This window comes from Paeniglutamicibacter gangotriensis Lz1y, from assembly GCF_000348945.1.
Taxonomy (GTDB): domain Bacteria; phylum Actinomycetota; class Actinomycetes; order Actinomycetales; family Micrococcaceae; genus Paeniglutamicibacter; species Paeniglutamicibacter gangotriensis.
The window spans coordinates 57672-115342 of the sequence record NZ_AOCK01000009.1 but is presented as its reverse complement, the minus strand read 5'-3'; the positions used below and the strand labels follow the sequence as shown (position 1 = coordinate 115342).

The 57671-nt window shown below is 65.1% G+C and carries 48 protein-coding genes and 1 pseudogene (2 of these 49 cut by a window edge); 38 read left to right on the top strand and 11 right to left on the bottom strand.

Annotated elements, in window-relative coordinates; all coding sequences use genetic code 11:
• From mltG to ADIAG_RS21900, 10 genes are all read left to right on the top strand, one after another.
• Positions 1 to 239, top strand: the final stretch of a protein-coding gene (mltG, locus tag ADIAG_RS20410; RefSeq protein WP_007272178.1) for an endolytic transglycosylase MltG. It extends 1915 nt beyond the left edge of the window; the window shows 239 of its 2154 coding nt (coding positions 1916-2154); its start codon lies beyond the left edge, outside the window; its stop codon occupies positions 237 to 239.
• A complete protein-coding gene (locus ADIAG_RS14620; RefSeq protein WP_007272177.1) occupies positions 239 to 1198 on the top strand; it encodes a shikimate dehydrogenase family protein in 960 nt (319 codons plus the stop codon). The genes mltG and ADIAG_RS14620 overlap by 1 nt, the downstream gene beginning before the upstream one ends.
• Positions 1199 to 1230: 32 nt before the next feature.
• Positions 1231 to 2433, top strand: a complete 1203-nt coding sequence (gene aroC, locus ADIAG_RS14615) for a chorismate synthase (RefSeq protein WP_007272176.1) — start codon at positions 1231 to 1233, stop codon at positions 2431 to 2433.
• Positions 2430 to 2966, top strand: a complete 537-nt coding sequence (locus tag ADIAG_RS14610) for a shikimate kinase (RefSeq protein ID WP_007272175.1) — start codon at positions 2430 to 2432, stop codon at positions 2964 to 2966. The genes aroC and ADIAG_RS14610 overlap by 4 nt, the downstream gene beginning before the upstream one ends.
• A 201-nt stretch (positions 2967 to 3167) precedes the next feature.
• Positions 3168 to 4259, top strand: a complete 1092-nt coding sequence (aroB, locus tag ADIAG_RS14605) for a 3-dehydroquinate synthase (RefSeq protein ID WP_007272174.1) — start codon at positions 3168 to 3170, stop codon at positions 4257 to 4259.
• Positions 4256 to 4912 carry a tetratricopeptide repeat protein gene (locus ADIAG_RS14600; RefSeq protein WP_007272173.1) on the top strand — a complete coding sequence of 219 codons (657 nt, stop codon included), beginning with the start codon at positions 4256 to 4258 and terminating at the stop codon, positions 4910 to 4912. Before aroB ends, ADIAG_RS14600 begins: the two co-directional genes overlap by 4 nt.
• A 242-nt stretch (positions 4913 to 5154) precedes the next feature.
• Entirely contained in the window at positions 5155 to 5715 is a 561-nt protein-coding gene (gene efp / locus ADIAG_RS14595) for an elongation factor P (protein ID WP_007272172.1), read from the top strand.
• Positions 5715 to 6125: a transcription antitermination factor NusB gene (gene nusB, locus ADIAG_RS14590; RefSeq protein ID WP_007272171.1), complete on the top strand. Its 411-nt coding sequence runs from the start codon at positions 5715 to 5717 to the stop codon at positions 6123 to 6125. Before efp ends, nusB begins: the two co-directional genes overlap by 1 nt.
• A 418-nt stretch (positions 6126 to 6543) precedes the next feature.
• Complete coding sequence (locus tag ADIAG_RS14585) at positions 6544 to 7938, top strand: OFA family MFS transporter (RefSeq protein ID WP_043475214.1); 1395 nt, start codon at positions 6544 to 6546, stop codon at positions 7936 to 7938.
• Complete coding sequence (locus tag ADIAG_RS21900; RefSeq protein WP_007272169.1) at positions 7939 to 8100, top strand: MFS transporter small subunit; 162 nt, start codon at positions 7939 to 7941, stop codon at positions 8098 to 8100.
• A 129-nt stretch (positions 8101 to 8229) separates the two neighbouring features.
• On the opposite strand, the gene ADIAG_RS14580 is transcribed toward ADIAG_RS21900, so the two are convergent.
• Complete coding sequence (locus ADIAG_RS14580; protein ID WP_007272168.1) at positions 8230 to 9459, bottom strand: PrsW family intramembrane metalloprotease; 1230 nt, start codon at positions 9457 to 9459, stop codon at positions 8230 to 8232.
• Positions 9460 to 9553: 94 nt separating this feature from the next.
• Between ADIAG_RS14580 and pyrR the strand changes: the two genes are divergently transcribed.
• The 13 genes from pyrR to ADIAG_RS14515 all read left to right on the top strand — a co-directional run bounded on the left by pyrR (position 9554) and on the right by ADIAG_RS14515 (position 25127).
• Entirely contained in the window at positions 9554 to 10144 is a 591-nt protein-coding gene (gene pyrR / locus ADIAG_RS14575; RefSeq protein WP_007272167.1) for a bifunctional pyr operon transcriptional regulator/uracil phosphoribosyltransferase PyrR, read from the top strand.
• Positions 10141 to 11145, top strand: coding sequence for an aspartate carbamoyltransferase catalytic subunit (locus ADIAG_RS14570; RefSeq protein WP_007272166.1), 1005 nt, complete (start codon positions 10141 to 10143; stop codon positions 11143 to 11145). Before pyrR ends, ADIAG_RS14570 begins: the two co-directional genes overlap by 4 nt.
• 20 nt (positions 11146 to 11165) lie before the next feature.
• Positions 11166 to 12497: a dihydroorotase gene (locus ADIAG_RS14565; protein WP_007272165.1), complete on the top strand. Its 1332-nt coding sequence runs from the start codon at positions 11166 to 11168 to the stop codon at positions 12495 to 12497.
• On the top strand, positions 12497 to 13054 hold the full coding sequence (locus tag ADIAG_RS14560; RefSeq protein WP_007272164.1) for a PH-like domain-containing protein: 558 nt from the start codon (positions 12497 to 12499) through the stop codon (positions 13052 to 13054). The genes ADIAG_RS14565 and ADIAG_RS14560 overlap by 1 nt, the downstream gene beginning before the upstream one ends.
• Positions 13051 to 14250, top strand: a complete 1200-nt coding sequence (gene carA, locus ADIAG_RS14555; protein ID WP_007272163.1) for a glutamine-hydrolyzing carbamoyl-phosphate synthase small subunit — start codon at positions 13051 to 13053, stop codon at positions 14248 to 14250. Before ADIAG_RS14560 ends, carA begins: the two co-directional genes overlap by 4 nt.
• Complete coding sequence (gene carB / locus ADIAG_RS14550; RefSeq protein ID WP_007272162.1) at positions 14251 to 17577, top strand: carbamoyl-phosphate synthase large subunit; 3327 nt, start codon at positions 14251 to 14253, stop codon at positions 17575 to 17577.
• Positions 17570 to 18433 carry an orotidine-5'-phosphate decarboxylase gene (gene pyrF / locus ADIAG_RS14545; RefSeq protein ID WP_007272161.1) on the top strand — a complete coding sequence of 288 codons (864 nt, stop codon included), beginning with the start codon at positions 17570 to 17572 and terminating at the stop codon, positions 18431 to 18433. The genes carB and pyrF overlap by 8 nt, the downstream gene beginning before the upstream one ends.
• 365 nt (positions 18434 to 18798) lie before the next feature.
• Positions 18799 to 19134 (top strand): integration host factor, actinobacterial type, encoded by a 336-nt coding sequence (gene mihF, locus ADIAG_RS14540; protein ID WP_007272160.1) that lies wholly within the window; start codon positions 18799 to 18801, stop codon positions 19132 to 19134.
• A gap of 11 nt (positions 19135 to 19145) precedes the next feature.
• Positions 19146 to 19724, top strand: a complete 579-nt coding sequence (gene gmk / locus ADIAG_RS14535) for a guanylate kinase (protein ID WP_007272159.1) — start codon at positions 19146 to 19148, stop codon at positions 19722 to 19724.
• A gap of 110 nt (positions 19725 to 19834) precedes the next feature.
• Entirely contained in the window at positions 19835 to 20098 is a 264-nt protein-coding gene (rpoZ, locus tag ADIAG_RS14530) for a DNA-directed RNA polymerase subunit omega (protein ID WP_007272158.1), read from the top strand.
• 69 nt (positions 20099 to 20167) lie between these two features.
• Positions 20168 to 21496, top strand: coding sequence for a bifunctional phosphopantothenoylcysteine decarboxylase/phosphopantothenate--cysteine ligase CoaBC (gene coaBC / locus ADIAG_RS14525; RefSeq protein ID WP_007272157.1), 1329 nt, complete (start codon positions 20168 to 20170; stop codon positions 21494 to 21496).
• 161 nt (positions 21497 to 21657) lie between these two features.
• A complete protein-coding gene (metK, locus tag ADIAG_RS14520; RefSeq protein WP_007272156.1) occupies positions 21658 to 22863 on the top strand; it encodes a methionine adenosyltransferase in 1206 nt (401 codons plus the stop codon).
• A 188-nt stretch (positions 22864 to 23051) separates the two neighbouring features.
• A complete protein-coding gene (locus tag ADIAG_RS14515; protein ID WP_007272155.1) occupies positions 23052 to 25127 on the top strand; it encodes a primosomal protein N' family DNA-binding protein in 2076 nt (691 codons plus the stop codon).
• Here the strand turns inward: ADIAG_RS14515 and ADIAG_RS21660 are convergent.
• The 3 genes from ADIAG_RS21660 to ADIAG_RS14505 form a co-directional block, all read right to left on the bottom strand.
• On the bottom strand, positions 25124 to 25273 hold the full coding sequence (locus tag ADIAG_RS21660) for a hypothetical protein (protein WP_161623965.1): 150 nt from the start codon (positions 25271 to 25273) through the stop codon (positions 25124 to 25126). The two genes, ADIAG_RS14515 and ADIAG_RS21660, sit on opposite strands and share 4 nt — an antisense overlap.
• Positions 25274 to 25402: 129 nt before the next feature.
• Positions 25403 to 26419 carry an alpha/beta fold hydrolase gene (locus ADIAG_RS14510; protein ID WP_007272153.1) on the bottom strand — a complete coding sequence of 339 codons (1017 nt, stop codon included), beginning with the start codon at positions 26417 to 26419 and terminating at the stop codon, positions 25403 to 25405.
• 10 nt (positions 26420 to 26429) lie between these two features.
• Positions 26430 to 27506, bottom strand: a complete 1077-nt coding sequence (locus ADIAG_RS14505) for a sugar-binding transcriptional regulator (RefSeq protein ID WP_268744250.1) — start codon at positions 27504 to 27506, stop codon at positions 26430 to 26432.
• A 239-nt stretch (positions 27507 to 27745) separates the two neighbouring features.
• On the opposite strand from ADIAG_RS14505, the gene ADIAG_RS14500 reads away from it, so the two are divergent.
• From ADIAG_RS14500 to ADIAG_RS14455, 11 genes and pseudogenes are all read left to right on the top strand, one after another.
• Positions 27746 to 29449, top strand: coding sequence for a glycerol-3-phosphate dehydrogenase/oxidase (locus tag ADIAG_RS14500; RefSeq protein WP_007272151.1), 1704 nt, complete (start codon positions 27746 to 27748; stop codon positions 29447 to 29449).
• Between the two features lie 223 nt (positions 29450 to 29672).
• The gene (locus ADIAG_RS14495; protein WP_007272150.1) at positions 29673 to 30401 is read left to right on the top strand and encodes an MIP/aquaporin family protein; all 729 of its coding nucleotides are present in this window, start codon (positions 29673 to 29675) and stop codon (positions 30399 to 30401) included.
• Between the two features lie 135 nt (positions 30402 to 30536).
• Positions 30537 to 32051, top strand: coding sequence for a glycerol kinase GlpK (gene glpK / locus ADIAG_RS14490; RefSeq protein ID WP_007272149.1), 1515 nt, complete (start codon positions 30537 to 30539; stop codon positions 32049 to 32051).
• A gap of 448 nt (positions 32052 to 32499) precedes the next feature.
• Positions 32500 to 35016, top strand: coding sequence for a leucine--tRNA ligase (gene leuS / locus ADIAG_RS14485; protein ID WP_007272148.1), 2517 nt, complete (start codon positions 32500 to 32502; stop codon positions 35014 to 35016).
• 24 nt (positions 35017 to 35040) lie between these two features.
• On the top strand, positions 35041 to 36177 hold the full coding sequence (locus tag ADIAG_RS14480) for a DegV family protein (protein WP_007272147.1): 1137 nt from the start codon (positions 35041 to 35043) through the stop codon (positions 36175 to 36177).
• A gap of 72 nt (positions 36178 to 36249) precedes the next feature.
• Positions 36250 to 37035: a ComEA family DNA-binding protein gene (locus ADIAG_RS20405; RefSeq protein ID WP_007272146.1), complete on the top strand. Its 786-nt coding sequence runs from the start codon at positions 36250 to 36252 to the stop codon at positions 37033 to 37035.
• Positions 37036 to 37126: 91 nt separating this feature from the next.
• Entirely contained in the window at positions 37127 to 37678 is a 552-nt protein-coding gene (locus tag ADIAG_RS22200; RefSeq protein WP_007272145.1) for a hypothetical protein, read from the top strand.
• The gene (locus ADIAG_RS14470) at positions 37593 to 38606 is read left to right on the top strand and encodes a DUF4389 domain-containing protein (RefSeq protein WP_235045920.1); all 1014 of its coding nucleotides are present in this window, start codon (positions 37593 to 37595) and stop codon (positions 38604 to 38606) included. The genes ADIAG_RS22200 and ADIAG_RS14470 overlap by 86 nt, the downstream gene beginning before the upstream one ends.
• A 132-nt stretch (positions 38607 to 38738) precedes the next feature.
• The gene (locus tag ADIAG_RS14465; RefSeq protein WP_007272143.1) at positions 38739 to 39020 is read left to right on the top strand and encodes a hypothetical protein; all 282 of its coding nucleotides are present in this window, start codon (positions 38739 to 38741) and stop codon (positions 39018 to 39020) included.
• Positions 39021 to 39062: 42 nt separating this feature from the next.
• Positions 39063 to 40084: pseudogene (locus ADIAG_RS22680) on the top strand (SDR family NAD(P)-dependent oxidoreductase).
• A gap of 347 nt (positions 40085 to 40431) precedes the next feature.
• Positions 40432 to 41583 carry an acetate/propionate family kinase gene (locus tag ADIAG_RS14455; protein WP_007272140.1) on the top strand — a complete coding sequence of 384 codons (1152 nt, stop codon included), beginning with the start codon at positions 40432 to 40434 and terminating at the stop codon, positions 41581 to 41583.
• Positions 41584 to 41714: 131 nt separating this feature from the next.
• Here the strand turns inward: ADIAG_RS14455 and ADIAG_RS14450 are convergent, their stop codons facing one another.
• Positions 41715 to 44126 (bottom strand): phosphoketolase family protein, encoded by a 2412-nt coding sequence (locus ADIAG_RS14450; protein WP_007272139.1) that lies wholly within the window; start codon positions 44124 to 44126, stop codon positions 41715 to 41717.
• Positions 44127 to 44811: 685 nt separating this feature from the next.
• Here ADIAG_RS14450 and ADIAG_RS14445 point away from each other — a divergent pair.
• Positions 44812 to 46380, top strand: a complete 1569-nt coding sequence (locus ADIAG_RS14445) for an ABC1 kinase family protein (protein WP_235045919.1) — start codon at positions 44812 to 44814, stop codon at positions 46378 to 46380.
• 238 nt (positions 46381 to 46618) lie between these two features.
• Here the strand turns inward: ADIAG_RS14445 and ADIAG_RS14440 are convergent, their stop codons facing one another.
• Positions 46619 to 47056 carry a DUF1003 domain-containing protein gene (locus ADIAG_RS14440; RefSeq protein WP_007272137.1) on the bottom strand — a complete coding sequence of 146 codons (438 nt, stop codon included), beginning with the start codon at positions 47054 to 47056 and terminating at the stop codon, positions 46619 to 46621.
• 516 nt (positions 47057 to 47572) lie between these two features.
• Between ADIAG_RS14440 and ADIAG_RS14435 the strand changes: the two genes are divergently transcribed.
• Positions 47573 to 49036 carry an MGDG synthase family glycosyltransferase gene (locus ADIAG_RS14435; protein WP_043475211.1) on the top strand — a complete coding sequence of 488 codons (1464 nt, stop codon included), beginning with the start codon at positions 47573 to 47575 and terminating at the stop codon, positions 49034 to 49036.
• A 61-nt stretch (positions 49037 to 49097) separates the two neighbouring features.
• On the opposite strand, the gene ADIAG_RS14430 is transcribed toward ADIAG_RS14435, so the two are convergent.
• The 3 genes from ADIAG_RS14430 to ADIAG_RS14420 all read right to left on the bottom strand — a co-directional run bounded on the left by ADIAG_RS14430 (position 49098) and on the right by ADIAG_RS14420 (position 52592).
• Positions 49098 to 51254, bottom strand: a complete 2157-nt coding sequence (locus tag ADIAG_RS14430; RefSeq protein ID WP_007272135.1) for a beta-glucosidase family protein — start codon at positions 51252 to 51254, stop codon at positions 49098 to 49100.
• A gap of 537 nt (positions 51255 to 51791) precedes the next feature.
• Positions 51792 to 52133: a hypothetical protein gene (locus ADIAG_RS14425; RefSeq protein WP_007272134.1), complete on the bottom strand. Its 342-nt coding sequence runs from the start codon at positions 52131 to 52133 to the stop codon at positions 51792 to 51794.
• 3 nt (positions 52134 to 52136) lie between these two features.
• The gene (locus ADIAG_RS14420; protein WP_007272133.1) at positions 52137 to 52592 is read right to left on the bottom strand and encodes a hypothetical protein; all 456 of its coding nucleotides are present in this window, start codon (positions 52590 to 52592) and stop codon (positions 52137 to 52139) included.
• A gap of 358 nt (positions 52593 to 52950) precedes the next feature.
• Here ADIAG_RS14420 and ADIAG_RS14415 point away from each other — a divergent pair, with 358 nt between their 5' ends.
• Together ADIAG_RS14415 and holA are read left to right on the top strand one after the other, a co-directional pair.
• Complete coding sequence (locus ADIAG_RS14415; protein WP_161623963.1) at positions 52951 to 55386, top strand: ComEC/Rec2 family competence protein; 2436 nt, start codon at positions 52951 to 52953, stop codon at positions 55384 to 55386.
• 108 nt (positions 55387 to 55494) lie between these two features.
• Positions 55495 to 56493 carry a DNA polymerase III subunit delta gene (holA, locus tag ADIAG_RS14410; RefSeq protein ID WP_007272131.1) on the top strand — a complete coding sequence of 333 codons (999 nt, stop codon included), beginning with the start codon at positions 55495 to 55497 and terminating at the stop codon, positions 56491 to 56493.
• A gap of 201 nt (positions 56494 to 56694) precedes the next feature.
• Here holA and rpsT read toward each other — a convergent pair whose 3' ends face one another.
• Positions 56695 to 56955 (bottom strand): 30S ribosomal protein S20, encoded by a 261-nt coding sequence (rpsT, locus tag ADIAG_RS14405; RefSeq protein WP_007272130.1) that lies wholly within the window; start codon positions 56953 to 56955, stop codon positions 56695 to 56697.
• A gap of 268 nt (positions 56956 to 57223) precedes the next feature.
• Positions 57224 to 57671 carry the 3' portion of an FAD-dependent oxidoreductase gene (locus tag ADIAG_RS14400; RefSeq protein WP_007272129.1) on the bottom strand. Its footprint extends 1397 nt past the window's final position, so 448 of the gene's 1845 nt are visible here — the last part of the coding sequence; its start codon lies beyond the right edge, outside the window; the stop codon is at positions 57224 to 57226.

Genomic DNA, 57671 nt, shown 5'->3' with positions numbered 1-57671 from the left:
TCGACGCGGGAAACCCGTACAACACCTACGTGCACAAGGGCCTTCCGCCGACGCCGATCGGCTCACCGGGGGATGCTGCCATCAAGGCCGCAGCCAAGCCAACGCCGAATGACTACTACTACTGGGTCACGGTGGACATCGACAGCGGTGAAACGAAATTCGCCAAGACTTACGCCGAACACCAGGTGAACCAGAACGAATTCCGTGCCTGGTGCGCGGCCAATGAGGACGTGTGCTAATGACGCCATCGAACCCCGCGCCCGCACAAACCCCTGGTGGTGCGCTGCGCGCGGCGGTGCTGGGGCATCCGATCGGCCATTCGCGCTCCCCGCTGCTGCATGCGGCCGCCTACAAGGCGCTGGGCGTGGACATCGACTATGCGGCGATCGATATCCAGCCCGAAGCCGCGGGCCGTTTCGCCGCGCGACTACGCACCGAACCCGGATGGGTCGGGGTCTCGGTGACCATGCCGATGAAGGACGCGCTGGTGCCGTTTCTTGACGAGCGCTCGGATCGGGTGCGACGACTCGGCGCCTTGAACACCATCGTGGTCCGGCATACCGACCACGGGGTGCGGCTCTTTGGCTACAACACCGATATCGATGGCATCGTGCACTCGATCCGGGCAGCCTCGCCGGCGCTGACCGCTCCTGCCGAGCGCCGTGCAGCGATCCTGGGGGCCGGCAACACCGCGCTGGCAGCCCTCGAAGCCTGCGCAGATCTCGGGTTCAGCCACGTGGACCTCGTGGTGCGTAACCCGGAACGGGCCGCGCAGACGCTGTTGCTGGCGGCAGAGCTGGGACTTATTGCAGCTACCGTGAGTGCCGTTGAAGCCGCCGAACTGCTGCCTCGCTACGGCGCCGTCATTTCAACACTGCCGGCCCATGCCGCAGATCCCCTCTGTGTCACCCTCGGGCTGGAAGCCGATCCCGGGGTGGGACTAACCCCTGCATCCGAGCGGCCGCAGGGTGCCGGGATCCTGGCTCCCGGCGCGGTGCTGCTCGATGTCGCTTACGACCCCTGGCCCTCGGCCTTGGCCTCCGCCTGGGAGCGCGCCGGAGGCACGGTCGTGTCTGGACTAGAGATGCTGGTGTACCAGGGTGTCGAGCAGGTCAAATTTTTTTCCGGTGTCCACGATGCGGACTGGGACCACGTCACAAATGTGATGTGCGACGCAGTGGGGCTGTCCCGGCCCTGATCGGACCCGTTTCGCATGGCAGGATGGAGTGCATGTTGCGTTGGTTGACGGCGGGCGAATCACACGGCCCCGCATTGGTTGGAATTATCGAGGGAATGCCCGCGGGCGTTACCATCTCTTCTCAGGATGTGCGCGATGCCTTGGCGCGCCGCCGCCTCGGCTATGGCCGCGGAGCGAGAATGAAGTTCGAGCAGGACGAGGTCTCCTTCGTCGGCGGGGTGCGCCACGGGCTCACCCAGGGCGGTCCGGTGGCCATCGAGGTGGGAAACACCGAGTGGCCCAAGTGGGAAAAGGTCATGAACCCCGACGCCGTGGACCCCGAGGAGCTCGCGTCGATGGCGCGCAACGCGCCTTTGACCCGCCCGCGTCCCGGACATGCGGACTTCACCGGCATGCAGAAATATGGTTTTGACGACGCCCGCCCGGTCCTGGAGCGTGCCTCAGCACGCGAAACCGCGGCCCGCGTCGCGCTGGGCTCGGTGGCCTCCAACTTCCTGGCCCAACTCGGTGTCGAGCTGGTCTCCCACACCGTCTCGGTCGGCACCGTCGCCTCCCCGGAAAATTCCGTGCTGCCGCGCGCCGCCGACGTCCGGGCGCTGGACGCCGACCCGCTGCGCTGCTTCGACTCCGAGACCTCCGCGGCCATGGTGGCCGAGGTCGACGCCGCCCACAAGGAGGGCGAGACCCTCGGTGGCATCGTCGAGGTGCTCGCCTACAATCTTCCCCCCGGGCTGGGCTCCTACGTGCACTGGGACCGCCGCCTCGATGCGCGCCTGGCCGGCGCGCTGATGGGCATCCAGGCCATCAAGGGCGTGGAGGTCGGAGACGGCTTCCTGACCGCTTCGCGGCGCGGATCTGCCGCCCACGACGAGATCGTGCGTGGCGAGGACGGGGTCATCGATCGCTCCGGCAACAAGGCCGGGGGCATCGAGGGCGGCATGAGCATCGGAGATGTGTTGCGTGTGCGTGCGGCCATGAAGCCGATCGCCACCGTCCCGCGCGCCCTGCGCACCATCGACACCGCCACCGGTGAAGAAACCACCGCCCACCACCAGCGTTCGGATGTCTGTGCGGTTCCCGCCGCGGGCGTCGTCGCCGAGGCGATGGTCGCTCTGGTGTTGGCCCAGGCCATGCTCGAGAAGTTCGGTGGTGACTCGGTCACCGAGGTCAAGCGCAACATCGACTCCTACCTCGCGGCCATCCCCGAGAACCTGGGTTCGGTCCGCACCTCATGAGCACCCCGATCTTCCTGATCGGTCCGATGGCCAGCGGCAAGAGCGCCGTGGGTGCGCTCTTGGCCGGCCTGTTGGGAACCACCCTGATCGACACCGACGCCCGCGTCATCGCGGCCCACGGCAGCATCCCGGAGATCTTCGCAGCCCACGGAGAAGCCGGATTCCGCCGCTTTGAATCCGAAGTGATGGCCGCCGCCGTGCCCACACAGGCCCAGCGCGAGGCCAGGGCCACGGCCCCCGCCGTGGTCGCCACCGGCGGCGGATCGGTGCTCGCAGAGGCCAACCGCGAATTGCTGGCCCACGGCTTCTGCGTCTACCTGCTCACCGACGAGGCCGACGTGGCGCAGCGCATCGGCGCCGACACCACCCGACCGCTGCTGGGCAGCAACCCGTTGGAGGCCTGGGCGCGCATTTTTGCCATGCGCAGCGATCTCTACGAGCGCACCGCCACCGTGATCATCGACACCCGGGGGAAGAGACCTGGGCAGATTGCCGGAGCGATCCTCGCCGCCTATCGTGATGCCGGACACTGAAGCACCACATCAGCACGGCAAACACGTAGGCTTAAGCCTGACCTGGGGTGCATTCGTGCACCCGGAACATGGCCGATGTTCATTCGCAAGGACGCGGATGACGCGTCATCATCACACGCCCACGCACCGCAGCTCCTGCACCGGCAAGATCCGGACGACGGGAGACCGGGCGTGCAACGTAGCACTTTGGAGGATCCAACGATGAACCCCGCACCTACGACGATTTCCGTCACCGGATCGGCTCCAGCCGAGAACTATGACGTCATCGTCGGCAACGGCTTGCTGGGCCGACTGCCCGGTCTGCTGGGCGAGCGCGTGAAAAAGGTCCTCATCATCCACCCCCGGGCACTGCGCGTCACCGGTGACATCGTCAAGGCAGACCTCGAGGCAGCAGGCTACGCAGCGATGGTCGCCGAGATCCCCGACGCCGAAGAAGGCAAGCACATCGAGGTTGCCTCGTTCTGCTGGCAGGTGCTGGGCAAGAACGACTTCACGCGTTCCGATGCCATCGTGGCGGTCGGCGGCGGCGCCGTGACCGACCTGGCCGGCTTCGTGGCTGCCACCTGGCTGCGCGGCACCAAGGTCATTCACCTCCCGACCTCCCTGCTGGGCATGGTCGATGCCGCAGTGGGCGGGAAGACCGGCATCAATACCGCCGAGGGCAAGAACCTCGTCGGGGCCTTTCACCCGCCGGCCGGTGTGCTGGTGGACCTGGACACCCTGGCCACGCTTCCGAAGAACGAACTGGTGACAGGCCTGGCCGAGGTCGTGAAGTGCGGCTTCATCGCCGACGAGCGCATCCTGGAGCTCATCGAGGAGGACCCGGCCGACGCCACCGACGCCACCTCGGCCCGGCTGCGCGAACTCATCGAGCGCGCCATCGCGGTCAAGGCCAAGATCGTCTCGAGCGACCTGCGCGAGTCCGGGGAGCGCGAATACCTGAACTACGGCCACACCCTGGCCCACTCCATCGAGCTGGCCGAACGCTACTCGATGCGCCACGGAGCGGCCGTTTCCATCGGTCTGGCCTTCGCCGCCGAGCTGGGCCGCAGCGTCGGACGCACCCCCGACGCCGTCGCCGACCGCCACCTGAGCATCCTCAAGGCCCTCGGACTGCCCACCAGTTACCGCGGGGATCGCTGGCAGACCCTGCTTGACGGGATGCGCCGGGACAAGAAGACCCGCGGGGACCTGTTGCGCTTCGTCGTACTGGATGCCATCGGCAGCCCACGCATGCTCGAAGTCCCGGACACCTCCCTCTTGTTCGCCGCCTACCAGGAGATCGCCGAATGATCACCGCACCGGAGAATGACCTGACCCATACGCAGGCGCTTGTGCAAGTTCCGGCCGGGGGCTTGGAGCCTCGCCCACGCCAAAACATCGAATCGGGCATCCCCGGGGTTCGGCTGAACCCGGCGCTGATGCGTCATGAGATTGCCGATGCCGAACTGGCCGCCGAAACCCTGCGCACCGGACCTGCCTCCTGGCAGGTGGTGGTGCTGCTGGCCAAGAACGAGCTGGGCGCCGCCAGCGAACTGGTCGCCGAGACACGCTTCATCGACCCGCAGGACTTCGCCATGCGCGTCCTTGATACCTCGCTGACCCGCGCCTCGGGTGACTCGCAGCGGGCCATCAGCCGGCTGCGCGCGCTGCTCACCGAGTTCAAGGACACCGAGCATGAAGCGGTCCTGCAGCAGCACTTAGGTTTCGCCTATGTAGAATCCGGGGATCTGTTGGCCGCGGCCAACCGTTTCCGCAAGGCCCTGGACCTGCGCACCGCCGCCGGAGCCGACGCCCACCTGATCGAATCCTCGCGTGCCTGCCTGGAATCGGTGCTCCAGTACCTCGGGGCGGGGGACGACGGTGCCGACACGCCGCACCCGGCTGCAGTCCATGCCGCCGACCAGCCCGCCGCAGCACAAGATCCCGCAGGCGAGGAACACTAGTTATTCCACCCGGCGGCAGGCTCCGTTGCCGCACCCTGACCCCGCACCGCAGATTCAATGGTGCCGGGTCGGGGTCTGGCAGATCACCATCGGGTATTGCTCGGGCCGCGGCCTAGGTGCGCTAAACTTAATCTTGGATTTTTGACAACACGCTCGAAGTTGCCGCTGAGCGGCGGCTTCAGCCCGCCAGCGCCCCAGCGCCCCGGCGAGCCGATGGGGCGCATACGGAAGAAGAGTAGATCGTGGCATCAACGACCGACATCAAGAATGGACAGGTCCTCAAGATCGAGGGCCAGCTCTGGACCATCATGGAGTTCCAGCATGTGAAGCCCGGCAAGGGTGGCGCATTCGTGCGTACCAAGATGCGTAACGTGCTCACCGGCCGAGTGCTGGAGAAGACCTACAACGCCGGTGCCAAGATAGAGACCGCTACCGTTGACCGCCGCGACTACCAGTACCTGTACCAGGACGGCGAAGACTTCGTGTTCATGGACCTGAGCGACTACGACCAGATCACCGTCTTGGGCAACACCGTGGGCGACGCCGCCGGCTTCATGCTGGAGAGCCAGAACGTCACCATCGCGATGCACGAAGGCTCCCCGCTGTACGTCGAGCTGCCCCCGTCGGTGGTCCTGGAGATCACCTACACCGAGCCGGGCCTGCAGGGTGACCGATCCTCGGCCGGCACCAAGCCTGCCACGCTGGAAACCGGCAAGGAGATCCAGGTGCCGCTGTTCGTTAACCAGAACACCAAGGTCAAGGTCGACACCCGCACCGGCGATTACCTGGGGCGTGTCTCCTAGTGAGCGCACGCTCCAAGGCCCGTCGCCGGGCACTTGACATTCTTTTTGAAGCCGAACAGCGCGATGTCTCGCCACTGGCGGCCATGCGCCTGCGCCGTGAAGCCACGGACATCACCATCAACGAGTACACGGTGACCCTCATCGAGGGCGTCATGAGTGAGCTGGATCGGATCGATGAGATCCTCGATTCCTACTCCAAGGGCTGGACCGTGGAGCGCATGCCCACCGTGGACCGCACCGCGCTGCGCATCGGCGCTTGGGAAGTGTTGTACAACAACGACGTTCCCGACGGTGTCGCCGTGGCCGAGGCAGTGGCCCTGGTCCGCGAACTGTCCACCGACGAGTCCCCGGAATTCGTCAACGGACTACTGGGACGCATCCAACAGATGAAGCCGACGCTGCTGGCCTAGCCCCAGCGTTATCAGCTCTCCGCCGGCCGGCGGGAACCCGAATTCCGTCGGGCTCCCGCCGGCCGCGGTGCGTTAAGCGGTGTTTCCATGCCTGGTGCCAGCGCTTCACACCCCGCCGGAACACCCCGCCCGCACTTTCCTCAGGCGCGTCTTTCTCAGGTTTCCGGCCCAGGGTTCCGCGCCGGGGCGTCACCGCGCCCGGAGCCCAGCGACGCCCGGGGGGAGGCCCGCTAAAAAGTCCCGGCGAACCGGTCCTGGCCAGAGGTTTTGCCTCACGGCGCGGGGGGTACCGTTCGCGCTGTGTGGTGTGGCACACTATGTCGGTGGGGCGTAGTTGTCGAATCATGATCGGTGTCTGGTCCCGGTGACACCCGCGTCCGCACTGATGTACCGACGCACAGAACTAGAGGAGAACCAGTTGAAATGGCTTGACCGCTCGCGCACCATCGCCCCACCAGGCTTCAACCGCTGGCTGATCCCGCCGGCGGCCCTGGCCGTACACCTGTGCATCGGCCAGGCCTACGCCACCAGCGTCTACAAATCGGCCCTGATCGGCCACTTCGAGGTCTCCCAAACGGCCATCGGGGTGATCTTCTCCATCGCGATCGTGATGCTGGGACTTTCCGCGGCCATCATGGGCACCTGGGTCGAGCGCAGCGGGCCGCGCAAGTCGATGTTCGTCGCGGCAGCCTTCTGGGGTGTCGGCTTCCTGGTCGGCGGCCTAGGAATCTTCACCTCCCAGCTTTGGCTGGTGTACCTCGGTTACGGATTCATCGGCGGCATCGGGCTGGGCATCGGGTATATCTCCCCGGTCTCCACGCTGATGAAGTGGTTCCCGGACCGCCCCGGGATGGCCACCGGCATGGCCATCATGGGTTTCGGGGGAGGGGCACTGATCGCCTCCCCGATGTCCGGGGCACTGCTGAAGTTCTTCGATGGGTTCAACCCGGCCACCGACGGAGCGGACTGGGTGGCCTCGGGCAGTTCGGTCGGCAAACTCTTTGTGACCCTCGGGGTGCTGTACTTCGTGGTGATGATGTACGGGGTGCTCAACATCCGCGTTCCCGACCCGGGATGGAAGCCCAACGGCTGGGACCCGTCCAAGACCGCGGCCAAGGACATGGTCACCTCCAACCACGTCTCGGCGTCCAACGCCATCAAGACCCGCAGTTTCTGGCTTGTCTGGACGGCGCTGTTCTTGAATGTGACAGCCGGCATCGGCATCCTGGAACAGGCCTCACCGATGATCCAAGACTTCTTCCGCGGCGCGGACGGAAATTCTGCGGTCAACGCGGGTATCGCCGCCGGCTTTGTGGGCATGCTGTCCATCGGCAACATGGCCGGACGCTTCATCTGGTCCAGCACCTCGGATGTCATCGGACGTAAGCGCATCTACATGGTCTACCTGGGCGTCGGTGCGCTGTTCTATGTGGTGTTGGCCTTCTTCGGCGGCAGTTCGATGCTGCTCTTCGTGGCGATGGCCGTGGTGATCATCAGCTTCTACGGCGGATCCTTCTCCACCGCACCTGCCTACCTGAAGGACCTCTTCGGCACCTTCCAGGTCGGTGCCATTCACGGGCGCCTGCTCACCGCATGGTCGGCGGCCGGCATTGCCGGACCGCTGATCGTCAACGGGCTGCTTGACGCCCAGGGTAAACCCGGGACGATGAACGCGCACAACTACCTGCCGGTCCTGCTGACCATGGTGGTGCTTCTGATCATCGGCTTCATCGCCACCACGCTGATCCGTCCCGTCGATGCCAAGTACCACGAACCGGAGGAAGAGCTCGCCTCCTCCAGGAAAGGATCCTAGATGCAAGCGCACCCTCATGATGCAGTCGCGGCCGAGCCCTCGGGCGACGTCCCGGTGAACCCTGCCACCGGCCGACTCATTTTCGGCTGGCTACTGGTCGGGCTCCCCTTGGCCTACGGGGTCATCACCACGCTTTCGCGGGTTGGCCAGCTCTTCGGCTAGCTCGGCCTCGTCGTGTTTTCCCGTCTATATCAGCGGGGAAACACGACGGATCCACGGGAAAAACACTGGGCCTTCCGGCATGTCGCTCACGCGGCACGCCGGAAGGCCCCCTTGGTCCGTGTCGGGGTCTTAGATCCCTGCCAGCAGCTGTGCCCGCTGCCGGTGCGACTGGTGCAGCAGTGCCACTTCGCGGGAAACATCGAACCCCGTGGCATTCCCGGCAGCGATCCGGTGGCGCACCGCGGCGAGGTTCATCGCGGTGGAGGTGAAGTCCTTCATGATCCGGCGTCGGCCGATGGCCGAGGCCCAACGCCGTGCCTGGCGACGCCCTGCACGCGTGGCGAACATCGTCACCTCGGCGGCAGTGAACCAGCCGCTGGCCCGGTACTCGTCCAGCCGCAGCCGGGTCAGCTTCCGCTCGGCGCGCTGCAGCAGCAGCACCGCGACGATGGAGGCCACAAAGAGCGGGACCTGCAGCATGAAGTAGAAGCTCAGGAAGTCAGAAAACAGGATTCCGATGCCGCCGTTCCACAAGAAGTGGCCGATCATCGCCGGCATCAGGCCCAGCAGTAGGTATAGCGGCCAGCGGCGCCGGGCACCGCGTTCGGCGCACATCCCCAGCGCGAAACCGGTCCATGCGGTGAACATCACATGGGCGAAGGGGGAGAAGAGCCCGCGCAGCACAAAGACCGTGGCTAATTCCTCCGGTGCGGCAGCCCCGAGGTAGCTGTCAGCGAAGTACAGAATGTTCTCGGTGAAGGCGAATCCGGCCCCCACCATTCCGCCGTAGACGATCCCGTCGATCGGCCCATCGAAGTGGGCCCGGTTGATCCAGAAGATCAGCAGCACCCCGGCACCCTTGGCCAGTTCCTCCACGATGGGCGCCTGGATGACGGCACCGAACAAGTCCATGTTCAAAGCCCCTGTGGGGTCGAAGAATACCTCGGTGAAAATGTCTCCGACTAGCAGCGATCCGGCGACCGAGGCTCCTGCTCCCCAGAAGACCGCCAACAGCAATAACACGCGTGGTTCCGGGTCCCAACGGTCCACCCAGCGCAGTCCCAGCAGGCACAAACCCAGGGGAACCATGGCCAGTATCCCGAGCCAGAGCACCGTGCCGGAACCAAAGATTTCGGATAGGAACCAGGCCACACCCAGCAGCACCACGGTGCATCCCACCAGCGCCCAGGTAACCGCAGAACCAATCCCGTGGTGAAGCTTGCGGGGCCCGGCGCTCGGATTCGAGCCCGGGGGATATCCGGGGGATCCGTGAGCGGAAGAAGTGGCCCAGGGGTCCAACGGGTCAGCATGCGGGGAGAGGTGCGGCGTGGGTTGCTGAGGGTGTGAGGTAATGCGCATGACTCAAATCCTACGTGGGGCACGCCCTGTGATAATTTTGAAACAGCAAGCAACCTTTAAATTCCGTCCTGTGAGGCGGGGAAGGAGGCCGCACATGAGCAACGAGCCCACAGATGCCCGTGCCCTCGCGCCCATTAGTGCCCGAATTGTCCTCTCGAGCGAAGACATCGATCGGGTTCTCACCCGTATCGCCCACGAAATCATCGAGGCCAACAAGGGTGTTGAGGATTTGGTGCTGTTAGGCATCCCCTCCCGCGGATTCCCGCTGGCCCAACGCCTGGCCCAACGCATCGCCGCCACTTCACCGGGCATGGATCCAGCATCTATCACCGGTCAGCTGGATGTCACGATGTACCGCGACGATTTGCGCCGCTCCACCACCCGCACCCCGGTGCCCACCGTTCTTCCGGTGAGCGGCATCGACGACAAGGTCGTGGTGCTGGTCGATGACGTGCTCTACTCCGGACGCACCATCCGCGCTGCGCTGGACGCCATCGCCGACTTCGGCCGCCCACGCATCGTCCGGCTGGCCGTCCTGGTGGACCGCGGACACCGCGAACTTCCGATTCGTGCAGATCACGTCGGCAAAAACCTGCCCACCGCCACCACCGAAAAAGTACGGGTGCACCTGGCAGAGGTCGACGGGGCCAACAACAACGAAGTCGTTATCGAGGCCCACGCATGAAACACCTGCTCTCCACCCTGGATCTCTCACGTGCCGACGCGATCCGCATCTTGGACATCGCCGAAGAAATGGCCGCGGTAGGCACCCGTCAGGTCAAGAAGCTTCCGGCACTGCGCGGACGCACCGTGGTGAACCTGTTCTTCGAAGACTCCACCCGCACCCGGATCTCCTTTGAGGCAGCCGCCAAACGCCTCAGCGCCGATGTGATCAACTTTTCCGCCAAGGGTTCCTCGGTCTCCAAGGGCGAATCGCTCAAGGACACCGCCCAGACCCTGCAGGCCATCGGCGCCGACGCCGTGGTCATTCGGCACGGTGCCTCCGGGGCCCCGGCCCGGCTGGCCGCCACCGACTGGATCGACGCCCCGGTGGTCAACGCCGGGGACGGCACCCACGAGCACCCCACCCAGGCGCTGCTCGATGCCTTCACGCTGCGCACCCACTGGTCCGCGCTGCACGGACACACCTCCTCGGGCTCGGATTTGGCCGGGATGCGCGTGGCCATCGTCGGGGACATCCTGCACTCGAGGGTGGCCCGCTCCAACCTCTGGCTGCTGCGCACCCTGGGCGCCGAGGTGACCATGGTTGCCCCTCCCACGCTGCTGCCGCACGGTTCGAACGTGTGGCCGTGCACCATCAGCTTCGACCTGGATGCCACCCTGGCCACCGGCGTCGATGCGGTGATGATGTTGCGGGTGCAGGGGGAGCGCATGCACGATTCCTTCTTCCCCAACACCCGCGAGTACTCGCGGCTCTGGGGGTTCGACGACGCCCGCCTGGCGGCACTGGATGCCACGGATTCCGGCGAGACCATCATCATGCACCCGGGCCCGATGAACCGCGGCCTGGAAATATCCTCTGCGGCCGCCGATTCGCCCCGCTCCACCGTGCTGGCCCAGGTGGCCAACGGTGTGGCGGTGCGCATGGCCGTGCTGTACCTACTGCTATCGGGGGACCAGCCGCGTCCCGCCCCCTCGGACGCCATCCGTCCGGCCGGCCTGTAAAGAAACGGGAGTCAATCCTTATGAGCACCAATACCACCTATCTGATCCGCGGCGCCAAGCCGCTGGGCACCGAGGTCACGGACATCCTCATCCATGAGGGCACCATCGCCGCCCTGGGCGCCGGCGCGGCCACGCACCAGCTCGCCGCGGAGGCCACGATCATCGAGGCCGCCGGCCAGATCGCCCTGCCCGGCATGGTCGATCTGCACACCCACTTACGTGAACCGGGACGCGAAGACGCCGAAACGGTAGAAACCGGGACCCGTGCCGCAGCCCTGGGCGGCTTCACCTCCGTGCATGCCATGGCCAACTCCAACCCCGTGGCGGACACCGCCGGGGTCGTGGAGCAGGTCTGGTCGCTGGGCAAGCGCTCAGGCTGGGTCGATGTGCGTCCGGTGGGTGCTGTCACCGTCGGCCTGGCCGGCGAACGCCTCTCCGAGATCGGGGCGATGGCCGACTCCCGGGCGGCGGTCCGCGTGTTTTCCGACGATGGGATCTGCGTTTTTGACCCGCTGGTGATGCGCCGCGCGCTGGAATACGTCAAGGCCTTCGACGGCGTCATCGCCCAGCACGCCCAGGAACCGCGCCTGACCGAGGGCGCCCAAATGAACGAGGGCGAAATCTCGGCGGTCCTGGGGCTGGCCGGTTGGCCGGCGGTCGCCGAGGAATCGATCATCGCACGCGACGTGTTGTTGGCCGAACACGTCGATTCCCGCCTGCACATTTGCCACGTCTCCACCGCCGGGAGCGTGGAAATCATCCGCTGGGCCAAGTCCCGCGGGGTCAAGGTCACCGCCGAGGTCACCCCGCACCACCTGCTGCTCACCGATGAACTGGTGCAAAGCTACGACCCGGTCTACAAGGTTAACCCGCCGCTGCGTCGCCAGGCGGATGTGGAGGCGCTGCGCGCCGGACTGGCCGATGGCACCATCGACATCATCGGCACCGACCACGCCCCGCACCCCTCCGAGGCCAAGGAATGCGAGTGGGCGGCAGCGGCCATGGGCATGACCGGGCTGGAAACCGCGCTCTCGGTGGTGCAACACACCATGATCGAGACCGGGCTGATCAGCTGGGCCGACTTCGCCCGCATCACCTCCAGTGCCCCGGCCGCCATCGGCCGCGTCGCAGACCAGGGCCGCGAGCTCGCCGTCGGGGAACCGGCCAACATCACCCTAGTGGACGCCGAGGCACGCTGGATCGTGGATCCTGCAGCGATGGCCACCAAGGGACGCAACTCCCCGTTCAAGGGTCTGGAACTTCCAGGCAAGGTCACCCACGTGTTCTTCCACGGCCACCCGACGGTGCGCGATGGCAAGCTGGACACCCCGCGCATCACGCAGGAGTCCTAATGGGTGAATATACCTCAGCGATCCTGATCACCCTGGCGGTCATCGTGCTGCTGGTGTCCCTGATCCTGCTGGGCTGGCGCAACCGCCTGCGCCGGCAGTCAGAGGTGCCGGCCCCGAGCCCGGTTCCGCTGGACGACTCCGGGGCGCCCGCCCTGGGAGCGACATTGGGCGAACCCTGCGAGGGCGTGTACGTGTGCACCACCACCGCGGGAGACTGGCTCGATAGGATCGCCGCGCACCGCCTGGGCATCCGCACCAACGCCGAACTATCCATCCACGCCGCAGGCGTGCTGGTGGGCCGGCACGGGGCACCGGATCTGTTCATCCCCGCCGAGGACCTCACCGGGGTCTCGCGCTCCAGCGGCATGGCCGGAAAATTCGTGGAGAAGGACGGCCTGCTGGTGATCGGCTGGATGCTGGGAGACCAAGCCGTCGACACCGGATTCCGCCCGCGCTACCACCAAGAACTCCCGGAGCTCACCGCGCGCATCGCCGCGCTGGCAGGCACCGGAACCAACGACACGCAACCACCCGCCGAAACAAAGGAAAACCAGTGACAGCAGTACAGAGAACCGAGCAAGCCCTCTTGGTGCTCGAAGACGGACGGGTTTTCCGCGGCCGTAGCTACGGCGCAATCGGCACGGCCCTGGGCGAGGCAGTGTTCTCCACCGGCATGTCCGGCTACCAGGAGACCCTCACCGACCCGTCCTACGCCGGCCAAATCATCGTGCAGACTTTCCCGCACATCGGCAACACCGGGGTCAACGACGAAGACGCCGAATCCTCACGCATCTGGGCCGCCGGTTACGTGGTCCGCGAGGCCGCCCGCATCCCCTCGAACTGGCGTGCGCAGCGCACCCTCGACGAGGAACTCATCAACGGCGACGTGGTGGGCATCCAGCAGGTTGACACCCGTGCGCTGACCCGCCACCTGCGTGAGGCCGGGGCCATGAAGTCCGGGATCTTCTCCGGAGAAGCAGCCACCGCCCCGATCGAAGAGCTGGTGAAGTCGGTCAACGAGCAGCCCTCGATGGAGGGTGCAAACCTCTCGGCGCTGGTCTCCACCAAGCAGGCCTACATCGTGGAGCCGGCTGATCATGGTTTTGACGGCGAGGTCAAGTACACCGTCGCGGCCATCGACCTGGGCATGAAGGCGATGACCCCGCACCGCTTCGCCGAGCGCGGGGTGCGGGTACACGTGCTCCCGCACGATGCCAGCTTCGAAGACGTCACCGCCACCGGCGCGCACGGCGTGTTCTTCTCCAACGGTCCCGGCGACCCGGCCACCGCCACCGTCCAGGTGGAACTGGTCCGTCAGGTGCTTGACGCGAAGATCCCGTACTTCGGCATCTGCTTCGGCAACCAGATCTTGGGCCGCGCCCTGGGCTACGGGACCTACAAGCTGCGCTTCGGACACCGCGGCATCAACCAGCCGGTGCTGGACAAGGCCACCGGCAAGGTGGAGATCACCAGCCAGAACCACGGTTTCGCCGTCGATGCACCGCGCGAAGGCGCGGCAAACGCCCCGCTGGATCGCTTCGGCCGCGTCGAGGTGTCCCACATTTCGCTGAACGACGGTGTCGTGGAGGGACTGTACTGCCTGGACATCCCGGCATTCTCGGTGCAGTACCACCCCGAGGCAGCCTCCGGGCCGCACGACGCCTCGCACCTGTTCGACAGGTTCATCACCAACATGGCCGCGGCCAAGAACACCGCCGCAACCACCACAGATTCCACTCAGGGAGAGAAGTAAATGCCTAAGCGCGAAGACCTCAAGTCAGTCCTGGTCATCGGCTCCGGCCCGATCGTCATCGGCCAGGCCGCCGAATTCGATTACTCCGGCACCCAGGCACTGCGGGTGCTCAAGGAGGAGGGCCTGCGGGTCATCCTGGTCAACTCCAACCCCGCCACCATCATGACCGACCCGGAGTTCGCCGACGCCACCTACGTCGAGCCGATCACCCCGGAAGTCGTAGAGAAGATCATCGCCAAGGAACGCCCCGACGCGATCCTGCCGACCCTGGGCGGGCAGACGGCACTGAACACCGCCATCGCCCTGGACAAGGCAGGGGTACTTCAAAAGTACAACGTCGAGCTGATCGGCGCGAACATCGAGGCCATTGAACTCGGCGAGGACCGCGAGAAGTTCAAGGGCGTGGTGGAGCGCTGCGGCGCCGAATCGGCCAAGTCCGTGATCGTACACACCATGGAGGAAGCCTTCGCCGCGGTGGAGATCCTGAACTACCCCGTGGTGGTGCGCCCCTCCTTCACCATGGGCGGGCTGGGCTCGGGCATGGCGTACGACGCGACCGACCTGCGCCGCATCGCCGGGCAGGGCCTGCAGTACTCCCCGACCACCGAGGTGCTCCTGGAGGAGTCGATCCTGGGTTGGAAGGAGTACGAGTTGGAGATGATGCGCGATAAGAACGACAACGTCGTGGTCATCTGCTCCATCGAGAACTTCGATCCGGTAGGTGTGCACACCGGGGATTCGATCACCGTGGCTCCGGCCATGACGTTGACCGACCGCGAATACCAGCGCCTGCGTGATATCTCCATCGCCGTGATCCGTGAGGTCGGGGTGGACACCGGCGGCTGCAACATCCAGTTCGCCATCGAGCCGGACACCGGGCGCATCGTGGTCATCGAAATGAACCCGCGCGTCTCGCGTTCTTCCGCGCTGGCCTCCAAGGCCACCGGCTTTGCCATCGCCAAGATCGCCACCAAGCTCTCGCTGGGCTACACCCTGGATGAGATCCCGAACGACATCACCCTGAAGACCCCTGCTGCCTTCGAGCCGGCCCTTGACTACGTCGTGGTGAAGGTCCCGCGCTTCGCCTTCGAGAAGTTCCCGGCGGCCGACGCCACGCTGACCACCACCATGAAGTCGGTCGGCGAGGCCATGGCCATCGGGCGCAACTTCACCGAGGCCCTGCAAAAGGCCTTGCGCTCCCTGGAGCAAAAGGGCAGCGAAATCGAGTTCAACAAGCCGATGGACTTCGAGATCGAGCAGCTGCTCGAAGACTCGGTCAAGGGCTCCACCGAGCGGTTGTACAACGTGCAGCGCGCCCTGCTGGGCGGGGCGAGCATCGAGCAGGTCTTCGAGAAGACCGCGATCGACCCGTGGTACCTGGACCAGCTGGTGCTGATCAACGAGACCGCCTCGATGATCCGCTCCAACCCGGATCTGAACGAAGAGGTATTGCGTGAGGCCAAGCGACACGGCTTCTCCGACACGCAGATCGGCACGCTCACACATAAGTCCGAGGCAGTGGTCCGCGGGATCCGCCACGCGCTGGGCATCCGCCCGGTGTTCAAGACCGTTGACACCTGCGCGGCCGAGTTCGAGGCCTTCACCCCCTACCACTACTCCTCCTACGACGAGGAAACCGAGGTGCGCCCGCATGCGAAGCCCTCGGTGATCATCCTGGGTTCGGGCCCCAACCGGATCGGGCAGGGCATCGAGTTCGACTACTCCTGCGTGCACGCCACCATGGCGCTGCGGGCCGCCGGCTACGAGACCGTGATGGTGAACTGCAACCCGGAAACCGTCTCCACCGACTACGACGTCTCCACCCGCCTGTACTTCGAGCCGCTGACGCTCGAGGACGTGCTGGAGGTCATCCACGCCGAAGAATCCACCGGCGGAGTGCTGGGTGTCTTTGTGCAGCTCGGCGGCCAAACCCCGCTGAAGCTCGCCCAGGAACTGGCCGATGCCGGAGTCCCGATCTTGGGCACCTCCCCGGAGGCCATCGACCTGGCCGAGCACCGCGGCGCCTTCCAGCGTGTGCTGGATGCCGGCGGGCTGATCGCCCCGAAGAACGGCACCGCCGTCTCCTTCGACGAAGCCAAGCGCATCGCCGACGAAATCGGTTACCCGGTGCTGGTGCGCCCGTCCTACGTGCTGGGCGGCCGCGGCATGGAGATCGTCTACGACGAGGCCAACCTGGCCCGCTACATCAAGAACGCCACCGAAATCACCGCCGACCACCCGGTGCTGGTGGACAGGTTCCTCGAGGACGCCATCGAGATCGACGTTGATGCGCTGTTCGACGGCACCGATTTGTACGTCGGCGGCATCATGGAGCACATCGAAGAGGCAGGCATCCACTCCGGTGACTCGGCCTGCGTGCTGCCTCCCATCACCCTGGGCAAGGGCGTGCGCGACCGCGTGGCAGCAGCGACCCGCGTCATCGCCGAGGGCGTGGGGGTGCGCGGGCTGATCAACATCCAGTTCGCGCTGGCAAGCGACGTGCTCTACGTGATCGAGGCCAACCCGCGCGCCTCCCGCACCGTGCCGTTCACCTCCAAGGCCACCGGCGTGCAGCTGGCCAAGGCCGCGGCGCTGATCGGGGTGGGCGTGTCCATCGCCCACCTGCGCAGTGTGCACCACATCCTGCCCGAATCCGGTGACGGGGCCAACCTGCCCGAGGGTGCCCCGGTCTCGGTGAAGGAAGCGGTGCTTCCCTTCGCCCGCTTCCGCACCCTGGAGGGCAAGGTCGTTGACTCGCTGCTCGGCCCGGAAATGCGTTCCACCGGCGAGGTGATGGGCATCGATAAGTACTTCGACACCGCCTTCGCCAAGTCGCAGGCAGCAGCCAACTCGCCGCTGCCGACCAGTGGCAAGGTCTTTGTCTCGGTGGCCAACAGCGACAAGCGTTCGATCGTGATCCCGGTCAAGCACCTGGCCGACATCGGCTTTGAGATCGTCTCCACCGGCGGCACCGCCGAGGTGCTGCGTCGCAACGGCATCCCCTCCACCGTGGTCCGCAAGGTCCACGAGGGAACGGTGGAGGGCGAACGCAACATCGCCGAGCTCATCACCGACGGGGAGATCAGCCTGGTGCTGAACACCCCCTCGGGCGGAGAGTCCCGCGGGGATGGCTACGAGATCCGTGCGGCGTCCGTCTCGGTGGGCACCCCGATCATCACCACGGTGGCCGAATTCGGTGCAGCGATCCAGGCCATCGACGCGATGCGCCACTTCGAATGGTCGGTGACCTCGCTGCAGGAGCACGCCAAGACCCTGCAGGCCGCCAACGCCGCAGAAGCAGCTGCCAGCGACGGCGCAAATGCCTAGCGCGGAGGCACGCGCCGCCCGTGCCACCCGGCGCCCGGCCTTCGGACAGCGGCTGGCCTCGGCAATGGCCGAGCACGGTCCGCTGTGCGTGGGCATCGACCCGCACCCGGGCCTGCTGGCCGCGTGGGGCCTGTCGGACGATGTGCATGGCCTGCGTAGCTTCTCCCTGACGGTCGTGGAGGCACTGGCCGGACGCGTGGCGGCGCTCAAGCCGCAGGTGGCGCTCTACGAGCGTCACGGCTCGCGCGGGCTGGCGGTGCTGGAGGAAACCCTGGCACTATGCGCTGCGGGGCACACGCTATCCATCGCCGACGCCAAGCGCGGGGACATCGGCTCCACCATGGCCGCCTACGCGGATGCCTGGCTGGGGGAGGGCAGTGTGTTGGCCGCCGATGCGGTGACGCTGAGCCCGTACCTGGGCTATGAATCGCTGCGACCGGCCCTGGACCGTGCTGCTTTCACCGGCCGCGGCGTGTTTGTGCTGGGGCTGACCTCCAACCCGGAGGGGGCTTCGGTGCAGCATGTCGGAGGCGCCGGATCCGTGGCCAAGGGCATCACCGACGCCGTGGGTGCGGAGAACGCAGGGGCCCGTCCCTTCGGTTCCACCGGTTTGGTCATCGGTGCCACGGTTGGCGGTGCACTGGAGAAGTTGGGTATTGACTTAGCCTCGACCGCTGCACCGATTTTGGCCCCGGGCCTCGGTGCCCAGGGCGCCACGGGTGCCGATATGAAGGCCTCCTTCGGGGCCTTTTGGCCGCAGGTGCTGGGCACCTCGAGCCGAGACGTGCTCAAGGCCGGCCCGGATGCTGCAGCCTTGCGCGGTGCCGCCGAGGCAACACGCGACTCGCTGCTCTAACATCGGGTAGCGCGGGGCCGTTGGTCCAACCAGCTGTGATGATGCCCCCGGTCCGTACCCCAAAGGTGCGGGCCGGGGGGCATCATCGTTGTCTCACGGGCGCCAAGTTTTTCGGCCCCGTGCCGGCGGCCGACCTATCGTTGCATGTGGGGGCGGGAACCGGTGTCGGTGCGGATCGTTCGGATGATCTTGCTTACACTCGCGGACCCGTTTGAGCCCAAATGACACGAATTTTCTCGTTGTTAACGCATTTGTGGTAGCCACAGTGCGATTACCCATTGCATCGGGGCCTCTGATTGGTTATCTTCGGTTCAGGGCTGTTTGCCCTGGTGCTGGACCCTATGGATGGATTGGCGGCAAAAGGAATGGTACTTCGAGAACTCTCTGACGAGGACCGTATTCGCGCACGGGCCAAGGCGTTGGCGGCACGCACACGGCGTGCCGAAATCAAGAATCAGTTCGGTGCCGGCAAGCTGAGCATCACCGAGCTGCTGGACCTGGTGCCCAACGACGAAGCCATCGGACGGCTGCGGGTCATGGACCTGCTGGAGTCCGTTCCGGGCGTCGGTGAAATCCGGGCGCACACGCTTATCGATAGACTAGGCATTTCACCCAGTCGGCGCCTGCGCGGGCTGGGGCGCAAACAGCGCATCGCATTGGTGGATCATTTCCAGCAATCGCCACCCAAAGTGAAAGAGTAACGACGCACACCATGACGGTTAGCCCCCACCCAACGGTTACAGTCCTCGCCGGTCCAACGGCCGTAGGGAAGGGAACGATCTCGACCTACATCCGAGATCACTACCCGGAAGTGTGGCTGTCGGTTTCGGCCACCACGCGCAACCCGCGTCCGGGCGAGGCTGACGGAGTACATTACTTCTTCGTGGGCCCGGAAAAGTTTGGTGAGCTTGTTGAAAGCGGCCAAATGCTCGAATGGGCGGTGGTGCACGGGCAGAACAGCTACGGCACCATCCGGACCAAGGTTCAGGAAGCCGTTGATGCTGGCAAGCGTGTGCTGCTGGAGATCGATTTGCAAGGTGCTCGGCAGGTTAAAGAAAATTTGCCGGACGCGAAATTCGTCTTCCTGGCTCCTCCTAGCTGGGATGAATTGGTGCGCCGGCTTGTGGGCCGCGGCACTGAAACTCCCGAGGAGCAGCAGCGGCGGCTGGAAACAGCTAAACTGGAGTTGGCTGCCGAAGCGGAATTTGACGTGACGATCGTTAACGACGAGATTTCGCGGGCGTCCGACGAGCTTGTGACCCTGATGGGGCTCACTCCGCACGCTCGCTAAAGAACTTTAGGCAAGACCTGTCCAACCCCCTGCTGCGCCGGATATTCAGGGGGATAGGCGGGTGCAGTACCAGTACCTCTTGATCCACCAACTAGTTATTTGGAGGCTTCGTGAACACGAACCTTGAAGGCATCATCAGCCCGTCCATCGACTCGCTGCTGACCACCACCGATTCGAAGTACGCATTGGTGATCAACTCCGCCAAGCGTGCACGCCAGATCAACGCGTACTACGCCCAGCTGCACGAGGGCCTCTTCGAGTACGTTGGCCCGCTGGTCGACACCCGCCTGAACGAGAAGCCGTTGTCCATCGCACTGCGCGAAATCAATGATGGCCTGCTCAGCGTCACGAAGATCGAGGAAGTAGCCGAGTAATTACTCGGTCGCAAACGTTTTCGACGCGCCGGTGCCGGCGCACAAAGCATTCGGTCCTTCACGGATTGAATGGCTTCGGCGCCGCGCACTAACGCATCGGTGGTAGCAGTGAAGCGCATTGTCCTAGGTGTATCCGCAGGGATCGCCGTCTACAAGGCAGCTTTGCTGCTACGGCTGTTTAAAGAGGCGGGGCATCAGGTCGATGTCATTCCCACAGCCGCCTCGCTTGAATTTGTCGGCCTTGCGACCTGGGAGGCGTTGAGCGGGCGCCCGGTGCGCACCTCGGTCTTCGAGGCAGTAGACACGGTTAACCACGTTCGCCTGGGCCAGGAAGCAGACCTGGTGGTGATCGCTCCGGCCACCGCGGACGTGATGGCGCGGGCCGCGGCGGGCATGGCCAACGACCTGCTCACCGGCACCCTGCTGGCTACCGGAGCCCCGGTAGTGATGGCTCCGGCCATGCACACCGAAATGTGGGAGCACCCCGCCACCCGAGCCAATGTCGCCACGCTACGAGCCCGCGGTGTGCACGTGATCGAACCTGCCGTGGGCAGGCTCACGGGCAAGGACTCCGGGGCCGGACGATTCCCCGAACCCGAGGATATCTTCGCGGCGATCACTTCGTATCTTGAGCACAACTCGGGTGACACTGGACGCGACGCGTCGGTCAAGGGCGATGTGTCCAGCACGCAGACTGCAGGCCCGTTGGCCGGGAAGATCATCGCTGTCTCCGCCGGTGGCACCCGCGAACCGCTGGACCCCGTGCGCTATCTGGGCAACAGGTCCTCGGGCCGGCAGGGCATCGCCCTGGCCAAAGCGGCGCTGGCTGCCGGTGCCACCGTCCGGTTCATCGCCGCCCACATGGATTTGCCCGCCCCGGCCGGTGTGGAACTCAGCACCGCATCAACCGCCGAGCAGTTGCAGCAAGCGGTCACCACGGCGGCCCGCGGTGCCGACGTGTTGATCATGAGCGCAGCGGTGGCCGACTTCCGTCCTGCCGAGTACCTGGATTCGAAGATCAAGAAGTCCGACGACCGCGCTGACCCGGTGATCACCTTGGTGCGCAATCCCGACATCCTGGCCATGCTGATCGCCGAGCGTGCGGCAGAGGGCCCGGCCGGGGACCTACCGCCGCTGGTGGTGGGCTTTGCCGCCGAGACCGGGGACGCGGATTCAAGCGTGCTTGAATATGGCGCCGCGAAGCTGGCCCGCAAGGGCTGCGAAATGCTGGTTGTCAACGAGGTCGGGGAGAATCTGACCTTCGGGACCGACAAAAACACCGTGACCATCCTCTTTGCCGACGGCTCCGACGCGGTGCACGCCGCCGGTTCCAAGGACGAGGTTGCGGCCTCGGTTATTGATTCGGTCGCCGTGGCGCTGCGGGCCGGCCGGGCCTAGCCCCAAGCGGGTTGGTACCGTCCGGCGGAGATGTTGATCACGCAGGTTTTTCCGGATGCCGCAGGGCACCGCACATCGCCACGAAGTACCCCGCGCATGGGTAGATGACGAGGCCCGCGCGCGAAGCCGACGGGGCGCCAACTTACCGGTAGAGTGGCTGGGTGACTTTAGAATCCCCGCAGCTTCGCCTCTTCACCTCCGAATCGGTTACGGAGGGCCACCCGGACAAGATCTGTGACCAGATCTCCGATGCCATTCTCGATGCCATGTTGGCACAGGATCCGAACTCCCGGGTTGCCGTGGAGACCCTGACCACCACAGGCCTGGTGCATGTGGCAGGCGAGGTGACGACCAACGGCTATGTGGAGATCCCGGAGATCGTGCGCCGCACCATCCTGGACATCGGTTACGACTCCTCGGCCAACGGCTTCGACGGAGCGCGCTGCGGCGTCTTGGTATCCATCGGGCAGCAGTCCCAGGAGATCTCCGACGGCGTTTTCAACTCGCTGGAGGTCCGCGAGGGCACCGCCGTTGACCCTCGCGATGCGCAGGGCGCCGGAGACCAGGGGCTGATGTTCGGCTACGCCTCGGACGAGACCGCGACCCTGATGCCTACCCCGATCCACTTGGCGCACCGGCTCTCCGAGCGCCTCACCGCCGTCCGCAAGAACGGCACGCTTTCGCTGTTGCGCCCGGATGGCAAGACCCAGGTGACCGTCGGCTACGACGGGGATACCCCGGTGTCCGTTGAAACCATCGTGGTCTCCTCGCAGCACGCCTCCGAATTCGCCTTCCCTGACCTGCTCGATGGCCTGCTGGAAGAGGTTGTTAAGCCGGTGCTTGCCGGGACCGGGCTGGACACCTCCGAAACCCGCATCATCTTGAACCCCTCGGGCCCGTTCATCATCGGTGGACCGGTTGGAGACGCCGGGCTGACCGGACGCAAGATCATCGTTGACACCTACGGCGGGTTCGCCCGGCACGGTGGTGGTGCCTTCTCCGGCAAGGATCCCTCCAAGGTCGACCGCTCGGCCGCTTACGCCATGCGTTGGGTCGCCAAGAACGTGGTGGCCGCCGGCTTGGCCCGTCGCGTCGAAGTTCAGATCGCCTACGCCATCGGCGTGGCACGGCCCGTGGGCCTGTACGTGGAGACCTTCGGCACCGAGACCGTGGATCCGGTGAGGATCACCGCTGCCATCAACGAGGTCTTCGATCTGCGCCCGCTGGGCATCATCGAGGACCTGGACCTCAAGCGCCCGATCTACCAGAAGACCGCAGCACACGGTCACTTCGGCCGCGAAGACGCCGACTTCACCTGGGAGAACCTGGACCGGGTTGACGCGCTGAAGGCCTACTTCGGCGCCTAGAGCCACTGCAGTTGCCGCAAAGTGTCAGTCTCGCCGGGTACTGTGACTTCGGCAGCTGAACGAGGCGCTCCGTGAGCCATCAGGCCCACGGCGCTGATCCGGGGCTCAGCGGTTTGCCGTACCGCCAGCTGCCAGAGGACCGCGGCCGGTAAGGTATTTCTCAAGGAGTTCAGGGGGAGGTGTGGTGCATGACCGAGTCGGTCCAGCCCTCCTTGTTGTCCGGCTTTGATCTATCCACCCCGCTACCCGGAATACCGAATATGGCCAGCGAATTGCCGGTGGCCCGGGTCGTGATCGACTCAGCCGTCCCGCACCTGGACCGCCCGTTCGACTATCTGGTCCCGACCGAGCTCGACGCCATGGCACAACCCGGGGTCCGGGTGAAGGTGCGCTTCGGCGGACAGGAACTGGCAGGTTTCCTTACCGAGCGACTCGAACATTCCGAGCCCGGCCTGAAACTGCAACCGCTGCGCAGCGTGATCTCTCCAGAAATTGTGCTCTCCGCACCGGTTCTTGCCGTGGCCCGGGCCGTGGCCGAACGCTATGCCGGCGGGGTATGGGACGTGTTGCGCTCCGCCGTCCCGGCCCGCATGGCACGGATGGAAACCCAGAAGGCCACGGACAGCGACGGTGCTCTGGAAAAAGGCAGCGTCGAGGCCGTCGATGATGTGCCCCTGGCGCGCCCCGCGCCGGTGCCCGAGGACGCACTGCTGGCCGAATACCACGGCGGCGCGGACTACGCCCGGCTGCTGCGCAACGGCGAATCCCCGCGCGCGGTGCTCTCCGCGGTGCCCAACAGGCCGGGGGACTGGCCCGCGCTGCTGCTCCAGGCCGCCGAACAGGCGCTGGCCTCCGGGCGCGGGGTACTCATCGTGGTGCCCGACGCCCGTGACCTGGCCCGGTTGACCTCCACCCTTGACGAACGTCTCGGCCCCGAGGCCTACGCACGGCTCACCGCCGAAGACGGGGCCACCCCGCGCTACCGGAACTTCCTGCGCGTGGCCCGAGGGCAGAGCCAGCTGGTCGTGGGTACCCGCAATGCCGCCTTCGCCCCGGTCAAAGACCTGGGCTTGGTGATCATCTGGGACGATGCGGATAATTCCCACGCCGAACCGCGTGCTCCCTACCACCACGCCCGCGAGGTGCTGCTGCTGCGCTGCGGCATCGAAAATGCCGGGATGCTGCTTGTCGCCCCCGGGCGCAGCGCCGAGGCCCAACGGTTGGTGCGCAGTGGCTGGGCCCACGAGTTGGGTGCCGACCGCAGCCTGCTGCGTGCGAACGCACCGCGGGTTATTGCCGCCTCCGACGAATTCGAGGCGGAGCGCGATCCGCTGCTGCATGCCGCCCGGCTCCCCGCCGCGGCCTGGCGCGAGGCCAAGGCGGCGCTGGCGCACGGCCCGGTGCTGGTGCAGGTAGCCCGGACCGGGTTCATGCCCGCGCTGCGCTGCGAACGCTGCCGTACCCCGGCTCGCTGCACCACCTGCAACGGGCCGCTGGCCCTGGGCGACGCCCGCGGGGCACCGGCCTGCGGCTGGTGCGGGCTGGTGGCCCACGATTGGAACTGCGTGGAGTGCGGATTCATGCGCTTGCGCGCCTCATCCATCGGGGCCGACCGCACGGCCGAGGAACTGGGCCGCGCGTTCCCCAACATCAAGGTGGTTGCCGCCACAGGGGCCAAGCCGCTGCACACCGTCCCGGACACTCCGGCACTCGTGGTGGCAACCCCCGGTGCCGAACCCGTGGCAGCCAACGGTTATGCCGCGGTGCTGCTGCTGGACGGGGACCGGATGCTGTCCCGCGAAGGGCTGCGCACCGGCGAGGAGGTGCTGAACCGCTGGATGGGCGCCGCACACCTGGCTCGCGGCCGGGATGCGACCGCGGAGCGCCCCGGCGGGGGCACCGTCGTGGTGGCAGGGGACCCGACCGAGCCGATGCGAGCGTTGGTGCGCTTCGATGCGGCGGCCTACGCGCAGACCGAACTCGACGAGCGACGCGATCTAGGGCTGCCGCCGGCGGTGCGCCTGGCCATGGTGCGGGGACCGGCCGCTGCCGCTGACAAGTTCATGGACGCGCTGGACCTCGGAGGCGAAGTTCGTCGGCACGGGCCGGTACTCGAGGGAGAGGGGGAGCACCGCTGGCTGCTGTTCTTCTCCTATGCCGAAGGCCCGGCCGTCACCGCGGCTCTGCGTGCCATGCGCGCCACCTTCAGCGCCGCGAAGGAACCGATCGTGGCGATCCGCATCGACCCGGACGGCATCCTCTAGCCGGTGCAGGCCACCTGTCCGGAGCCAAGGGAGGCCGATGATCTGTGCGGAAGTTCCTGCTGGGCCACCAACCCGGAGAGAACGTGCCCGCCGCCGGTCACTTTACCGGCAGGGCGGAAGAGGATCTGCGGCCAGTGGACTCGCACGAATTCTTGGGCCGGATAATTGTGGCTGCGGCTGTACCGTGGAGCGATGGTCTTTCCGTCCGGTCCAAAATGATAAACCGGGCCGACCCCTCACAGGCCGAGGCCACAGAGCCAGTAGTTGGTTTTCCGTTACTGCTTATCCTGTGACCCAGGTACGCCGCGTTCCCGGTACTGTACCCGCGGCATCCCGCGGGTGACCCACGGGTGATCGGAAGCCAAGAATCCCTCGATGAGGGCCGCGGCCTCGGCCGCCTTCTCGTAGTGGATCAGGTGTCCGACATCGCCGATGACCCGTATGGAAGCACGTGGGAAACGCCGGGCCAAGGATCGCTGGGCCTTCACCGAGCCGAGTTCGTCCTGCTCGCCGACCACCAGGAGCGTTGGCTCGTTGATGCGGGCGGCAACATCACGGACCGTCTCGGTGATCGAGGAGGCATAGGCCTCGCGCAATGTGGAGCGGGACGTGAACCCGGAAAAGTAGCGGCGGTGCTGGTCGAAGACGTAGGCGCGCATGGCAGGATCCTTGGATTTGAGCATGGCCAGCGTCATCGCATCGGTGATGAGCCGGGAGCGCAGCAGTCCCTCGCCCAGAACGGCTGGCAACCGTTCCCCGGCGGCGTAGTAGGCGCCGGCAGCCCGCGACATCAACGCTTGGTCGCCCGCAAGTGCCGGTTCACAGATGGGGTTCAGCAGCAGCAGTTCCGCGAACGATCCCGGGTGCCGGGCCAGATAGTTTGCCGCGACGATGGTTCCGAAGGAATGGCCCAGCAAGATGGTTTCCGGTCCCAGACCCAATTGGTCGCGCAGCGCACCGATGACCTCACCGTAACCGTCGGCATCATGCCGCGGCGTGGCCTCGGGGCCACCTTCCACCTGCGTGTCGGGGCTCGACACGCTGGAAAACGGGGTTGAGGCACCGAAACCGGGCAGGTCCGGGACAATCACCGTGTATCCGGGCAATGCTTCGATGACCCGGGTGAGCCCATGGTGGTCACCGCGGAAGCCGTGCACCGCCAGAATGACCCCACGGCAGCGTCCGGCCGCCGGATAGGTCCACGTTGAAAGCCGTGAGCCATGGACTACGTGGGTGCTTTGCAAGGCGCGGCGTGCGTGAGGTGGGACTTCATTCTGCGATTCAACGGGCATGGGACCAAGCTTAATGGTTGGAGGTCGGGGTGGAGTTGAGCAGACGCAGCGCGGTTCCCTCATCGAGCACCAGATCGGTGATCAGGTTTCCGGCCAGGGCACCGCGCAGCGCGCGCAACTTCCCGGTTCCCGAAATCACGCATAGTCGGCGCGGCACCTTGCGAAGTTCAGCGAGTGTGGGACCCGTGGCCCGGGAATTGATTTCGATGCCCTCATCGCTGCCGGAACCGTCGAAGAAGACCGTGGCGACGTCGCCGACCACCCCGTGGCTGTGCAGGGCAGTGGATTCGGCGGCACTGAGGTAGCCGCCGCGGTAAACCTGGCTGGGGACCGCGGCCTCGGTGGCTCCGAGGGAGAACACCGCTAGGCCCATGCCTTCTTGAACGTCAAGAACCCGACGTACCGAGCCCTCCCGCCACATTGCTTCGCGTGTGCTGGCCTCATCAAAGAACGCCGGGACAGGGAATTGCTCGATGCGAGCGGTGTAGGTGGCTCCGAAGCGTTGCAAGATCTCTGAGGCATACGTCAAACCGGTGGTCTGCGGGTTTGCCGCCCCATTGAGCTGGACGACAACGGTATCATGGGTGGGCTTCCGGGCCAGCGCCAGTGACAGCGCCTGCATGGTCGAGCCCCAGGCCACCCCCACGGTCATGCCGGAAGAGACCAAGGTGTTGAGCACATGCGCGGCATGGGCTGCAACGCGTTCCAGGACCTCGGCATCGGCAAGCGCCCCATCGGTGGGCACCACATGGACCTTGATGCCGAAAACATGCTCGAGTTCCCGCACCAAGGCCGGGGCCATGGCACCGCCGGCGTTGATCTCGATGTTCACCAATCCGGTGCGCCTGGCCATCGACAGCAGGCGCGAGACGGTGGAACGGGAGATAGCCAGTTCCCTGGCGATCGCCTCCATGGTCAAGTCCTGCAGGTAGTAGAGCTGTGCTGCACGCAGTGCGTCACGTTCCCGAGGTTGGCCGTGTCCCGGGGCCTTCCGGATGGGACCGGGGCCACGCACTTTCGGAGGCTGCTGCACAAATGGGTCAGCCCCGGGAGTTCGAGAAGCGGGGTTGACGGCCATGTTTGGCATCAGCGCTGCCTTTCTTGCACAAACGTGCAACTTGATTGACGGCTTTGTGCCGACCCGACCAGACTAACGTGGACATGGTCTTGGCAAAAGTCGGGACATTGGTTCACCGGTGATCCATCTGCTGTGAGGCACCCGCCTCGGCAGGGTTCCGGACAGAGCGGGCAGAAGCCCAGTACTTTGGTAGAACCCATGTGAAGCACGTTTATTCGACGCAACACAGTTCTAAGGATGGCCCCATCGTGGCAGCCGCAGCCTCCCACCGCTCCCATTCATCCGCGCTAGCCGCAAGGCCCGGCGCTAAGGTGCTGATCATCGGCGGTGGCATCAATGGAGTGGCGACGTTCCGCTACCTGGCCCTGCAGGGCGTCGACGTGGCGCTGGTTGAACGCGGCGACTTCTGCCAAGGTGCCTCGGGTGCCTCCTCGCATATGATCCACGGCGGCATCCGCTACCTCGAGAACGGCGAATTCCGCTTGGTTCAGGAATCGGTCCAGGAGCGCAACAGGCTGCTGGAAATTGCCCCGCACTACGTCAAGCCGTTGCGCACCACCATCCCGGTCTTCTCCACCTTCTCCGGGATTCTCTCGGCCCCGGTACGCTTCCTGACCCACAAGTCGGGTAAGCCCGCAGCACGCGGGGCGGTACTAATCAAGGCCGGACTGGTGCTTTATGACCTCTTCGCCGGAGCTGGGGGACGCAACACCCCGTGGCACAAGTTCCGTGGGGCCAAGGCCTCGCTGGCCGAGCTGCCAAAGCTACGCGACGATGTGAAGTACACGGCCACCTACTTTGATGCCTCGGTACACAACCCCGAGCGACTCACCCTCGATGTACTGGGCGACGGTCTCGAGGCCAACCGGCACGCACGGGCCTCCAACTATGTCTCGCTGATCGGCCATGGCGAAAATGGGGCGCGGCTGCGCGACGAGCTCACCGGTGACGAGTTCGACTTCGATGCCGAGGTCATCGTGAACGCCACCGGCGCCTGGGTGGATCTGACCAATACGGACATCGGCTCCCCGAGCCGGTTCATGGGCGGTACCAAGGGCAGCCACATCGTGCTCGATAGCCCCGGCCTGCTCGAAGCCTGCGCCGGACGGGAGATCTTCTTCGAACACTCCGATGGGCGCATCGTGCTCATCTACCCGATGGGCGATCGGGTGCTGGTGGGAACCACCGACATCGACGCGGATATGAGCGTCCCGGCACGCTGCACCGACTCCGAGGTCGACTACTTCTTCGACCTCATCCAACACGTCTTCCCCACCGTCGAGGTGGACCGCGAGCAAATCGTTTACAAGTTCTCCGGGGTTCGCCCGCTGCCGCGCCACGATGACACCGCACCGGGATTTGTCTCACGCGATTACCGGATTGAACGCAGTGAACTGGCCGCCGACACCACCTTGTTCTCCCTGGTCGGCGGCAAATGGACCACCTTCCGCGCGCTGGGGGAAACCCTGGGGGAGAAGGTTCTGGCCGAGCTCGGCGCCACCTCCACGGTGAGCACCAAGGACCTGGCCATTGGCGGCGGCAAGAACTACCCCGCCACCTCGGCCGCCCGCGAAGCCTGGTTCGGGGCGCGCAGCCTGCTGGCCTCCCGCGACCGCTTGGAGGTGCTGTTGCGGCGTTATGGCACCCGTGCCGACGCGGTGCTCGAGGCCATCGGCCCCCACGACCCCACCCTGGAGGGCAGTAGCGAGCTTTCGGCCGCAGAGCTGGTCTACCTCGCACGGAATGAATACGTGGGAATGCTCAGCGATGTCTTCATCCGACGTACCTCGCTGGCCTTCCGCGGCCTGGTGACCGGCGAGCTGATGCGTGAAGTAGCAGCAGTACTGGCCCCCGAAGTTGGTTGGGACCAGGACGAAACAGAACGCCAAATCGCAGAATGCACTCGCGTGCTGGAGAAGGAGCACGGGGTTCTCTTCGTCCCCGTGGCCTAGCCGGCCGGCGCTTCGCGCCACTTACCCCTAAGTTCGACCCCCACCCCACACTTCCCCACCCACGATTTCGACCGTGGGTGGATCCTGCCCAAAAGCAGGTGTGATCCACCTCACGTGGGCGGGTGTGAGAAGACCGCGGGGCGTGAGTACGCGCCGCCCCATGGCGAAGAAATGCACCACCGTCAGCTCACATATTTCCCTTCCAACGAAAGAGTCCCCCAGTATGTCCTTAACCGTTTTCATGGCCGAAATGCTCGGCACGATGCTGCTGACCCTGCTGGGTGGCGGTGTCGTGGCCAACGTGTTGCTGGCCAAGTCCAAGGGCCTAGGCGGTGGCACCCTGATGATCAACTTCGGCTGGGGCCTGGCAGTGTTCGCCGGTGTCTGGGTGGCCGCGGCCTCCGGTGCCCACCTGAACCCTGCCGTCACCATTGGGCTGCTGACCAACGGCGACCTCGCCGAGTTCGCGCCCGGTGTTGATAAGACCTTCCTGATCATGCTGGCCTACTTTGCGTCCCAGATGATCGGCGCGATGCTCGGTGCCGTGCTGTGCTACCTGGTCTACAAGCACCACTTCGACGAAGAGGAGGATGCGGCCCTGAAGTTGGCCGTGTTCGCCACCGGCCCGGCCATCCGCCACCGCGGCTGGAACCTGGTCACCGAGGCCATCGCCACCTTCGTGCTGGTCTTCGTGATCGCCGGCTTCGGCAAGACCCCGCACGAACTCGGCCCACTGGCCGTGGCACTGCTGGTCGTGGGCATCGGCGCCTCGCTGGGCGGCCCCACCGGATACGCCATCAACCCGGCCCGCGACCTCGGACCGCGCATCGTCCACGCCCTGCTGCCCATCAAGAACAAGGGCGGAAGCGACTGGTCCTACGCCTGGGTGCCGGTCCTCGGACCCCTGCTCGGGGGGCTCATCGGCGGCGTGGGCGCCGCCGCACTCTTCTAGGCGTGCGCCATGCCCGGTACCGCCCGGGCCCATCAGCCACACCCGGCGGCACGCGCCAGTAACGACGCGTATCGCGGGGAACCACCTGCATACTTGAACCGGGCCATCGCCCGAGATCGAAAGGACCACACCCACATGTCTGAATACGTCATCGCCATCGACCAAGGCACCACCAGCTCCCGCGCCATCGTCTTCGACCATGCCGGGGACATTGTTTCCACCGGGCAGATGGAGCACCAGCAGATCTTCCCGAACGCCGGCTGGGTTGAACACGATGCCACCGAGATCTGGAACAACGTTCGCGAGGTCATCGCCGTCGCACTGGCCGGGGGCAACCTCACCCGCCACGACATCGTCGCCGTGGGCATCACCAACCAGCGCGAAACCACGGTGATCTGGGACAAGCACACCGGAGTGCCGGTCTACAACGCCATCGTCTGGCAGGACACCCGCACCCAGGACATCGTCGAGGAACTGTCCGCCGATGGGGGAGTGGACCGCTACAAGCAGCGCGTGGGACTGCCCCTGGCCCCCTACTTCTCCGGCACCAAGATCAAGTGGATCCTGGACAACGTTGAGGGGGTTCGCGCACGCGCCGAGGCCGGGGACCTGCTCTTTGGCAACACCGACACCTGGGTGACCTGGAACCTGACCGGCGGCACCGACGGCGGGGTGCACATCACCGACGTCACCAACGCCTCGCGCACCTTGTTCATGGACCTGGAAACACTTCAATGGGACGCGCAGATTCTGGCGGACTTCGGGGTACCTGCCTCCATGATGCCGGCGATCAAGTCCTCCTCCGAGGTCTACGGACATGTGCACTCCTCCCAGCTCTTGCGCGAGGTGCCGATCGCCGGCATCCTGGGCGACCAGCAGGCGGCGACTTTCGGCCAGGCAGCCTTCGAGGCGGGCGAGGCCAAAAACACCTACGGCACCGGCTGCTTTTTGATCTTCAACACCGGCACCGAAATCGTGCGCTCCACCAACGGGCTGTTGACCACCCTGGGCTACAAGCTCGGCGACGCGGCCCCGGTCTACGCGCTGGAAGGCTCGATTGCCGTGGCCGGTTCGCTGGTGCAGTGGCTGCGCGACAGCATCGGGATGATCTCCTCCGCCGCCGAGGTCGAGGTGCTCGCCTCGAAGGTCAAGGACAACGGCGGGGTCTACATCGTCCCGGCCTTCTCCGGGCTGTTTGCCCCGTACTGGCGTGCCGATGCCCGCGGGGCCATCGTGGGCCTGACCCGCTATGCGAACAAGAACCACATTGCCCGGGCCGCGCTGGAATCCACAGCCTTCCAGACCCGCGAGGTCCTCGATGCGGTCAACGCCGATTCCGGGGTGCCGCTGACCGAGCTGAAGGTCGATGGCGGAATGGTCGCCAACGACGGGCTGATGCAGTTCCAGGCGGACCTGCTCGGGGTGCCGGTGATCCGTCCGAAGGTCACCGAGACCACCGCGCTGGGCGCCGCCTATGCCGCGGGACTGGCCGTCGGGTTCTGGAAGGACCTGGGCGAGCTGGGTGCCAATTGGTCGGAGGACAAGCGCTGGGAACCGCTGATGGAACCGGCCGAACGCGATCGCCAGATGCGTCTGTGGAAGAAGGCGGTGACTCGCACCTTCGACTGGGTCGACGAGGACGTACGCTAGCTCCCCGCCCCGGCGCCATGCGCAGTTGACGAATATGGCAAGAACCTCGGGCCGTCCGCCTCCGCGGACGGCCCGAATCCATGCTTCAGCACCCGGGTGCGGGAGTCAGATGGGCAGCGATGCGCCGCGCCGCCGCCGTGTGCGGTGAGAACACCCCAAGCGGTACGCGGTACCGGCAGCTGGCCGCGGCCTGATGCCGCCGAGAGGCCCCACGACGCGGGTCACGGACATGAACCCGCACCGAGCACGCATCGTGCGGTAGAATTGAGCACATGAACGTTGCACTCTTGCTAACCTAGCCGTCCGGGATACTCCCCGCACGGCCGCCCCTTGATAGCCAAGGGGCTTTTGTGTGTCAGGGGCATTTGGGTCCGACACACGCATTCGGCTCAGCTGGCCAAGAGACGTTCTCCCACAGGCGCACGACAAAAGAAGGCGAAACACGATAGTGAGCACTCAGCCCACCGGCACCGAAACCGCGGACGACGATTCCACCGCAGCGGCCTACGACTTCCACTCGATGGAGGCCAAGTGGGCTCCGGTGTGGGACGAGCTAGGGGTCTTCACGCCCAAGGACGACGGCAGTGCCGAGCGCCGCTACGTGTTGGATATGTTCCCCTACCCCTCCGGGGACCTGCACATGGGCCACGCCGAGGCCTTCGCCATGGGCGATGTCGTCTCGCGCTACTGGCGCCAGCAAGGCTACGACGTGATGCACCCGATCGGCTGGGACTCTTTCGGTCTGCCGGCCGAAAACGCTGCCATCAAGCGCAACGCCCACCCCTCGGAGTGGACCTACGCCAACATCGATACGCAGGCGGCAAGCTTCAAGCGCTACGCGATCTCCGCGGACTGGTCCCGCCGCATTCACACCTCGGATCCGGAGTACTACCGCTGGACCCAGTGGCTGTTCACCCGTTTCTACGCAAAGGGCCTGGCCTACCGCAAGAACCACCCGGTGAACTGGTGCCCGACCGACCAGACCGTGCTGGCCAACGAACAGGTGGTCAACGGCGCGTGCGAACGCTGCGGCACCCTGGTCACCAAGAAGTCGCTGAACCAGTGGTACTTCAAGATCACCGACTACGCCGACCGCCTGCTCGATGACATGGACGAGCTGCACGGGCACTGGCCCGAGCGCGTGCTGGCCATGCAGAAGAACTGGATCGGCCGCTCCGAGGGAGCCCACGTCGACTTCGTCATCGAAGCCACCGATACCCAAGATGCTCACAAGACCACGGTCTTCACCACCCGCCCGGACACGCTGCACGGGGCCACGTTCTTCGTGGTCGCCGCCGACGCCGAACTGGCCAACGAGCTGGTCACCGACGAACACCGCACCGCCCTGGAGGAATACCAGGAAACGGTTAAGGCACTGTCGGAAATTGAGCGCCAGGCCACCGAGCGGGTCAAGACCGGTGTCTTCACCGGCCGCTACGCGATCAACCCGCTCAACGGCGAAAAGCTGCAGGTCTGGGCCGCAGACTACGTGCTGGCCGACTACGGCACCGGTGCGATCATGGCCGTGCCCGCGCACGACCAGCGCGACCTGGACTTTGCCCGCACCTTCGATCTGCCAGTGCGGGCGGTGCTGGACACCGGCGAGGAAGACCCCGCGGTCTCCGGCATTGCCACCACCGGGGAAGGCACCCTGGTGAACTCCGGCGAACTGGATGGCCTGCCCAAAACCGAAGGCATCAACCGCGCCATCGAGATCATTGAGGCCGCCGGGACAGGTGAGAAGTTCGTGAACTTCCGCCTGCGCGACTGGCTGCTGTCCCGCCAGCGCTTCTGGGGCACCCCGATCCCGATCATCCACTGCGCCGATTGCGGCGAGGTCCCGGTCCCCGATGACCAGCTGCCGGTGCGCCTGCCGGAGAACCTGCGCGGGGAGCAGTTGGCCCCCAAGGGCACTTCCCCGCTGGCGGCCGTTGAGGAATGGGTCAACGTGTCCTGCCCGAAGTGTGGTGCCGACGCCAAGCGCGACACCGACACCATGGACACCTTCGTGGACTCTTCCTGGTACTTCTTGCGCTTCGTCTCGCCGAACTACACCGAGGGTCCCTTCGATCCGCAGGCGGTGCGCGACTGGATGCCGGTCGGGCAGTACGTGGGCGGGGTTGAGCACGCGATTTTGCACCTGCTCTACTCGCGCTTCTTCACCAAGGTCATTTTTGATCTGGGCCTGATCGACGTGCAGGAACCCTTCAGCGCACTGCTGAACCAGGGGCAGGTGCTCAACGGCGGCAAGGCCATGAGCAAGTCGCTGGGCAACGGCGTTGACCTGGGCGAACAGCTGGACAAGTACGGAGTTGACGCGGTCCGTCTGACCATGATCTTCGCTTCCCCGCCGGAAGACGACGTGGACTGGGCCGATGTGTCCCCGGGTGGCTCGGCGAAGTTCCTGGCACGCGCCTGGCGCATGGCCCAGGACGTGGACAGCGCAGCGGGTGTCGATGCGGCCACCGGTGACAAGGCCCTGCGCCAGGTGACCCACAAGGCCGTGCACGAATCGGCAGGCATGCTCGAGGGCGGCAAGTTCAACGTTGTGGTGGCGAAGATGATGGAGCTGGTCAACGCGACCCGCAAGACCATCGACTCCGGCGCCGGGGCAAGCGATCCGGCGGTCCGCGAGGCCGCCGAGGCCGTGGCCATCGTCCTCTCGCTCTTCGCCCCGTACACGGCCGAGGACATGTGGGCTGCCCTGGGACACGAGCCCTCGGTGGCCAACGCCGGCTGGCCCACGGTCGACGAGGCCCTGCTGGTCGAAGACACCATCACCGCCGTCGTGCAGATCAAGGGCAAGGTACGCGCCCGCCTTCAGGTCCCGGCGGACATCAGCGCCGAGGCCCTCGAGACCCTGGCCCTGAATGATGAGGGTGTGATCCGCTACCTGGACGGTGCGGCAATCGCCAAGGTGATCGTGCGCGCACCGAAGCTCGTCAACGTGGTCCCTGCCTCCTAGGCGGGCGCACGGTAGCCTTCAAGCATGGAGAACTCCCAGCGATCCGGGAACCCGCCGCGGCCCAGGCCGCCAGCCGGCTGGTTTGAGCGGCTGCGGGGGCGCCGGCCACGCGCCGGTGCCTCCGCGGTGCCCGGCGTGGTGCCGGTGGGTGTGGTCACCGATTCGGCCGCCGCGCTGCCCGTCGACTGGGTGGACCAGCACGGAACCTACCTGCGGGTGGTTCCGATGCCGGTGATGGTCAATGACCAGATCTTCTCCGAGGGCACCGACGATGTGCCCACCGAACTGGCCCTGGGCTTGGCCATTGGCCAGGCGGTGCGCACCTCGCGCCCGGCACCGGGCCAACTGCTTAACGCCTACCGGCAACTCGCCGAGGCGGGGGTCGGGCACATCATCTCCATCCACCTCTCCGCGGACCTGTCCGGGACCCTGGATGCGGCACGCCTGGCCGCCGAATCCTCGCCGGTGCCGGTCACCGTCGTAGATTCGCGCACCGTCGCCCTGGCCCAGGGCTTCGCGGTGATGGATGTGGTGGCGGCCGCCGCAGCCGGCGCCGATGCCGAGCAGCTGGCCGCACTTGCGGCCAAGGCCGCCGAGAACCACATCTACTTCGCCGTGCCCTCGCTGGAGCAATTGCGTCGTGGCGGCCGTATCGGCACGCTGGCCTCGGTGTTGGGCACGCTGCTGAACGTCAAACCGATCCTGTCGGTGCGCGAAGGTCATATCATCGCGCACGAAAAGGTCCGCACGCATTCGCGCACCCTGGCCCGGCTGGTCGCCATCGCCCGTGCCGAGGCGCAGGCCCGTGGCCCCGAGGTGCGCCTGGCGGTGCACTACTTCGGGAACCTCGAGGCTGCGGAGGAAATCGTCCAGGAACTGGCCGGTGCCTCCGTCTTTGAAGTGCTGGCCGTCCCGGTCCCGGCGGTGCTCGGCGCGCACACCGGCGTCGGGGTGCTGGCCGTGGCCATTTCCGGTGGCATCGAGCCTCCGGCCCCCGGGCCTGTGCGCCCCGAACCCCGGACCAAGGCCGAATCCCGGCCGCGGCCGGAATCGAAACCCCGCGACCCACGACGCCAACCCGTGTCCCCGAGCCCCGGGTCCGCAGTATCCGCCGGGTCGCCGCAGGAGCCCGAAGCACCGCCGGAGCACTCCGCACCGTAGCCGCGCCCGGTTCTCCACAGCCGGGATCCCCGGAACCCCGGTCGGGGTGCAACGCGGTGTCCAATGGATTCCATGGGCTCCCACGAATGGGCGGATCAATCCGCCAGGATCGCCCCGGGCCCCGCCCCCGGGCGCTTGCGTGTGCTCATCGGCAGGTCCGCAGCCATCGTGCTGATCCTGGGTGCCTTGGCGTGGATCTCGGTGTCGCTGTTGTTCAATCCGCCCCCACGGGCACCGGCCGGCGGCCAGGATATCCCGCTGCAGGTCATCGAATCGACCGGCGGGCCCGAGGCCCAGGAAGCCGGCGGGAACACGGAGACCTGGGACGCGCCACAGGAGTCCGCAACCGGGCAGGGAGGCGGCCCCCGGGAAAGCGGTGGTCTTGCGGCCAGCGGGGCCAGCGCCATGGTCCACATGATCGGAGCCGTCAAGAACCCCGGGGTCTATTCCCTGCCGTTGGGCTCCCGTGTGCTGGACGGCGTCAAGCTGGCCGGCGGCCTGGCCAAGGACGCTGCACCTGACGCCATCAACCTGGCCGCCGAAGTCAACGACGGTGAACAGATCCGCATCCCGCGCCGCGGTGAGGCTGCCTCGGCACCCACGCAGGGGGCCGACGAGGAGGATTCCGCCGAGGGAAATGGAACCGCGCCGAGCAGCGCGCCGAGCAAGGTCAACCTGAACACCGCCGATGCCACGGGCCTGCAGGAGTTGCCGGGCATCGGACCGGCGCTTTCGGGACGCATCATCGAATTCCGGGACGCCAACGGGCCGTTTAGGAACCTCGCGGAACTCGACGCGGTCAGCGGAATCGGACCGGCCATGATGGGGAACCTGAAGGACCTGGTGGTCTTCGAGTGATCCGGAAATCGGAGGCAGGCAGGTTCCGGCTGACCTACCAGAGGCGTTCACGCTGGGCAACGATAAAGTCACGTGCATCGAAAGGATTGCCATGGCCTCCCACGCCGCCGCGCGGATTGATCCCGTTCCTTCGCATCCGGCCCGCATGAAGCCAAAGCATTGGGTTTTGCTGGTCCTCGGCGTGCTGCTCAGTACGTTCGGATTGGGCCTGGCCATCGGCGGAGCTGTGACGCTGGGGGCCGACGCGGCCCAGCGTGACGGCCGTTACTTGGTGGGTGACGCCGAAAGGTACCGGAGTACGGGATATGCGCTGACGAGCCCGTCGGTGGTGCTCGACGCCGGGTCCGAGGGAATGCCTGCCATCTCTCAGCATGGGGATTCGGCCAGCATCCACGTGCGCGTGGCAAATGTGGTCCGTGATCAGGAAATCTTCGTCGGGATCGCCGAAGTCTCCGATATCGAGTCCTACCTGCAGGACTTGGCCCGCTCGACCCTTGGGGAGAACACGTGGTCTTCGGCCGACCCATGGCAGGGGCGCTTGTCGTGGTTGAAGGACAATGAGCGGACGATGGGCCCTGGTGGTCATGAACGCCGACGCCGACGCGCCGGTGTGGGTGGACCTGCAGGCCGGTGCACGTTCTGACTTGCTAGGCCCGATCGGCATCACCCTGCTGGTCGCTGGGCCGATTGCTTTGGTCCTGGGAATTCCCCTGCTGTTGCTGGGAACAGCGGGGCTGGGCCGCGACATCGACGCAGCCCGTCCGGGCACCGGTCAAGGCCCCGGGGCGGCCTTGGTGGGGAATGCGGGGCGGGGGCAGGCGCCGTTCTCGGTGTATCCGCACAGATTTGCCGGTGTTCTGGAGGGCAGACTGTCGCGGGGGTTGTGGCTGGTTAAGTGGTTGCTGGCGGTGCCGCACTACCTTGTCTTGGCGTTGCTGTGGGTCGGCCTGGTGGTGAGCACCATCGCTGCCGGGGTCGCGATCCTGTTCACCGGCCGCTATCCACGCTCATGGTTCTGCTACAACGTCGGTGTGCTCCGTTGGTCCTGGAGGGTGGGATTCTACGGGTACTCCGTGTTGGGGACTGACCGCTATCCGCCCTTCACGTTGGCGAGTACCGATTATCCCGCCGACCTTGACGTCGCCTACCCGCAGCGGCTCTCTCGCGGGTTGGTGTTGGTGAAGTGGTGGCTGCTGGCGATCCCGCACCTGCTGATCATTGGTATCTTCACCAGCGGCACCGGCGCCACGTGGAACAGCGGCTGGAAGGAAGGCTCAGAGTTTTCCAGCAATATCTGGGGGCCATCGCTGCTGGGGATGCTCGTGTTGGTCGCCGCAGTGCTCCTGCTGTTCACCGGCCGCTATTGGCACGGGCTGTTCGCTTTGATCATGGGCGTGAATCGCTGGGTCTACCGGATCTCCGCATATGTGCTTCTGATGCGAGATGAGTACCCGCCGTTCCGTCTCGATCAGGACCCGCTTGACCCGATCGTCGCCCCACCCGATGGACCGAGAGAGGTGCCGGGGAACGGGACTCCGGAAGAGAGGAACCAACCGCCGGTTTCCACCTGAACCTACGCGATCCGCCGGATGGGTCCAACCCCTTCGGCGCGGCGGGGCGAGGGCGGGCACACGCGAGCTGACGAACCGTATTTCGAAAGGAGCTCACGTACGCTCTCAGCATCAGCACTGATTAGGAGGGTGATGAGCAAGACTAAAAGCATGGACATAGCTGCTACTGAGAGATTGGAAAGCGGTCTGATCATTGCTGTCATTTTCGTCATGATCGCCGGTCTGGTGGTGTGGATCACGGGAAAATCGGTAATAATCCCGTGGTTCTTCACCGCCGATCGCCTCGCTGAAACCAGCACCTTGGGATTCGAGTTCTATATTGGCTTCCCTGGAGTCATCGCCTTCGGGCTCGTGTGTGCGGTCGCTGCCGTGCTCTTTAACCGTCGGTCCCGCCGCCTTGCCAGCGCTGCTTGAGATCGCCCAAGTCCCGACAAGCTGATCCTGGCGTTCTTGAGCATGACAACGGCGAGGGCGGCGATCGTCTGGTCATCATCACCGAACCGCGTCACGTTGAGGCTCACTTGCGCGGTCGTAGGACTAGACCGGGCAAACGGCAGGCCGGACACGCTTCCGGCTCACGGAACCAAGCAGCGTCCCAGCGAGTCCGCCATGCCCGCGCGGGGAGCGGGCATGAGGAGCTTTGCTTTGCGACCCGTGGAGGAGCCTCACGCGGGGGTTATTTTTGCTGCAACGGGGTGTTGCACTTGCTTGATAGCGGCCACGACCGTGACCGAACATCCCGTAAAGATTAGACTGAATCATGCAGCTCGAGAACAAGGTCGCATTCATCACCGGCGGGGGATCGGTGCTAGGTCTCTCCACCGCAAAGACCTTCATCGCCAAGGCGCGAAGGTCATGCTCTTCGACTTTAACCCCAAGTCGCAGGAAGTCGCCGACGAAATCGGCGCGAAGTTTGTCCAAGGTGACGTCTCGAAGGCCGAGAACGTTGAGGCCGCCGTCGCGAAGACGGTGGAGGAATTCGGCCGTCTTGACATTGCTGTCGCCTCGGCGGGGTCGGCGGTGAGGGTGACGTCGTCACCTCGACCGTCGATAACTGGGAGCGCACCAATGGCATCGACTATTCGGGCGTCTTCTACACCAACAAGTACGTCATCGCCCAGCTGATCAAACAGGGCGAGGGCGGAGTCGTCGTGAACGTCGCTTCGATGTTCTGCCTCGTGGCCATTTCGAACAACATCGCCTACTCGGCCTCGAAGGGTGGCGTCGTGAATATGACCCGCTCGGCCGGAACGATGTACGCGAAGGAAGGCATCCGGGTGAACGCCGTGGCCCCGGGCGTGATTCGCACCCCGCTCATCGACGAGCCGACTCTCGAGCAGTATGCCAAGCTGCACCCGGCCGGTCGCGTCGGTGAGGCGCAGGAAGTCGCAGACCTCATCACCTTCCTGGCGAGCGACAAGGCGAAGTTCATTCCCGGAGCGACCATTCCGATTGACGGCGGCTATACGGCCGTCTAGCCAGAAAACCCCGGCATCCCAGCGCACATCTAGCATTTGAGCGGGCGCACTCCACGACTGCCGGGACACAGCGGAGGCCAATCGGTAGATTACTTTCAAGACGTTGCCGCCGGGTGCGTTGCGCCCGGGGGCATCCTCGGCAATCCATGTGGTTTTAAGCTCCTGCCGGCCGGATTCAGGCCCTCGAGTCCGCCGGTAAGCTCAAACATGGGGATCCAACCGCAGGGGCTGCCGGCACGGAAGTATGCACGTGGCAGACGCGCGGTCATGTGCCCAACGATATCCAGCCAGGCATTAGCCGGTGAGTTCGGAACCTGAATGTCCGCCCGATCCCAGGAGACAGATTAATGCTCGTCCTAGTCCTTAATGCCGGCTCTTCGTCGCTGAAGTATTCTCTCCGGCGATTCGATCCGACTCAGCCGGGCGCCGGCGGCGTGAAGATCGCCAAAGGCATCGTGGAACAGATCGGCGAGTCAGAAGTGGCCGACCATCTCCAGGCCTTCGACATCGTCAGCGGCGAACTCGCCGAAGTACTCGGCGGGCGCACCGTGGACGCCGTAGGACACCGGGTGGTCCACGGTGGTGAACGCTTCACCGGACCCGCCCTGATCGACAACGAGATCATCCGCGCCATCGAGCAGCTGAACGAGTTGGCACCACTGCACAACCCGCCCGGTGTGCAATGCCTCCGGGCTGCTACCCGAGCCTGGCCGAAGGTGCCGCAGGTGGCGGTCTTCGACACCTCCTTCCACCGCACCCTGCCCGAACCTGCCTGGCGCTACGCCCTGCCGGACGAGCTCTACCGGCGCTATGGGATCCGCCGTTACGGCTTTCATGGCACCAGCGTGCACTATGTGGGACAGCGGGCCGCAGAGATGCTGGGAGTGCCGTGGGAGAAGTTCGACGGCGTCATCGCCCACCTGGGCAATGGTGCCTCCGTCACGGCGGTGAAGCATGGACGCAGCGTGGACACCTCCATGGGCTTCACGCCGCTGGAGGGCCTGGTCATGGGCACCCGGTCCGGCGACGTGGATCCCGGCGTGCTGGTGTTCCTGCTGCGCAAGGGCTATGACGCCGACAAACTGGACAGCTTGCTCAACCGGGATTCAGGGTTCAAGGCCCTGGCCGGGCACAACGACATGCGCGCCATCACCGAGGCGGCCGCGGCCGGGAACGAGGAAGCGGAGCTGGCGTTGGAAATAGCGGCGCACCGACTTGCCCGGTACATCGGCGGCTGCCACGTGGCCTGCACAGGGGCCCAGGCCGTGGTGCTCACCGGCGGTATCGGGGAGAACTCGGCCCCCTTCCGTGCCCGGCTCCTGACTAAGCTTGGACCGCTGGGCATCAGCCTCGACGCTGCCGCGAACGAGGAAGCCACCGGCATGGATGAAGGCCTGAGAATCTCCACACCGGATTCGGTCATTGAGGTACTGGTGATCCCCACGGATGAGGAGCGCGCCATCGCCGAGGCAACGCTCGCCCTCGTCGGGTTACCGTGAACCTGCCCGCAAGCGGTCAAGACGGGACACCCTCCGGTGGTCCTGCATCAAAGGACACCGAGACCGTCTGACCGGAAGGTGCACACCGCCAGGAGAGGCATGGGCGATGTTAGGCGGGGCTCTCCAGTGCCTTATGCGTGGGGCTGGTCGGCGGCACCGGGAGCAGCCGTCCATTGCCAGTTCCTGATGTCCGGCATGTCTTCACCGTAGGTCCGGATGTACTGGCGGTGCTCGATGAGCTTGTTTTTGAGCTCCTCGCGCACGTGGGCAGAGATGTCCTTGAGCCGCGGCACCCTGTCGATCACATCGATGGTCAGATTGAACCTGTCGATCTGGTTGAGCACGCACATGTCGAACGGTGTGGTGGTGGTGCCTTCCTCCTTGTACCCGTGGACGTGGAAGTTGGTGTGGTTGGTGCGCCGGTACGTGAGTCGGTGGATCAGCCACGGGTAACCGTGGTAGGCGAAAATCACGGGCTTGTCCGTGGTGAACAGGGCGTCAAACTCACGATCTGCCAGACCATGCGGGTTATTGGCCTCATCCTGGAGCCGGAGAAGGTCCACGACGTTGACCACCCGGATGGACAGATCCGGGAACCTGGAGCGCAGGATCTCGACGGCGGCAAGGGTTTCCATGGTCGGTACGTCCCCGGCACAGCCCATCACCACATCGGGTTCGTCATCGGTGTCCGTGCTGGCCCAGTCCCAGATGCCGATGCCCTTGGTGCAGTGCACAATGGCGTCGGCCATGCCCAAGTACTGCATCTGCGGCTGTTTGCCGGCCACGATCACGTTGACGTATTGGCGGCTGCGTAGGCAATGGTCGGCCACAGATAACAGGGTGTTCGCGTCCGGGGGGAGGTATACCCGGATCACCTCGGACTTCTTATTGATCACGTGGTCGATGAATCCGGGGTCCTGATGAGAGAAACCGTTGTGGTCCTGCCGCCAGACGTGGGAGGTCAGCAGGTAGTTGAGGGAAGCGACAGGCCGCCGCCAAGGAATACCGTTGCTGGTGTCCAGCCATTTCGCGTGTTGGTTGAACATGGAGTCGACGACGTGGATGAACGCCTCATAGCAGGAGAAGAATCCGTGGCGGCCGGTGAGCAAGTAGCCTTCCAGCCATCCCTGGCAGGTGTGTTCGGACAGGATTTCCATCAACCGTCCGTCGGGAGCCAAGTGGTCATCCTCGGGCACGGTATGGGCGTTCCACGTGCGGTCAGTGGCTTCGAGGACGGCTGCGAGCCGGTTCGAGTTGTTTTCATCCGGGGCGAAGACCCGGAAGTTGTCCATGTTCGCCGCCATGACGTCCCGCAACATCTGCCCGAGCACCCGGGTGGCTTCCACCGCGCCGGTGCCAGGTTCGTTCACCTGAACCGCGTAGTCGCGGAAATCTGGCATCCGCAGGTCCCGCAGGAGAACCCCGCCGTTGGCATGCGGGGTGGCGCTCATCCGTCGCGGACCTGTGGGGTGCAGGGTGCGGATGTCTTCAACCGGGACCCCTGCTTCGTCGAAGAGCTCCTCCGGGCGGTAGCTGCGCAGCCAGGTCTCCAGGATCTGGCGGTGGCTCTCGTTTTCGCGGGCGGCGCTGAAGGGCACCTGATGCGATCGCCAAGAACCCTCAACCTTTTTCCCGTCGACTTCTGCGGGGCCGGTCCAGCCCTTGGGGGATCGGAGCACCAGCATCGGCCAGCGGGGCCGTTCGATCTGGCCGTCCTCTCGGGCACGGCGCCTGATCTCCCTGATCTCATCGAGGCAGACATCCAGGGTCCGAGCGAAGTCTTGGTGCATCTGTTCTGGGTCTTTGCCCTCCACATAGTAGGGGGTATGGCCGTAGCCGCGCAGCAGCGCGTCCAGTTCGTCCCGGTCCATCCTGGCCAAGATCGTGGGGTTGGCGATCTTGTAGCCGTTCAGGTGCAGGATCGGCAACACGGCGCCATCACGGGCGGGGTTCATGAACTTATTGGAGTGCCAGCTGGCCGCCAGCGGACCGGTCTCCGCCTCCCCGTCTCCCACCACTGCAGCAACAATAAGGTCAGGATTGTCAAAGGCCGCCCCGTAGGCGTGGGAGAGCGAATACCCCAGCTCCCCGCCTTCGTGGATGGATCCGGGGGTTTCCGGGGCAACGTGGCTTGGTATGCCTCCGGGGAAGGAAAACTGCTTGAACAACCGTTTCATCCCCTCCAGATCCTGGGAAATATTCGGGTACGTCTCGCTGTAGGTGCCTTCCAGCCATCCCGCCGCGACCGGGCCAGGCCCGCCGTGTCCCGGACCCATGACGTACATCATCTCCAGATCACGTTTTATGATGGCCCGGTTTAGGTGGGCGTAAATGAAGTTCAGTCCCGGGGTGGTGCCCCAGTGCCCGAGTAGTCGCGGCTTGACGTGCTCAGGCAGTAGCGGTTCGCGCAGCAGCGGGTTGTCCATGAGATAGATCTGTCCTACGGAGAGATAGTTTGCCGCCCGCCACCAGGCATGAATGCGCTTAAGCTCGCGGGGCGTCAGGACATCATCCGTGTCGGAAAGCGCTGGGGTGTGATTCATGGAGGAAGTAGGTGCCTTTCACTTCGTCGTGGTGATGATTGACCGAACCGCTGTATCTACCGTGCGCCACCGGGTCCCGACGTTGCGATGGGTAGCTGCAGAACAATCGTTCCGCTCAGGATGCTTAACCCGGATCTAGGGACAGTTCCCAGAGCTGGATGGCGGTGGAGCAGTGTTTAGGCGATGACTCCGAACCTACTTGCTGATACCCGTTTAAGCCAGAGAGAAGGGGCTATATGGCAACCGGTTCATCGGCGTGGGCCTGCTGTCGGGTACTGCCCTTGACAATCAGGAAGGCCGATCTGCGGTGCAGCAATCGCAGGGGCCCCTGAGGTCCGGGCGCGGCCCCACGGTAACCCCGAACTCATCGCAGATCCCGGGAAGTGGCGAACGCTGTCGCGGTTCTCCCCAGAGCAAGAACGAGGATTCGCTCCCCATGCCGAGCAGGAAGCCTGAAGCAGAGACTCCATCGTTCCGGACGCCTCGAGGGTCTGGAGTCGCGTGGCGCAAGATTTCCATCTGGGCACCGTAAGATCAAGACCATGACCGACCTGTCCCGGGCCAAGCGCATGGTCCGGGACACCCACGGAGAAGGAAGCGCTCGCACATGAACACCCAGCTGGAACGGTTTGCCCAGATTGCCGAAATTCTGGCCCGGCACGGGCTGGGGTTTCTGGCCGGCTCCATGGGGCTGGAGCGCTGGCTCCCGGGGCAGGCAATGTTGTCCGCGAAGGAGCCCACCACGCCTGTGCGGCTTCGACTGGCGTTGGAGGAATTAGGCCCAACCTTCATCAAACTCGGCCAGCTGCTTTCCACCCGGTCCGATATTATGCCGGCAGCCTACCTGAGTGAACTATCCAAGCTTCAAGATGGCGCGCCCCCGGTGTCCGCTGCCGAGATCCGCTCATTGATCCACCAGGAACTCGGCGCAACCCCTGAACAGCTCTTTGCTTCGTTTGACGATAAACCCTTGGCCAGCGCCTCGATCGGCCAGGCCCATGCCGCGACGATGACAGATGGCACGGAGGTCGTGGTGAAGGTGCGACGCCCCGGGATCGTCAGCCGCATCGATGAGGACCTGGAGATTCTGCAAAATCTGGCTGCCCACGCAAGCCGGCGCTGGGAAGCCGCCGCTGACTACAATGTCACGGGGATCGCCACGGAATTCGCTGACACCCTGCGCGCCGAGCTCGACTACCTGCGCGAGGGCCGCAACGCCGAGCGCTTTGCGGAGAACTTTGCTTCGATCCCGGATATTTATGTTCCAACGATCTTCTGGGCGACAACCACGTCCCGAGTGCTGACCATGGAACGGATCAGGGGCATCAAAGTGGATCAGATCGCTGCTTTGGACAGTGCAGGGATTGATAGGGGCCAGGTGGCGGCACGCGCTGCTCGCGCCGCAGCGAAGATGATTTTCGAAGACGGTTTATTCCACGCCGATCCGCATCCCGGCAACCTGTTCATTCAGCCAGGCGGCAGGATTGCCTTGATTGATTTCGGGATGGTCGGGGAAATTAATGAAAAACTTCGTGGCCAGTTGGGAACGCTGCTCTTCGCGTTCACCAGCAACGATCCTGACAAGGTCAGCTCCGCACTACGAACGATCTCCGTGACACGACCGGCCGTGGACAGTGATGTGCTCCGGCGAGACGCTGCACGTTTTATCCAGCTTTATGAGGGCCACGCCCTTCGTGAGGTCGAGATCGCGCCCCTCATCACCCAGATGTTGGCCATCCTGCGCAACCACCATCTGCAACTACCCCGGGAGATGGCGATGCTGCTCAAGATGGTCCTGATGACCGAAGGCATGGGTGTCCGCTTGAACCCGGAGTTCAATCTCGGTGAGATACTTCGTCCCTATGCCAAGGCCCTGGCGCAAGACAGGTTTAGCCCCCGCAACCTGGCGGAGCGGCTGGGTAAGGCAGGATGGGAAGCCGCCGAGTTGGGAATGATTCTGCCCGAGAAGCTACGCACACTGATCGAGAACATGGATGGCGGTGTTGAAGTTCACCTGCGCGCTGAAGAGCTGGAGCCCTTGGTAGGGCGAGTGGAACGAATCGGGAACCGCCTGGTGGCCGGCATGATTGCCGCTGCCTTCATTCGAGGAATCGGCGAACTGACGGCGGCCGATCGGGAACGGCTGCGGACCTGGCAGAATCCTTTACTGGGCGCTGGTCTTGGCGCGGCCGGATCTTTGGGTGCCTACCTCGCGTGGACTTCACGACGTAAGAAGTACAAAGGTCCTCGGTAACTGTCGGCCTTGACTTGACACCATCACATCCGTTCTTGAGAAGACGTAGCTACCTAGGACCGCCAGGGTTGTTTTCGCAATCACCCTCAAAAATGCTGCACTCGTCAGGTACCCGAAGCCCGGGGCGGATGGTTATCGCCGTGATACCGCGATCACGTAGGTGACCGGGGCCTTGATTCGATCCCATCTGCCGACTGTAGGGCTACCGTTGGGCTGCACACCATCGTTCTCTAGAGACTCAGATCCCTTCTCGCGCCGGGGCCTCGGAACTCCTTGCCGTACCCAGCTCCAATAACTCCTTGAGGATCTTGAGCTGCTGATCATTGATGGCGCTGAGCCGCTCGATCTCGGCTTTTACCGCCAAATCGGTTTCCAGGTCATGTTCCGCCATGGCAGCGGCAATGGCGTCCTGACGTTTGGCGGCGATCAACAAGATGGCGCCCTGCAGGCCAGCGAGCATGGACAAGAAGAGGTTCAGCAGAATGTATGGGTAGGGATCCCACGCACGTTGCGACAGCATCCACGTATTGGCTGCTGCCCAGAGGATCATGAATACGAGAAAGCCCACCACAAACGGCCAACTACCCATCCCGTTACGCATGTAGTCAGCGGCTCGTTGGCCCTTGGTCAGGGAGGCCTTATGTTCGTCGTGCCATGTCTTCTGTTGATTGTCCATGGCTCAGCATATTCCGGGAAAGGGCCTTTCAACTCCAGATCATGTTTGAGCCCAGGATGAATCCGGGCCACACTCTGCGGCAGGCTGGAATCTGGGGCATTTCTCTGGATCCCCGTTGCCGACACCGCCTCGGCAACGGAACCATAGCCCAAGCATCGTCAGCCGCATCAAGGAGCGCCGCCGAATTGCTTCATACGGTTCTCTCAGCACTGCCGTGCTCTCGACCGTCCCCATGCCTCGACTCAGGTGAGTAGCTACGTGCGTCGTAGGCCCCCTTGATGCACTAGAAACATGGGAAACGGAAGCGTGCTGACGCAGAATTTGGGCAGGGCTGCAGTGCCGGAGCATAGCACCGGCCATGCCCAGCTGCCGATAGTGGGGGACCTGCTGCAGGCAGCCGGTCAATGCCGTCCATAACCATGAAGTCCCGTTTGCGGAGCACCAATGGGTGCGCCTCGATCCACGCGAGGAGGAACAGGAAACGTGGGTTTTGATGCCGTACGCTAACCTTTCCTCATGCGTAAAACCTTGGCAGATGGACCCAACACCGCCGGAGGTGAGCGCGTCATGATCCTTTCCGCAGGTGTGGGATCGGGGCACAACAGCGCCGCGGCGGCGGTAGAGCAAGCGTGTTCCGCGCGCACCGACATTGATGAGGTGCAGGTGCTGGACGTGCTGCAGGTCAGTAGCGCGCTCTACCGCGACGTGCTGGCGAAGGGCTACTTCGCCTTAGTCGAGGACCTGCCATGGCTCATCGAATGGGGATATGACGCCAGTGACCCGCCGTTCCGACGCCGCGGACCGATCGACCCCTGGACAGGGATCAACGCCCTCCCCGTCATCCGAGCGATCAAGCGATTCCGACCGACGGCGATCGTGTGTACGCACTTCCTGCCGGCTCAGCTGTTGGCGACCCTGCTCCTGCGTGGTGTGATCGATGCGAAGACTGCCATCGTCACCACCGACTACGACTTTCAGGGCCTGTGGCTCACCAGCGCCTTCCACCAACTCTTTGTGGCCAGGGAAGAGGGAAGAGTGGAGCTGACGGCACTCGGCCTACCCACCGACCGCATCAAGGCCACGGGAATCCCTATCGCGGCGGATCCGAACCCTGCGTCCGCGCGCGACGGCAGCGGACCCCCGATGCTGTTGATCTCCGCAGGCGCGAAAGGCGGCGACTACGCCGAGGCAGTGGTGCGCCAGACGCTGCATATGCGCTCCGCCTTCACGGCCACGATCGTGTGTGGACACGATGACGCGCTGCGGCGGCGCATCGAGGCGCTGGTGGCGCCCGCCTCAAACCGCTACCACGTGCTCGGATACACGACTCAGATGGGGCAGCTGATGCGTCGCGCCGATCTGTTCGTGGGTAAACCAGGCGGGTTAACTGCGTCGGAGTGCATGGCCGCAGGGTTGCCCATGGTGCTGGTGAGCCCTATCCCGGGGCAGGAAATTCGCAACGGTGATTACCTCATGGAACAGGGGGCGGCCGTGCGTTGCAACTCTGCCGCCACCATCGGCTGGAAGATCGATGAGGTGCTGCGCGATCCGGTCCGCCTGCGGAGCATGCAGGCGGCTGCGCAGAAAACCGGCCGTCCCGACGCGGCGGTGGACGTGCTCAGCGCCCTGCTGGACGGGCCGACCCGCCCCCTGGTGGTGACCCGTGCGGCGCAGAAGACGATCCTTGACGCGAGTGAACGGCGCGTCGTTGCCACCGATCTGACAGGACCCTCATCCCTGGTACGCCTCATCGAGAAGACTGAGGGCAGTACCGTCGCCCTGCTGCGGGCAGAAGAGCTGGTGGTGCTGCAGAAGCGGTATTCGACCGATAACGGGGATCTGATCCTGCGCCGCGAGCACTCGCCCATGTCGCTGAAGTGGGAGGAACGACGGCTATTCCGTGCCATGCTGCGGGGCGAGGACGAGCTGCAGGTGCGTATCGAGGGACCATCGGCACCATGTGGCACTCTCACCGAGTAAGCGGAACACGACCCATTGTGACCTCACGCCGACCGACGATCCGCGGCGCCTTTTCACCCGGTCAACTCCCGGCACGCCGCAAGGGGGCCGCGCCCGCCCAACTGGCGGGGCTGTGCTGGGCAGCGAGCAGGGCCCAGTCACCCGCGCGCCGGGACCAGCGCCGCGTCGCCGGGTCCCGCTGCAGCGTGGGCCCGGCATCCAGTGTCACCCGAACGGTTTTCTCCTCAGCGGCTTGCAGCGTCACCTTCTGGAAGCCCAACAGCTGCGCAACGGGCCTTTGCACCGAGATATCCGCGGCGTAGACCTGCACGACGGTTGAGCCCGCGCGCTGACCGGTGTTCGTGAGACGCACATCAGCGCGCCCACCGCTCTCGTCGAACCTGTGCTCGAGGAGCTGGTGCTCGATCCTCGTGTAGCCCAGACCGAACCCGAATGGGAAAGCGGGCGTATGTCCCTCGCGATCGAGCCTGCGTTGACCCCAATGCTCGTCGTAGATAGCGCTCTTCGCCGAAGGGTCGAACGGAGGGAGATGCCCGGCGTCCGTCGGCAGCACAAAGGGAAGTCGTCCGCCGGGCTCCGCGGCGCCGGTGAGTACGCTCGCCAGAGCGCGGCCGCCCTCCATCCCGCCGTACCACGCCAGCAGGAGCGTCGGCACACTTTCTTTCCATTCCTCCGTCAGGATCGCGCTGCCGCCGATCAACACCACAATGGTCCGGGGGTTGGCGGCGGTGACCGCGCGGATCAGGCGAACGTCTGAGGCGTGCAAATCCAGTGATGTGCGATCACCACCGTGGACAAAGCGCGATACCACGTGTGCCAGAGCGATAAACGTCTGGCGCAGCGGACCAGCGTCGAACGCCCGGCCGAGCACGCCCACCTCGACGCCGCCGGTGACGACCGACTCCCCTTCATCGTGCTCATCGAGCCCGACGATGAGGATCGCGGTGTCAGCTGCGGCAGCAGCCGCGGCCGCGGCGGAAAGGTTCCGACCCGAGGCGGTTGTGAACCGCACCCGGGGCAGCGCTTCTTTGAGTCCCTGAAGCGGTGAGACGGTGGAGGGGGGACGCACGCGTGAGGAGCCGTTATCGCCGAGATTCGCGCGTGTAGCAAGGCGCCCGATCACCGCGAGGTGATCGATGGTGGGGGCCAACGGCAGCAGCGGTGCAGCGCCGATGCTGTCGTTTTTTAGCATCACGATCGACTCCGTGGCGACCTGGTGGGCCAGCGCCCGATGCGCAGGGGAGGCGATGAGGCTTACGCTGGGCCTGGCCGCCGCTAGGGTAGCGGCATGCAGCACGCTGGTGCGCAGAATGCGACGTGCAGAGCGCTGGACCGTCGCGCGGGCCACCTCGCCGCTGCGTAGCGCTCCAGGCAGAGCGCGGGCGCGCAGCAGCCGCAACGGCATCTCGATATCCAGTCCCGCTTCAAGGCTGAGCACCGCGTCATGGGTACCGAAGACCCAGTCGCTGGTCACAAATCCCGTGAAATCCCATTCGTCCCGCAACACCTCGGTGAGCAGGGCGCGATTGCCGTCCATGTACTCGCCGCGCACCTTGTTGTAGGAACTCATCACCGAATCGGCGCCGGCCTCGATGACGGCTCTGAAGTGAGGCAAGTACACCTCGTGCAGGGCGTGCTCGCCGACCGAGACGTCGACCTCGAAGCGCTCGTTCTCCATCGAGTTCAGCGCGAAGTGTTTGACGCACGCCATCACGTGCACTCGTACGCCGCGGGTCAGTGCCGCTCCCATTCTGCCGGTGAGTACCGGATCCTCCCCGTAACACTCCTGCGCCCGGCCCCACGCGGGGTGGCGAAGCAGATTGACGCAGATGGAAGCGGAATAGTTTGCTCCCCGCGCCCTGGTTTCCAAGCCGATCGCAAGGCCCACGCGCTCCTCCAGCAATGGATCCCAGGTCGCTGCGCGCGCTATCGCCGCGGGGAAGGCGGTGGAAGGCCCGATCACGACGCCGCGGGTACCGTCGCTGAACCGGATGCCCGGGATGCCCAGCCGCGGAACCGCCCCGGCGACGAACGGCCTTCGGCCGTGCAAAAGCGGGATGATCGGCAGCAGCCGCCTGGGGGAGTCGCCGTCAAGTAGTCCGAGGAGCTCCCGATCACTCATCCTGTCGATCAGCTGGTTTGCTGCCTCGTCCGCATCGAGCGTGCCCGCCTGGACTGCCCGGACTGCCTCGTTATACGAGCCGCCCTCCGCCGACATCGTTGACCCTGACGCAGGGCGCGTACCGCCGCTCCACCACTTCTGCGCTCGCGCAGCCCCACGACCTGCAATCATGTCCATGCACTAAATACTGCACTCTCCTGGCCTCATCCGGTGTCTACCAATCGATTTGAATCCTATGCACCCCACAGCCTCACACGACGCCCTCGGAATTCTTCAAGCCAAGCGGAACCAAGGCGAATGAGTCAGTCGTTGGGCTGCTGTCTTTTCGGCGCATTCTGTTGGTTGATCCATGCAGGCCCGGGTAGGGCCAGTACCTGGGGGGGCGATGGCGGTGTTGAAACGGTGGGGGTGTTTGGTCCGGGCCGCGGTCAGCGTATTGGAGCGTTTCTATGCAACCCCGTCGGCGATTCCGTAGTGCACGATGGCGCGGGCGTGTAGCGGGACGCTTGAAGCGCCCGCTTTGAGGATTGCGGAGCTACCGACATTGCCGCCCACACCGTTAGTCCCAGTGGACAGCAAGAAGCCCCATTCGGGTCATCCGAGTGGGGCACCTTGTTTGGCTAGGCAGAGTGGTTATTTGGTCTCGTGGGGATGACTGGTATGTACCTGCTCCAGGTAGACCTCGCGGTCCACGACGTAGAACCAGATTCGTGCGTCACCCTTGAGGGTTGGCTTGTGCTGCCACCGTTTATGGACGGAGCCGTCACGCGTCACCAAACCCAGATCACCCCGTAAACGATAGTTGCTGGGTGTGGTGAGCTGAGGGGTCTTAGTGAGGAAACCCCACGCGTCTGCCAAAGGATTCCTGAGGGTTGCTTTCAGGTCTATCCAGCCACGCTTTGCCTGAACGGACGAGAACCGAATTTCGTATTCACTCTTCTTCGTCGGCCGCTCGACCTTTTCGCTTTTCGCCATGCCCTAGGGACGCTCCACGGCTTCGGAATCGTCAAGCCACTCCACAGGCTCCTTGCCCAGGCCAGCTGCGATAGCGGTCGCGGTTTCACGCCAGGCCGTAAGTTCTGCAATGGCCAGATGGGGTTGGTTGGTAGCGAAAGATGCGCGTGCGGCAGCTAAGACATCGTTCGCGCAGGCATCCTGGTCAACTGGGCTAAGCGCAAGCATCCAAGGAAAGCGATCGCTCATGCGAGATGCAAGCGTGCCCTCCGTGCTAGTCGACACCGCGACAAGCTGTGCTGCTAGTTCCAGCAGCGCGGCCCGTGCTTGGTCTGCGCTCTCGGACATCAGCACCAGGGACTCGCCGTCGCGGCGGGTTACCCGAACCGGGTGATCCGCCGCAGCCGCAAAGACATCAGCAGAGGCGCGGCTCAGCTCGGATGACTGAAAGGTTGTTCGGGAACTTGCTTGGGTGATCATGACCCAAGACTAACTCAGAACGTGTTCTGAATTCAATGCACGAAGGGGGTCTGCTCTTGCGGCACAGGTGGGGCTCTGGAGTAAGGGTGGTCGGAACGCCGAAATCCAAGTCATCGGAGCGGGGCGGGATCCTGGAACAATTCGGATTGCTTCTGCCGGCTGGGTGCTGCCCGAGGATGGGTGGGAGGGGTGACTTCTAGTCCCGTTCTCCACAGCCAGGCACGCCCCGGGCCGCCCAACAGCCGGGATCATGTGCACTGGAAAGATGGACTCCGACGCGTGGGCTGATCGTGCCGCAAGAAGTAAGCGGAACCTGGCCCACGCCCAGTTAAGGTTCGCTGGACGACTGCGTGAATCGTTGGCCCGGAGTCCGAAGAATGAAGCGGAACCGGAACCCGGTCCCATCGACATGCGCGGGGGCTGGGCCATGGCCGGTGCGTGGGCCGCCGCCCTTGGCGGGGTGCGCCTGGATGCCGCCGGACAGGCAGCGTGGGCGATCGGGCTGTGGCTGGCGGCAGGCGTTGCCCTGCTGGCACTGTTACGCCCGCGCCACGGACGGATCGGATCCGCGGCAACCCCCAGCTTCGCCGCCCCGGCACTGTGCTGCGCCGCAGCGGCCTTGATTTTCATGCAATTGCTGCTCGCGGGTGCAGGCACCAACCCCCGGGCCTTGCACGCTGCTGCGGCAACAGGGGAACCGGTGCGCGTCCAGCTCGAATTCACCGCCACACCCCGGGCAGGCACCGCCGTCAACAGGTTTTCCGAGGACCCCCGGGAGCACACCCAATACACCGTTGAAGCCCGGGTCTTGCGTATGGCCGAGCACGGCAGCTGGTTGGGCGCGGGGGTTCCGGTGCATCTGAGCTACCCCGCGTCCCGTGCACCGGCTGCGCTGCTGCCGGCCGGCAGCAGCCTCGAGGTCCTGGCGAGGGTCTCGGCCGCCGAACCCGGGGCACGCGAGCCTTTCTGGCTCAATGCCGTCTCGGACTTGCTTCTGGTGGGTGCGGTGAGGGAACCGGGGGTCTTCGAGGGGCTGCGCAGCAGATTCGTCCAGGCCTGCGCGGTGCTTCCCGAACCCGGGGGGGCGCTGCTGCCGGGCATGGTTTTCGGGGACCGCAGCGGAGCCGATGAGGAATTGAATGATGCCATGAAGGTTGCCGGGCTCTCGCACCTCACCGCCGTCAGCGGCGCAAATTGTGCCATCGTGATGGGCTTTGTTGCAGGAGCGTGCCGACTGGCCGGGGCGCGGCGCGCACCCACGTTGCTGTTGGGCCTGTTGGCGTTGTCCGGCTTCGTGCTGCTGGTCGGCTACGAACCGAGCGTGTTGCGTGCCGCGGTCATGGGCTCGATCGCCGCGGTGGGTGTGCACTCCTCCCGCGGTAGGAAGGCGATGGCTGCTCTGATGCTGGCGGTGGTCCTGCTGCTGGCCTATGATCCGTGGCTGGCCGGCGAGCCGGCGTTTCAACTCTCGGCACTGGCCACCGCCGGGATCGTGTTGATCGGGCGGCCGCTTGCCGTGCGGTTGAACCGCTGGATGCCCGCGCTGCTGGCCGAGGGCATCGCCATCGCCCTCGCCGCGCAGATTGCCTGCCTGCCGGTCCTGGTGGCCTTGAACCCTTCCTTCTCCCTGTACTCAGTGCCCGCGAACCTGGTGGTCGCCCCGTTCATCCCGTGGATCACCGTCGCCGGGACACTTGGCGTCCCGGTGCTCGCGGTGTTTGAGCCGGCCGGGTCCGCCCTGGTATGGCTGGCCGGGATGCCGGCAACCACCGTGGGCCTGCTCGGCACCTGGATCGCCGCGCTGCCCGGTGCCCTTCGCCCCTGGCCGGCCGGTGCGGCGGGTGTGTTGTTGGCTTGGGGAATCTTGCTGGGAACCCTGGTCGGGATCGGCCAGGTGGACCCCGCGGCCGGAACCTGGAAATCACGGGCACGGCTGGCGGCGCAAGGCGTCGTGACGGGGGTCTTGCTGGGACTGCTGCTCCCGGTGACGGCGCTGGTGCCTACGCCCGCGGTCGGCGACTGGTTGGTGGTTTCCTGCGATGTGGGACAGGGCGACGGCATGTTGGTCAACGCCGGGGAGGCCGGTGCGCTGGTCATCGACACCGGACGGGAACCGGAACAGATCGATGAGTGCCTGCGGCGGATGCAGGTCGAGCACGTGGCTGCGGTCTTCATTACGCACCGGCACGCCGACCACGACGGCGGGCTGGAGGGGGTGGGGCCGCGGCGCAGCGTGGATGCCCTCTACTACTCGATGGCCGACAGTACACAGGCGCCGCCGGCGATCGAGGCGGCAAGCGGCGAAGATCCGCGCGCCGAGCAACTGGGGTCCGGGGCCACGGGTGGTGCAGGGGCGGTGTCGTGGAGGGTCCTGGGTCCGCTGCCCGGAGGGGTGTTCACCGATGAGAACGATGCCTCGCTGGTCATCAGGTTCGAGATCCAGGTGCCGGGACCCGCCCGGCCGATCTCGCTGCTTGCCACCGGGGACATGCAGGAAGAAGCCATGGACCAGCTCATCGGCAAGGGGTTGGTGGGTCAGGCCGACATCTTGAAGGTCGCGCACCACGGGGCGGCCAACGGAGGGACCCGCACAGCACCGGTGGTGCATCCGTCGCTGGCACTGATCAGCGTCGGAGCGGGCAACACCTATGGGCACCCGTCGGAGACCGCGCTGCGGGCGCTGGAAGAAAACCAAGTCACGGTGCTGCGCACGGACCAGCGCGGCACCATCGTCGTCGGCTGGAATGGGCAGGGCCTGCAAGTGACCTCGTGGGGGCCTGACCCACCTCCCTGAACCGTCGGGGTCGACACAAGCCGCGGGGCAATGCCGGCGGTGCTGGCCCGTGCAGTGGTTGGCGATAGGATCGATGGGGTTCCACACATCACGAGGTAAGGGTCGGTCATGGCAGCGCCACGAGGCACATCCAAGAATGCGGGTATTTCCTGGCGGACGGTGGCCCCGGCACCCATGATCCTGTTGCAGGGTTCCGAGGAGTTGCTGGCGAGCCGTGCCTTCGAGCTGGTGCGTGCCGCACTGCGCGCCAGCGGAGAAATTGAACTGACCCGCTTCGAAGCGGCCGCCTACGAGCGCGGTGAGCTGCTGTTGGCCTCCAGTCCCTCGCTTTTCAGCGAAACCAAGTTGGTCGAGGTGCGGGGGCTGGCGACCATGAACGAGGACTTCCTCAACGACGCCCTGACCTATGCCAAGTCCCCGGCGCCGGATGTCACCCTCATCATGCACCATGGCGGGGGAGTGCGCGGCAAGAAGCTGCTGGATGCATTGAAAGCGGCCGGTGCGGTGGTCGTTGATTGCCAGCCGCTGAAGAAGGACGCCGAGAAGATCGACTTCGTTTCGCAGGAATTCCGGGCGGCCAAGCGCAAGCTCAGCGCCGAGGGTGCCCGCGCCCTGGTTGCGGCGCTGGGCAACGACCTGTCCGAACTCGGTGCCGCATGCAGTCAGTTGCTGCAGGACACCACCGGGATCGTGGACCAGGATGTTGTTGACAAGTACTACGGCGGACGGGTTGAAGCCACGGGCTTCAAGGTCGCCGATGCGGCGTTGGCGGGCCGGGCCGACATCGCCCTGAGCACGCTGCGCCACGCGCTGGCCACCGGAACCGACCCGGTGCCGATCGTCGCCAGCCTGGCCATGAAGCTGCGACAAGTCGCCAAGGTCGCCGGGGTGCGCAAGTCATCGGGCCAGCTCGCCAGCGAATTGGGTATGCCGCCGTGGCAGGTCCAGCAGGCCCAGGAACAGGCACGGCATTGGAATCCCGATGACCTGGCCCGCTGCATCCGACTGGTGGCCGAGGCGGACGCCCAAGTGAAGGGTGCCTCGCGCGATCCCGAATACGCGGTCGAGCGGGCCGTGACGCAGATTTCCTTGGCAGCACGCCGCTAAACCACTCGGTCGGTGCTCCGCTGCCAAGGCATCAGCTGTCGGTGCGGGGCCAACAGCTGTCGTTCCTGCTCATGAGGCTGAGATGCTCGTGCGCCGCCCCCTGGAAATCAAGCAAACATCGTCCTGGATGATTAAACACAAGAGGCTTCCTTTCCCCTAGATATGGGGGAAAGGAAGCCTCTTGCTTCAGTGACGCAATCCTTAGAGGGCGTTAACCTTCTTGGAGATGGCCGACTTGTGGTTTGCTGCGTTGTTCTTGTGCAGCACACCCTTCGTAGCGGCCTGGTCGATCTTACGGCCAGCTGCAACCAGTGCGGTTGTTGCTGCATCCTTATCTTCGGCGACAACGGCAGTGTTCACTGCACGGATTGCGGTGCGAAGTTCGGACTTGACGGCAGCGTTACGCTGGCGCGCCTTCTCGTTGGTGAGAATGCGCTTCTTCTGGGACTTAATATTAGCCACTGTATAAACTCTCTTGCTCATCGCTTGTAATGGTCGGTGAGGGATATCTTCCGGGCCATTGACTGAGCGGCGTGGGGATACCTATGGCGACCCGGGAGAAGTGCCCGTCGACCTGCGCGGACACACAAGCATTAACACTAGCAGGTCTGAGTGGATTCGCACGAGTTGATAAACGCTGCCGGCACTGTGATCTGCATCAGCCCTAGCTGGCCCCGCCTGCGCGACGAGGGCGCGGGAGGGGCCAGGGGCAGGTACCGAAGGCGGCGAATCAGCGGGCCAGGCCCAGCAGCTCGTCGAGGTCGGCCTCTGCGGCGGGGCCGGTACGGCTCAGCAGCGAGGACAAGACCTCGATCAGTGCGATGCGCGGGTCGCTGACCATGGAATGGGCGCGCCAGCCGATGTGTTTGTCCGGCCGGACCAGGACCATGCCGTCCTCTTCAACTTCGCGTTGACGCAACCAGTCCCCGTAGAGGTCCTGTACTGCCAGGCCCTCACCGATGACCACCGCCACCAGCTCGATGTTAAGTTCTGCAGCGACTTCGACGGCGGCGTCAGCCCATGCTTGGCCGGTGATGCCGGTAAAAATGGTGAATGCGGTGCCCTTGGCGATGTCGTGCGTGGAGAACTTGGTGTCCCGATCGCCGATCCATGCGTGCGGCAGACGCAAGCCGGGATATGTGGATTTCTGGTGGTGCAGCATCGCATCCTGCGTCAGC

Bases quoted from the DNA above. Each gene is read 5' to 3' on its own strand.
- ADIAG_RS14455 (WP_007272140.1), top strand. From the start codon at position 40,432: ATGCTCGTCCTAGTCCTTAATGCCGGCTCTTCGTCGCTGAAGTATTCT.
- ADIAG_RS14560 (WP_007272164.1), top strand. From the start codon at position 12,497: ATGGGTGAATATACCTCAGCGATCCTGATCACCCTGGCGGTCATCGTG.
- coaBC (WP_007272157.1), top strand. From the start codon at position 20,168: ATGGCTTCGGCGCCGCGCACTAACGCATCGGTGGTAGCAGTGAAGCGC.
- ADIAG_RS14515 (WP_007272155.1), top strand. From the start codon at position 23,052: ATGACCGAGTCGGTCCAGCCCTCCTTGTTGTCCGGCTTTGATCTATCC.
- ADIAG_RS20405 (WP_007272146.1), top strand. From the start codon at position 36,250: ATGGGCTCCCACGAATGGGCGGATCAATCCGCCAGGATCGCCCCGGGC.
- ADIAG_RS14470 (WP_235045920.1), top strand. From the start codon at position 37,593: ATGAGCGGACGATGGGCCCTGGTGGTCATGAACGCCGACGCCGACGCG.
- aroB (WP_007272174.1), top strand. From the start codon at position 3,168: ATGAACCCCGCACCTACGACGATTTCCGTCACCGGATCGGCTCCAGCC.
- ADIAG_RS14505 (WP_268744250.1), bottom strand. From the start codon at position 27,506: ATGCCAAACATGGCCGTCAACCCCGCTTCTCGAACTCCCGGGGCTGAC.
- ADIAG_RS14580 (WP_007272168.1), bottom strand. From the start codon at position 9,459: ATGCGCATTACCTCACACCCTCAGCAACCCACGCCGCACCTCTCCCCG.
- ADIAG_RS14510 (WP_007272153.1), bottom strand. From the start codon at position 26,419: ATGCCCGTTGAATCGCAGAATGAAGTCCCACCTCACGCACGCCGCGCC.
- ADIAG_RS14610 (WP_007272175.1), top strand. From the start codon at position 2,430: ATGAGCACCCCGATCTTCCTGATCGGTCCGATGGCCAGCGGCAAGAGC.
- ADIAG_RS14435 (WP_043475211.1), top strand. From the start codon at position 47,573: ATGCGTAAAACCTTGGCAGATGGACCCAACACCGCCGGAGGTGAGCGC.
- ADIAG_RS21900 (WP_007272169.1), top strand. From the start codon at position 7,939: ATGCAAGCGCACCCTCATGATGCAGTCGCGGCCGAGCCCTCGGGCGAC.
- ADIAG_RS14440 (WP_007272137.1), bottom strand. From the start codon at position 47,056: ATGGACAATCAACAGAAGACATGGCACGACGAACATAAGGCCTCCCTG.
- ADIAG_RS14445 (WP_235045919.1), top strand. From the start codon at position 44,812: ATGGGGCTGGAGCGCTGGCTCCCGGGGCAGGCAATGTTGTCCGCGAAG.
- ADIAG_RS14620 (WP_007272177.1), top strand. From the start codon at position 239: ATGACGCCATCGAACCCCGCGCCCGCACAAACCCCTGGTGGTGCGCTG.
- ADIAG_RS14425 (WP_007272134.1), bottom strand. From the start codon at position 52,133: ATGGCGAAAAGCGAAAAGGTCGAGCGGCCGACGAAGAAGAGTGAATAC.
- pyrF (WP_007272161.1), top strand. From the start codon at position 17,570: ATGCCTAGCGCGGAGGCACGCGCCGCCCGTGCCACCCGGCGCCCGGCC.
- mihF (WP_007272160.1), top strand. From the start codon at position 18,799: ATGGTACTTCGAGAACTCTCTGACGAGGACCGTATTCGCGCACGGGCC.
- ADIAG_RS14465 (WP_007272143.1), top strand. From the start codon at position 38,739: ATGAGCAAGACTAAAAGCATGGACATAGCTGCTACTGAGAGATTGGAA.
- ADIAG_RS14480 (WP_007272147.1), top strand. From the start codon at position 35,041: ATGGAGAACTCCCAGCGATCCGGGAACCCGCCGCGGCCCAGGCCGCCA.
- holA (WP_007272131.1), top strand. From the start codon at position 55,495: ATGGCAGCGCCACGAGGCACATCCAAGAATGCGGGTATTTCCTGGCGG.
- glpK (WP_007272149.1), top strand. From the start codon at position 30,537: ATGTCTGAATACGTCATCGCCATCGACCAAGGCACCACCAGCTCCCGC.
- ADIAG_RS14420 (WP_007272133.1), bottom strand. From the start codon at position 52,592: ATGATCACCCAAGCAAGTTCCCGAACAACCTTTCAGTCATCCGAGCTG.
- aroC (WP_007272176.1), top strand. From the start codon at position 1,231: ATGTTGCGTTGGTTGACGGCGGGCGAATCACACGGCCCCGCATTGGTT.
- carB (WP_007272162.1), top strand. From the start codon at position 14,251: ATGCCTAAGCGCGAAGACCTCAAGTCAGTCCTGGTCATCGGCTCCGGC.
- pyrR (WP_007272167.1), top strand. From the start codon at position 9,554: ATGAGCAACGAGCCCACAGATGCCCGTGCCCTCGCGCCCATTAGTGCC.
- ADIAG_RS14565 (WP_007272165.1), top strand. From the start codon at position 11,166: ATGAGCACCAATACCACCTATCTGATCCGCGGCGCCAAGCCGCTGGGC.
- ADIAG_RS22200 (WP_007272145.1), top strand. From the start codon at position 37,127: ATGGCCTCCCACGCCGCCGCGCGGATTGATCCCGTTCCTTCGCATCCG.
- ADIAG_RS14600 (WP_007272173.1), top strand. From the start codon at position 4,256: ATGATCACCGCACCGGAGAATGACCTGACCCATACGCAGGCGCTTGTG.
- ADIAG_RS14570 (WP_007272166.1), top strand. From the start codon at position 10,141: ATGAAACACCTGCTCTCCACCCTGGATCTCTCACGTGCCGACGCGATC.
- gmk (WP_007272159.1), top strand. From the start codon at position 19,146: ATGACGGTTAGCCCCCACCCAACGGTTACAGTCCTCGCCGGTCCAACG.
- ADIAG_RS14450 (WP_007272139.1), bottom strand. From the start codon at position 44,126: ATGAATCACACCCCAGCGCTTTCCGACACGGATGATGTCCTGACGCCC.
- ADIAG_RS14495 (WP_007272150.1), top strand. From the start codon at position 29,673: ATGTCCTTAACCGTTTTCATGGCCGAAATGCTCGGCACGATGCTGCTG.
- ADIAG_RS14430 (WP_007272135.1), bottom strand. From the start codon at position 51,254: ATGTCGGCGGAGGGCGGCTCGTATAACGAGGCAGTCCGGGCAGTCCAG.